The organism is Micropruina sp., from assembly GCF_047606365.1.
GTDB lineage: Bacteria > Actinomycetota > Actinomycetes > Propionibacteriales > Propionibacteriaceae > Micropruina.
On the sequence record NZ_JASGEN010000080.1, the window covers coordinates 1 to 57,671 of the forward strand.

At 68.9% G+C, this 57,671-nt stretch carries 52 protein-coding genes, 1 tRNA gene and 1 pseudogene (1 of these 54 running past the window's edge); 27 read left to right on the forward strand and 27 right to left on the reverse strand.

The features are described 5' to 3' along the window. The coding region (locus QM624_RS08885; RefSeq protein ID WP_415090917.1) for an ANTAR domain-containing protein at positions 1–1,428 on the forward strand (1,428 nt) is incomplete at its 5' end. Positions 1,429–1,602: 174 nt separating this feature from the next. Beyond that, a complete protein-coding gene (locus QM624_RS08890) occupies positions 1,603–3,303 on the forward strand; it encodes a glycoside hydrolase family 13 protein (protein ID WP_415090919.1) in 1,701 nt (566 codons plus the stop codon). A 176-nt stretch (positions 3,304–3,479) separates the two neighbouring features. Here the strand turns inward: QM624_RS08890 and QM624_RS08895 are convergent, their stop codons facing one another. Beyond that, complete coding sequence (locus QM624_RS08895) at positions 3,480–4,268, reverse strand: GAF and ANTAR domain-containing protein (protein ID WP_415090921.1); 789 nt, start codon at positions 4,266–4,268, stop codon at positions 3,480–3,482. Between the two features lie 113 nt (positions 4,269–4,381). Between QM624_RS08895 and arr the strand changes: the two genes are divergently transcribed. Both arr and QM624_RS08905 read left to right on the forward strand, forming a co-directional pair. Next, positions 4,382–4,843: an NAD(+)--rifampin ADP-ribosyltransferase gene (arr, locus tag QM624_RS08900; RefSeq protein WP_415090923.1), complete on the forward strand. Its 462-nt coding sequence runs from the start codon at positions 4,382–4,384 to the stop codon at positions 4,841–4,843. Between the two features lie 102 nt (positions 4,844–4,945). After that, positions 4,946–5,224, forward strand: a pseudogene (locus tag QM624_RS08905) (type II toxin-antitoxin system death-on-curing family toxin); the annotation flags it as partial. Between the two features lie 57 nt (positions 5,225–5,281). Here QM624_RS08905 and QM624_RS08910 read toward each other — a convergent pair. Beyond that, positions 5,282–6,430: an MFS transporter gene (locus QM624_RS08910; protein ID WP_415090925.1), complete on the reverse strand. Its 1,149-nt coding sequence runs from the start codon at positions 6,428–6,430 to the stop codon at positions 5,282–5,284. Further along, a complete protein-coding gene (locus QM624_RS08915) occupies positions 6,427–7,596 on the reverse strand; it encodes an ROK family protein (RefSeq protein WP_415090927.1) in 1,170 nt (389 codons plus the stop codon). Before QM624_RS08915 ends, QM624_RS08910 begins: the two co-directional genes overlap by 4 nt. A gap of 89 nt (positions 7,597–7,685) precedes the next feature. On the opposite strand from QM624_RS08915, the gene cmtR reads away from it, so the two are divergent. The 4 genes from cmtR to QM624_RS08935 all read left to right on the forward strand — a co-directional run bounded on the left by cmtR (position 7,686) and on the right by QM624_RS08935 (position 9,918). Next, the gene (cmtR, locus tag QM624_RS08920; protein WP_415090929.1) at positions 7,686–8,048 is read left to right on the forward strand and encodes a Cd(II)/Pb(II)-sensing metalloregulatory transcriptional regulator CmtR; all 363 of its coding nucleotides are present in this window, start codon (positions 7,686–7,688) and stop codon (positions 8,046–8,048) included. Continuing rightward, the gene (locus tag QM624_RS08925) at positions 7,988–8,737 is read left to right on the forward strand and encodes a cation transporter (protein WP_415090931.1); all 750 of its coding nucleotides are present in this window, start codon (positions 7,988–7,990) and stop codon (positions 8,735–8,737) included. The genes cmtR and QM624_RS08925 overlap by 61 nt, the downstream gene beginning before the upstream one ends. Positions 8,738–8,822: 85 nt before the next feature. Then, positions 8,823–9,287, forward strand: a complete 465-nt coding sequence (soxR, locus tag QM624_RS08930; protein ID WP_415090933.1) for a redox-sensitive transcriptional activator SoxR — start codon at positions 8,823–8,825, stop codon at positions 9,285–9,287. Positions 9,288–9,396: 109 nt separating this feature from the next. Then, on the forward strand, positions 9,397–9,918 hold the full coding sequence (locus QM624_RS08935) for a flavin reductase family protein (protein WP_298131361.1): 522 nt from the start codon (positions 9,397–9,399) through the stop codon (positions 9,916–9,918). A gap of 55 nt (positions 9,919–9,973) precedes the next feature. Here the strand turns inward: QM624_RS08935 and QM624_RS08940 are convergent, their stop codons facing one another. Together QM624_RS08940 and QM624_RS08945 are read right to left on the reverse strand one after the other, a co-directional pair. After that, positions 9,974–10,615, reverse strand: coding sequence for a 4a-hydroxytetrahydrobiopterin dehydratase (locus tag QM624_RS08940; RefSeq protein ID WP_415090936.1), 642 nt, complete (start codon positions 10,613–10,615; stop codon positions 9,974–9,976). Between the two features lie 31 nt (positions 10,616–10,646). After that, positions 10,647–10,928, reverse strand: a complete 282-nt coding sequence (locus tag QM624_RS08945) for a hypothetical protein (protein WP_415090938.1) — start codon at positions 10,926–10,928, stop codon at positions 10,647–10,649. A gap of 135 nt (positions 10,929–11,063) precedes the next feature. Between QM624_RS08945 and QM624_RS08950 the strand changes: the two genes are divergently transcribed. The 3 genes from QM624_RS08950 to QM624_RS08960 all read left to right on the forward strand — a co-directional run bounded on the left by QM624_RS08950 (position 11,064) and on the right by QM624_RS08960 (position 12,730). Beyond that, on the forward strand, positions 11,064–11,306 hold the full coding sequence (locus QM624_RS08950) for a hypothetical protein (RefSeq protein ID WP_415090940.1): 243 nt from the start codon (positions 11,064–11,066) through the stop codon (positions 11,304–11,306). Positions 11,307–11,393: 87 nt separating this feature from the next. Further along, positions 11,394–11,702, forward strand: a complete 309-nt coding sequence (locus QM624_RS08955) for a hypothetical protein (RefSeq protein WP_415090942.1) — start codon at positions 11,394–11,396, stop codon at positions 11,700–11,702. Between the two features lie 146 nt (positions 11,703–11,848). Further along, positions 11,849–12,730, forward strand: a complete 882-nt coding sequence (locus tag QM624_RS08960) for a hypothetical protein (protein WP_415090944.1) — start codon at positions 11,849–11,851, stop codon at positions 12,728–12,730. Positions 12,731–12,741: 11 nt separating this feature from the next. Here the strand turns inward: QM624_RS08960 and QM624_RS08965 are convergent, their stop codons facing one another. Beyond that, entirely contained in the window at positions 12,742–13,479 is a 738-nt protein-coding gene (locus QM624_RS08965) for a hypothetical protein (protein WP_415090946.1), read from the reverse strand. 356 nt (positions 13,480–13,835) lie between these two features. Here QM624_RS08965 and QM624_RS08970 point away from each other — a divergent pair, with 356 nt between their 5' ends. Then, positions 13,836–14,456, forward strand: coding sequence for a histidine phosphatase family protein (locus tag QM624_RS08970; RefSeq protein WP_415090948.1), 621 nt, complete (start codon positions 13,836–13,838; stop codon positions 14,454–14,456). Between the two features lie 141 nt (positions 14,457–14,597). On the opposite strand, the gene QM624_RS08975 is transcribed toward QM624_RS08970, so the two are convergent. From QM624_RS08975 to QM624_RS08990, 4 genes are all read right to left on the reverse strand, one after another. Beyond that, entirely contained in the window at positions 14,598–15,839 is a 1,242-nt protein-coding gene (locus QM624_RS08975) for an MFS transporter (RefSeq protein WP_415090950.1), read from the reverse strand. A 100-nt stretch (positions 15,840–15,939) separates the two neighbouring features. Continuing rightward, positions 15,940–16,278, reverse strand: a complete 339-nt coding sequence (locus QM624_RS08980) for a type II toxin-antitoxin system PemK/MazF family toxin (RefSeq protein ID WP_298131335.1) — start codon at positions 16,276–16,278, stop codon at positions 15,940–15,942. Then, complete coding sequence (locus QM624_RS08985) at positions 16,275–16,526, reverse strand: hypothetical protein (protein ID WP_415090952.1); 252 nt, start codon at positions 16,524–16,526, stop codon at positions 16,275–16,277. Before QM624_RS08985 ends, QM624_RS08980 begins: the two co-directional genes overlap by 4 nt. Before the next feature lie 74 nt (positions 16,527–16,600). Next, a tRNA-Pro gene (locus QM624_RS08990) sits at positions 16,601–16,676 on the reverse strand. Between the two features lie 123 nt (positions 16,677–16,799). Here QM624_RS08990 and QM624_RS08995 point away from each other — a divergent pair. Both QM624_RS08995 and QM624_RS09000 read left to right on the forward strand, forming a co-directional pair. Continuing rightward, entirely contained in the window at positions 16,800–18,857 is a 2,058-nt protein-coding gene (locus QM624_RS08995) for a S9 family peptidase (RefSeq protein WP_415090954.1), read from the forward strand. A 192-nt stretch (positions 18,858–19,049) separates the two neighbouring features. Further along, on the forward strand, positions 19,050–20,354 hold the full coding sequence (locus QM624_RS09000; protein WP_415090956.1) for a threonine/serine ThrE exporter family protein: 1,305 nt from the start codon (positions 19,050–19,052) through the stop codon (positions 20,352–20,354). Here the strand turns inward: QM624_RS09000 and QM624_RS09005 are convergent. The 4 genes from QM624_RS09005 to QM624_RS09020 all read right to left on the reverse strand — a co-directional run bounded on the left by QM624_RS09005 (position 20,343) and on the right by QM624_RS09020 (position 23,831). Then, on the reverse strand, positions 20,343–21,824 hold the full coding sequence (locus tag QM624_RS09005; RefSeq protein ID WP_415090958.1) for a hypothetical protein: 1,482 nt from the start codon (positions 21,822–21,824) through the stop codon (positions 20,343–20,345). The two genes, QM624_RS09000 and QM624_RS09005, sit on opposite strands and share 12 nt — an antisense overlap. 13 nt (positions 21,825–21,837) lie before the next feature. Further along, positions 21,838–22,656: an Fpg/Nei family DNA glycosylase gene (locus QM624_RS09010; protein ID WP_415090960.1), complete on the reverse strand. Its 819-nt coding sequence runs from the start codon at positions 22,654–22,656 to the stop codon at positions 21,838–21,840. 24 nt (positions 22,657–22,680) lie between these two features. Continuing rightward, positions 22,681–23,136: a ribose-5-phosphate isomerase gene (locus tag QM624_RS09015; protein WP_415090962.1), complete on the reverse strand. Its 456-nt coding sequence runs from the start codon at positions 23,134–23,136 to the stop codon at positions 22,681–22,683. 95 nt (positions 23,137–23,231) lie between these two features. Further along, the gene (locus QM624_RS09020; protein ID WP_415090964.1) at positions 23,232–23,831 is read right to left on the reverse strand and encodes a DsbA family protein; all 600 of its coding nucleotides are present in this window, start codon (positions 23,829–23,831) and stop codon (positions 23,232–23,234) included. A gap of 248 nt (positions 23,832–24,079) precedes the next feature. On the opposite strand from QM624_RS09020, the gene QM624_RS09025 reads away from it, so the two are divergent. From QM624_RS09025 to pepN, 3 genes are all read left to right on the forward strand, one after another. After that, complete coding sequence (locus tag QM624_RS09025) at positions 24,080–24,949, forward strand: DUF559 domain-containing protein (protein WP_415090966.1); 870 nt, start codon at positions 24,080–24,082, stop codon at positions 24,947–24,949. Between the two features lie 156 nt (positions 24,950–25,105). Next, the gene (locus tag QM624_RS09030; RefSeq protein WP_415090968.1) at positions 25,106–26,509 is read left to right on the forward strand and encodes an FGGY-family carbohydrate kinase; all 1,404 of its coding nucleotides are present in this window, start codon (positions 25,106–25,108) and stop codon (positions 26,507–26,509) included. A gap of 43 nt (positions 26,510–26,552) precedes the next feature. Next, a complete protein-coding gene (gene pepN, locus QM624_RS09035; protein ID WP_415091025.1) occupies positions 26,553–29,105 on the forward strand; it encodes an aminopeptidase N in 2,553 nt (850 codons plus the stop codon). Between the two features lie 11 nt (positions 29,106–29,116). On the opposite strand, the gene QM624_RS09040 is transcribed toward pepN, so the two are convergent. Further along, positions 29,117–29,287, reverse strand: coding sequence for a hypothetical protein (locus QM624_RS09040; protein ID WP_415090970.1), 171 nt, complete (start codon positions 29,285–29,287; stop codon positions 29,117–29,119). 115 nt (positions 29,288–29,402) lie between these two features. Continuing rightward, on the reverse strand, positions 29,403–30,512 hold the full coding sequence (locus QM624_RS09045; RefSeq protein WP_415090972.1) for a glycerophosphodiester phosphodiesterase: 1,110 nt from the start codon (positions 30,510–30,512) through the stop codon (positions 29,403–29,405). A gap of 280 nt (positions 30,513–30,792) precedes the next feature. On the opposite strand from QM624_RS09045, the gene pyrR reads away from it, so the two are divergent. From pyrR to QM624_RS09060, 3 genes are read left to right on the forward strand one after another with little or no spacing between them, the layout of a single operon-like run. Further along, positions 30,793–31,338 (forward strand): bifunctional pyr operon transcriptional regulator/uracil phosphoribosyltransferase PyrR, encoded by a 546-nt coding sequence (gene pyrR, locus QM624_RS09050; protein WP_415090974.1) that lies wholly within the window; start codon positions 30,793–30,795, stop codon positions 31,336–31,338. After that, positions 31,338–32,273: an aspartate carbamoyltransferase catalytic subunit gene (locus QM624_RS09055; protein WP_415090976.1), complete on the forward strand. Its 936-nt coding sequence runs from the start codon at positions 31,338–31,340 to the stop codon at positions 32,271–32,273. The genes pyrR and QM624_RS09055 overlap by 1 nt, the downstream gene beginning before the upstream one ends. Continuing rightward, complete coding sequence (locus tag QM624_RS09060) at positions 32,270–33,538, forward strand: dihydroorotase (protein ID WP_415090978.1); 1,269 nt, start codon at positions 32,270–32,272, stop codon at positions 33,536–33,538. The genes QM624_RS09055 and QM624_RS09060 overlap by 4 nt, the downstream gene beginning before the upstream one ends. 52 nt (positions 33,539–33,590) lie before the next feature. Here QM624_RS09060 and QM624_RS09065 read toward each other — a convergent pair whose 3' ends face one another. The 3 genes from QM624_RS09065 to QM624_RS09075 all read right to left on the reverse strand — a co-directional run bounded on the left by QM624_RS09065 (position 33,591) and on the right by QM624_RS09075 (position 37,532). Beyond that, on the reverse strand, positions 33,591–35,117 hold the full coding sequence (locus QM624_RS09065) for a gluconokinase (RefSeq protein ID WP_415090980.1): 1,527 nt from the start codon (positions 35,115–35,117) through the stop codon (positions 33,591–33,593). Between the two features lies 1 nt (position 35,118). After that, positions 35,119–36,480, reverse strand: coding sequence for a mannitol dehydrogenase family protein (locus QM624_RS09070; RefSeq protein ID WP_415090982.1), 1,362 nt, complete (start codon positions 36,478–36,480; stop codon positions 35,119–35,121). Between the two features lie 167 nt (positions 36,481–36,647). Further along, the gene (locus QM624_RS09075) at positions 36,648–37,532 is read right to left on the reverse strand and encodes an MIP/aquaporin family protein (protein WP_415090984.1); all 885 of its coding nucleotides are present in this window, start codon (positions 37,530–37,532) and stop codon (positions 36,648–36,650) included. 470 nt (positions 37,533–38,002) lie between these two features. On the opposite strand from QM624_RS09075, the gene gndA reads away from it, so the two are divergent. The 3 genes from gndA to QM624_RS09090 all read left to right on the forward strand — a co-directional run bounded on the left by gndA (position 38,003) and on the right by QM624_RS09090 (position 41,670). Next, on the forward strand, positions 38,003–39,451 hold the full coding sequence (gene gndA, locus QM624_RS09080) for an NADP-dependent phosphogluconate dehydrogenase (protein WP_415090986.1): 1,449 nt from the start codon (positions 38,003–38,005) through the stop codon (positions 39,449–39,451). A 180-nt stretch (positions 39,452–39,631) separates the two neighbouring features. Then, on the forward strand, positions 39,632–40,129 hold the full coding sequence (locus QM624_RS09085; protein ID WP_415090988.1) for an NfeD family protein: 498 nt from the start codon (positions 39,632–39,634) through the stop codon (positions 40,127–40,129). Positions 40,130–40,176: 47 nt separating this feature from the next. Next, positions 40,177–41,670 (forward strand): flotillin family protein, encoded by a 1,494-nt coding sequence (locus tag QM624_RS09090; protein ID WP_415090990.1) that lies wholly within the window; start codon positions 40,177–40,179, stop codon positions 41,668–41,670. An 88-nt stretch (positions 41,671–41,758) separates the two neighbouring features. Here the strand turns inward: QM624_RS09090 and QM624_RS09095 are convergent, their stop codons facing one another. Beyond that, positions 41,759–42,625 (reverse strand): acyl-CoA thioesterase, encoded by an 867-nt coding sequence (locus QM624_RS09095; RefSeq protein WP_415090992.1) that lies wholly within the window; start codon positions 42,623–42,625, stop codon positions 41,759–41,761. Then, positions 42,622–44,442, reverse strand: coding sequence for an AMP-dependent synthetase/ligase (locus tag QM624_RS09100; RefSeq protein WP_415090994.1), 1,821 nt, complete (start codon positions 44,440–44,442; stop codon positions 42,622–42,624). Before QM624_RS09100 ends, QM624_RS09095 begins: the two co-directional genes overlap by 4 nt. Positions 44,443–44,705: 263 nt before the next feature. Between QM624_RS09100 and QM624_RS09105 the strand changes: the two genes are divergently transcribed. The 3 genes from QM624_RS09105 to ettA all read left to right on the forward strand — a co-directional run bounded on the left by QM624_RS09105 (position 44,706) and on the right by ettA (position 49,683). Beyond that, entirely contained in the window at positions 44,706–45,167 is a 462-nt protein-coding gene (locus QM624_RS09105; RefSeq protein WP_298130705.1) for a MarR family winged helix-turn-helix transcriptional regulator, read from the forward strand. 4 nt (positions 45,168–45,171) lie between these two features. Next, positions 45,172–47,919, forward strand: a complete 2,748-nt coding sequence (locus QM624_RS09110) for an FAD-binding and (Fe-S)-binding domain-containing protein (protein WP_415090997.1) — start codon at positions 45,172–45,174, stop codon at positions 47,917–47,919. Positions 47,920–48,000: 81 nt separating this feature from the next. Then, on the forward strand, positions 48,001–49,683 hold the full coding sequence (ettA, locus tag QM624_RS09115) for an energy-dependent translational throttle protein EttA (RefSeq protein WP_415090999.1): 1,683 nt from the start codon (positions 48,001–48,003) through the stop codon (positions 49,681–49,683). 105 nt (positions 49,684–49,788) lie between these two features. Here the strand turns inward: ettA and QM624_RS09120 are convergent, their stop codons facing one another. The 4 genes from QM624_RS09120 to QM624_RS09135 all read right to left on the reverse strand — a co-directional run bounded on the left by QM624_RS09120 (position 49,789) and on the right by QM624_RS09135 (position 55,247). Then, positions 49,789–50,262 (reverse strand): single-stranded DNA-binding protein, encoded by a 474-nt coding sequence (locus QM624_RS09120; protein WP_415091001.1) that lies wholly within the window; start codon positions 50,260–50,262, stop codon positions 49,789–49,791. Between the two features lie 109 nt (positions 50,263–50,371). Further along, entirely contained in the window at positions 50,372–51,961 is a 1,590-nt protein-coding gene (locus tag QM624_RS09125) for a GTPase (protein WP_415091003.1), read from the reverse strand. Continuing rightward, positions 51,958–53,811: a GTPase domain-containing protein gene (locus tag QM624_RS09130; protein ID WP_415091005.1), complete on the reverse strand. Its 1,854-nt coding sequence runs from the start codon at positions 53,809–53,811 to the stop codon at positions 51,958–51,960. The genes QM624_RS09125 and QM624_RS09130 overlap by 4 nt, the downstream gene beginning before the upstream one ends. An 8-nt stretch (positions 53,812–53,819) precedes the next feature. Continuing rightward, positions 53,820–55,247, reverse strand: a complete 1,428-nt coding sequence (locus QM624_RS09135) for a PrsW family intramembrane metalloprotease (protein WP_415091007.1) — start codon at positions 55,245–55,247, stop codon at positions 53,820–53,822. Positions 55,248–55,345: 98 nt separating this feature from the next. Here QM624_RS09135 and QM624_RS09140 point away from each other — a divergent pair, with 98 nt between their 5' ends. Then, complete coding sequence (locus QM624_RS09140) at positions 55,346–55,696, forward strand: hypothetical protein (protein ID WP_415091009.1); 351 nt, start codon at positions 55,346–55,348, stop codon at positions 55,694–55,696. 28 nt (positions 55,697–55,724) lie between these two features. Here QM624_RS09140 and QM624_RS09145 read toward each other — a convergent pair whose 3' ends face one another. After that, positions 55,725–56,720, reverse strand: a complete 996-nt coding sequence (locus QM624_RS09145; protein WP_415091011.1) for an oxidoreductase — start codon at positions 56,718–56,720, stop codon at positions 55,725–55,727. A 57-nt stretch (positions 56,721–56,777) separates the two neighbouring features. Then, positions 56,778–57,671, reverse strand: the 3' portion of a protein-coding gene (locus QM624_RS09150; protein ID WP_415091013.1) for a helix-turn-helix transcriptional regulator. It continues 123 nt past the right edge of the window; 894 of the gene's 1,017 nt are visible here — the last part of the coding sequence; the start codon falls outside the window, past its right edge; the stop codon is at positions 56,778–56,780.

A 57,671-nucleotide genomic window follows, 5' to 3' on the forward strand; every position in this document is an offset into this window, starting at 1 on the left:
CTCGAGGCCGAGCCGACCCCGGCGCCGCTGGCGGCCGTCGGGCAGCAGCTGGATCCGCTGCGCGCCCTCACGTTGGCGCGCGCCTGCCTCGCCGCGCGGAACAGCCAGCACGACGCGATCGACGCGCCGTCGCCACGACTGCACGCCTTCCCGATCCGCGACGCCCTGGACGGCAGCGCCACCCACATCCTGCTGATCGCGGGCGCTGAGGGCACTCCCTGGGATACCTCCCTGGATGAGTACCTGGACTCGATCACCCGGGCTCTGGCGGTGATCTTCATGTCGCGCTCGGGCCTCACCGCCGAGGGCGTCGATGTGCTTGCCCAGGGAGCCGTGGGCGAGTTGCTCGAAGCCGGTTCCGTCGAGTCGGCCACTCTGCCGCCGAGCGTCATCACCGCCCCCGAGCCGCCCGCCGTCCGGCTCGCCGACCTGGAACGCATCGCCGAGACCGACTGGGGGCACGCGGTGATCCGCGCCATCCAGGACGGCGCGGTGCTGTTCGACAGCAGCGGCCTGGTGCTGGAGATCAACTCCCGGTTCACCGACCTGCTCGACTACTCGCTGGACGACGGCCCGCTACGACCGCCCTATCCGTGGTGGCCGACCGTGCAGGAGGACGCCGAAGGGCTGGCAGCAATCCGGCAGATGCACGAGGCGGCCCAGCAGGGGGTCGACTTCGCCGGGGAGCTCAGGTTCTTCCGTCGCGATCGGCAACCGCTGTGGGTCTCGGTGAGCAGCGCGCGGGTCACCACCCGCGACGGTAGGACCGTTGCGGTCTGCACGTTGCGCGACGTCACCCGCCAGAAGGAGGCGCGCGAGCGACGCACCATGGCCGCGCAGATCAGCGCGGACTTCAGCTCGATCGACGATTTCGACGCTCTGCTGGCGGTGGCCGAGAACGGCTTCAACACGCTGTTCGACGGCAACAGCACCACCCAGATCATCGTGGACGACCGAACCCTGCTGATCAGCGGCGGCGTCGAACTGACCGCCGAGACGCTGCCCGAGCAGGTCCGGGTCGGCCTGGCCGGTAAGCCCAACCCGGACACCACCAGCCTCCGCCCCGGCATCCTGCTGGTGCCGCGCAGCAGCAAGGCGGGTTGCCGGGCCTGGATCCAGTTCCCCCGTCCGCGCCGGATCAGGGTCGAAGAGATGATCGTCGCCGACCTGCTCGCCCAGGCGTTCGCCCTTGCCGTGGATCGGTTCCTGGTCGCCCAGGAGGCCGCCGACCGGGAGTCGAACCTGCAGATCGCCGTCCAGAGCCACCGGATGGTCGGCCAGGCCATCGGCATCCTGATCGAACGGCACCGGATCAGCCCCACCGAGGCTTTCGCACGGCTGAAGGCCGCGAGCCAGAATCGGAACCTGAAGCTGCGGGAACTGGCTCGCCGGGTGATCGAGACCGGGCAGGAACCGCTCGACGCCTGAGGCCGGCGTCCGCCTGCTCACCCGCTCGTCCGGGGCTTCTTGACGCATCCGCGTGCGCTGTTAGGGTGGTGCAGATGACGACTTGATCCAATTGTCGAATCAGGTTGTCGAGTCCACCCGGTCAGCATCTCTGCTACCGCACACCGCACCCGTTCAGGAAGGACAGCGCGCCTCATGCCGCTCGCCTCGCACGATGTCTTCACCGCCCCCGACTGGTGGCGCCAGGCCGTCGTCTACCAGATCTATCCGCGCAGCTTCGCCGACGTGAACGGCGACGGCATCGGTGACCTGAAGGGCATCACCTCGCGAGTCCCCTACCTTCAGCAGTTGGGTGTGGACGCTGTCTGGCTGAGCCCGTTCTACCCGTCGGCGCTGGCCGACGGCGGCTACGACGTGGACGACTACCGCGACGTCGATCCCAAGATCGGCACCCTGGACGACTTCGACGAGATGGTGGCGACGCTGCACGCGGCGCACATCAAGGTGGTCGTCGACATCGTCCCCAACCACTCCTCGGACCGGCACGAATGGTTCAAGGCCGCCGTCGCCGCCGGCAAAGGATCGCCGGAACGTGAGCGCTACATCTTCCGCGACGGCAAGGGTGAGAACGGCGAACTGCCGCCCACCGAGCTGCGGTCCATCTTCGGTGGCGGCGCCTGGCATCGCGTCACCGAGCCGGACGGCAGCCAGGGCCAGTGGTATCTGCATCTGTTCGCCAAGGAGCAGCCCGACCTCAACTGGGACAACCCCGAGGTGCACGCCGACTTCCTGGCCACGCTGCGGTTCTGGAGCGACCGTGGCGTCGACGGGTTCCGGGTCGATGTGGCGCACGGCCTGAAGAAGAACCTGGACCCCACCTTCGACGCGATGATCAGCGTGGACGACGGGGTGGTCGATGCCGGCGACGGCCAGCACCCGCTGTGGGACCGCGATGAGGTGCAGGACGTGTACGCCGAGTGGCGCGCAGTGTTCAACGAGTACGACCCGCCGCGCACCGCCGTCGCCGAAGCCTGGGTGCAGCCGCATCGGCAGGCCCGCTACTCCTCACCGGCCGGCCTCGGCCAGACCTTCAACTTCGACCTGCTGCGGGCCGACTTCTGCGCCGACGACTTCCACGAGGTGATCGATCGCAACCTGAAGGCGGCCGCCGAGATCGACGGCTCGACCACCTGGGTGTTCTCGAACCACGACGTGGTGCGGCACGCCACCCGCTACGGCCTGCCGCCGGTTCCGGCCCGGGTCGGCGCACCGGGTGCCGGCGAGGTCGGACGCGGCAACGACGGCAAGCAGTGGCTGCTTGAAGGCGGCGACCCCGCCGCGGTGGACGCCGAACGAGGCCTGCGCCGGGCGCGTGCCGCCACCCTGTTCGTGTTGGCGCTGCCCGGATCGGCCTACCTGTATCAGGGCGAGGAGTTGGGCCTGCAGGAGGCCGGCCAGATTCCCGACGCCGCCCGCCAGGATCCGGCGTTCTTCCGCAACCGCGAGATCGAGATCGGGCGCGACGGCTGCCGGGTTCCGCTGCCCTGGACCCGCGAGGGTTCCTCGTTCGGTTTCGGTCCGGACGGCGCCCACCTGCCGCAGCCGTCCTGGTACGCCGACTACGCCGTGGACGTGGAGTCGGCCGATCCGGCTTCGACGCTGAACCTGTACCGGCGGGCGCTCGCGCTGCGGCATGAGTTGGAGTGCGCCGAGGCCCTGGAGTGGCTGGAGGTGTCGGCGTCCGTGCTGGGCTTCGCGCGCCCGAACGGGTGGTGCGCGGTGACGAACTTCGGCACCGATCCTGTGGCGCTGCCCAACGGTGAGGTGCTGCTGTCCAGCCGGCCGCTCACGGCGGGTGAACTGCCGGGCGAGACCACGGTCTGGCTGCGCCGCTGAACTCGACGCGGCAGAAATCGGGCCGTTGGGTGCATGCCTGCGGCCTGAGTGGGTAACCGACAATTGTCCCTGTGGGACCTGTCGCTGTTCGAGCCCGGGCTGGAACAAAGGCGGGATGCGCCGGTTGAGACCACAGCCGGCGCATCACTTAATTCTGTGGCACGTCCGATCGGGAGCTAAGCCGGCAGCTCTCCGGTGCGGGTGAGTTCCTCTGCGATGCTGACCAGCTTCCGGTTCTTCCGCTGCGACGCGCGACGCAGCATGTCGAACGCCTCGTCGGCGGTGATCTTGTGGCGTTCCATCAGAATCCCCTCAGCCTGGCCGATCACCGTGCGGTTCACCAGCGCGGCCGCGCGGTTGTCCAGGCGGCGTCCGTCGGCGAGCGCGGCGGTGAGGTGAGCGGCCAGCGCATGGGCGACCACGATGTCATCACTGCCGAAACTGCCCGCCTCGACGCTGTACAGGTTGAGCGCCCCGTAGGAGGACTCCTCGGTGTAGAGCAGCAGCGAGAGCATCGACTTCACGCCGAACTGCTCCGCCACCGCCGGACCCCACCGCGGCCACCGCCGGTCGATCCCCACGTCGTCGCTGATCACCGTGCTCTGCGTCCGGACCGTGTCGACGCAGGGGCCCTCGCGCAGTTCGTGCTGCAGTCGGTCCGCCTCGGCGACGAACTCGGCGGTGGGAGCGGCGGTGCTGAGGTGGCCCTTCTCGATCATGGTCACGCCGGCCGCGTCGCACGAGTCCATCAACTCAACGACCATCGCTACGCCCAGATCCAGCCGCTCGTCCTCGTCGACGGGAGTGGTGAGTTCACGGGCGTACTCAGCCATCGTGGTCACCACCTCAGCCGCCGGCACACCTCCGAGCGCGCCATCGTCCTGCGCTTCGTCGTGACCCTCGGACGGCACCACAACCACCCCTTTCCTTTGCTCGGAACCCAACTCCGAGGTGAAGTGTCTCACCCGTCTCTCCATTCGAATAGCTGAACGGCATGGACGCGGCACATCATTCTGGTCGACCTGGACAAGTCAAGGTCTCGACCGACGGAGTAGCCTCGCGACGAGGAGTGATACCCATGGACGACCAAGCGGAAACCCGCATTCCGGTCACCTACGACAACTGCGCCGAGGTCGAAGGGCCGTTCTACCACGGCACGAAGTCCGACCTGGCGACCGGCACCGAACTCGTCCCCGGCTACGGGTCAAACTTCCAGCAGGGCCGGGTGTCGAACAACATCTACTTCTCCGCGCTGGTGGAGACCGCGGCGTGGGGCGCCGAGTTGGCCACCGCTCTGGCCGGCGTCGAGGGCCGTGGTCACATCTATGTCGTCGAGCCGCTGGGACCGTTCGAGGACGACCCGAACGTCACCGACAAGCGCTTCCCCGGCAACCCGACCCAGTCGTACCGAACCCGCGACGGCGTCCGTGTGGTGGCCGAACTCCAGGACTGGGAGGGCCACTCCCCCGAGGTGCTCAAGACCATGCTCGACAACCTGGCCCAACTCAGAGAGCAGGGCTTGGACGTCATCTACGACTGACCTCACCCTCGGCTGACGTTGCCCCCCCTTTTGCGGTGATTGCCCCTGTTCAAACAGGTGCAATGACGCCAAACGGGCGCAACGTCGTCCCATGGCCTACTCGACTGCGCCACCCATCGGCCGCAGATCACCGTCTTCGGTACGGACGCCTACGCCACCACTGATCAGAAGGCGGCCGTCCTGCTGGAATCCCTGGTCCGCAACCATGCCCTCATCGATGGGAGCAAGCGGCTCGGCTGGTTGGCCACCGTGGTCTTCTACGGCCTGAACGACATCGCGCTCGAGGCACCCGATGACGACGCCTACGACCTCGTCATCGGAGTAGCGAGCGGAGTGGTCGGCTATCAGGAGGCGGCACTTCAGCTGGCGTCCTGGCACTGACATCGTGTCGTGGTGGCCACGCCGACCGGTGGCAGACCGCGGGGACGGTTCCTTTGGTCACCTTCGCGGACGTGAGGTGAGGACGGCCACGAGCAGGAAGCCGGGCAGCATGAGCATTCCGGCGCGGAGGCCGACGAGTTGGGCCAGTGCGCCGGTGAACAGCGGCGCGACCTGGCCGAGGCCGGCGACGATCAGCACCTGACCCATGGATTGATCGGACGAGCGGCGGCTCGCCCCGACATGCAGCGAGGACGCCAGCGGGAAGGTGGCACCGATCCCGATGCCGGCAATGCTCAGCCCGATCGTCGCCACCACCGCGTTCTGGGCGAGCAGCAGGATCGGCGAGCCGACCAGCGCGCAGGCCAGCGCGAGGTGCAGCACCCTCAGCGCGGGCAGCCTGAGCGCGAGGCGACTGGCCAGCAGCCGTCCGACGAGGCTGGCGGCGAACAGCACGCTGACCAGCGCGACCGCGACATCCTGCTGGATGCCGACCGACTCGTCGAGGAAGGTGGCCGCCCAGAAGGTGAGCGTCCACTCCGCCGCCACGATGGCGATGATGGTGAGCAGCGTCCGGCGGGTCGAGATCCGGACGTGGGCGGCCGAGACCTCAGCGTGGTCGACGTCGCGGCCGAGCACCGGAGGCAGTTGGGTGAGCCACACCGCGGCCACGGCGATGGCGACGATCACGGTGGCGATGAGGAAGAACGACTGCCAGCCCAGGAAGGTGGCGGCGCACAGGCTGATCAGGATCGGGGTCGCGATGCCGGCGAGGCTGACATAGACCTCGCCCTCGGCCATCGCGGCTGCGCGGTGCTGGTTGTGGGCGTCGGCGAGGACGGCCCAGGTCCGGATCAATGCGGCGGTGGCGAATGCCCCCGACAGGAACGCGGCGGCGATGGTGACGGCAATGGCGTGCCCGTAGCCGAGCAGAAGCCCGGCCAGGGCCGCGACGGCGAGGCCGACGATGATGGCGGGTTTGCGTGCGACCGCGGAGTGATTCGCCTGCACCCCCGCGGTGACCACGCCGATCGCGAACGCCACCGGATGCAACGAGGCCAGCAGATAGGACGCCCCCTGCGCCGCTCGCAGATACGGCAGCACCGGACCCAGCGCGGCATTGAGGATGCCGAACGCGAACAGCGCTCCGAACGCAACCCAGGTCACGGACGTGCGGCGATAGGCACCGGCTGCCGGTGAGGTGCTCATGCCACTCCCGCCCCGCGCGAGGCCCAGCGGGCGAGCAGCTCGGCGTCCAGCACGTGGTCGAACACCGATAGACCCATGCCGACCAGGGTGGCGTCGTCACCGGCGATGGCCTGGACGATCTGCGGCGGTCTGGCCCGATGCGCGGACATCAGCCCGCCGTTCAGCGCGTCGTAGAAGGCGCCCACCGAGGCGAACCGCACCAGGTCGGCCAGCCCTCCGAGCGTGACCAGGGCGGGATCGAGCGCGTTGATCAGTCCGGCGATGCCGCGTCCGAGATCTGCCGCGAGGGACGTCATGGCGTGCCTGATCGCATCCGAATCGTCGGGATGGCTGTAGAGCTTCTGCAGCCATGATCGGGGATCGGCAGTAGCGTCGACGCCGGTGCGGCGCGCGACCTCCGCCAAGTCGAAGGCGGCCGTCCAGCATCCTTTGGCGCCGCACGGGCACCGCAACGCCGGGTCGCCGAACGGCAGGTGCCCGAACTCGCCGTGCAGACCGTGCGCACTGGGGGTCGGCCGCCCGTCAGCGATCAGAGCACCGCCGACGCCGACCTCCACCACGATGTGCAGCAACGAGTTCAGTTCCGCCGGATGCATGCGTGCCTCCGCGACAGCCGCCATCGTCGCATCGTTGCCCAGCACCATGGGCCGATCGAGCGCCGACGTCAACGGGGTGGTCTCGATGTCCTGCCAACCCAGCATCGGCATGCTGAGCCGGCCATCGACCGCCAGGCCGGGAACCGTGATGCCCGCGCCCACCACCCGATCGCCGTAGCCGGCCGCCAGTCGGCGGAGCCGTTGGGCGAGCATGTCGAGAAGTTGGTCGGGAGCGATCCCGTCGTGGCCGCCGACCTCATGGATCGTCACACTGCCGTCCAGGTCGCTGGCGCCCAGCCGCCAGTCCCCGTGGCGAATGTCGAGGACGAGCGCGACGGGCCCCGTCGGACTCGCGTGCAGGGTGGTCGTCGGACGCCCCGGGCCGGCCTGCTCCGCCGACCGCTCGCTGATCAACTCGGCCTGCACCAGCCGCTTCACCAGATCCGAGGTGGGGCCGCTACGCAGGCCCACCATGTCTGCCAACTCGGTGCGCGTCACTTGCTGGCGTCGCCGAACCATCGCCAGCGCCTGCGCTGCGGTGCGCCAGTGCCGCGCTTGTGAGGAAGCCATGGCGGCAATTTACTCGCTGAACGAGTTATTTACTACACTCATTTGGAGAGCTGCCTGTCAATGGTCAGCAACTGCTGTATGGTCAGCATGTGCTGACTATTTCCTCTCGCGTGGACGTCATGAACCGCCTCGGTCGGGCGATGTCCGACGCCACCCGCTCACGCATCCTGCTGGCGCTTCTCGACCAGCCCGGCTACCCCGCCAGGCTCGCTGAGGAGCTGGAGTTGACGCGGACGAACGTGTCCAACCACCTGGCCTGCCTGCGCGGCTGCGGAATCGTCGTCGCCGTGCCGGAGGGGCGCAGGACCCGCTATGAGATCGCCGATCCGCATCTGGCCCGAGCACTGTCGGCGCTGGTGAACGTGACCCTGGCCGTCGATGAGGGTGAGCCGTGCCTCGATCCGTCCTGCACTATGCCCGGTTGCTGCGCGGACTGCCGCCCGGCGCAATGACGACCACCCTCGCCCCGGAGCGGACGGCACTTCTGCGCCGACGGATCCGGATCATTGTCGCGATCACCATCGCCTGGAATGTCGTGGAGGCGATCATCGCGCTGGCCGCCGGCGGCACGGCCTCATCGGCGGCGCTGGTCGGATTCGGCCTCGACTCGATCGTCGAGGTGCTGTCGGCCGCAGCCGTCGCCTGGCAGTTCTCGGCGTCCGATCCCGAAAGGCGCGAGAAGGTCGCTCTGCGGGTGATCGCGGTCTCGTTCTTCGGCCTCGCCGGCTACGTGTCGGTGGACGCCCTGCTCTCGCTGGCCGGTATGCGTGAGCCGGAGCACTCCCCGGTGGGCATCGTGCTGGCCGCGCTCAGCCTGCTGGTGATGCCCTTCCTCAGCTGGTTCGAACGGCGCACCGGCCGCGAACTCGGCTCCGCCTCCGCGGTCGCCGACTCGAAGCAGACACTCATCTGCACCTACCTGTCAGCAGCCCTGCTGGTCGGCCTGCTTCTCAACGGCCTGTTCGGCTGGACGTGGGCCGACTCTGCCGCGGCCCTGGTCATCGCCACGTTCGCCGTCCACGAGGGCATCGAAGCCTGGCGAGGTGACGCCTGCTGCGCGGCGCCTGCCGCCGTCCTCACCGGCGAGCGAGAGCCGGAGGACCACTGCACGGACGGCTGCTGCGCGGCGCGCGAGCACTGAGCTCGCAGCGCGAGACCGGGGAGCCTGCCCGACTACGCAGCTTAGGATCTCAAGAGAACTTGAGGTATGCCCGATCGGAGGCTTGATGGAAGGTCACCACGAGCCGGGTGAGCTGCTGAGCATCGGCGAGATGAGCCGTCGCACCGGGGTCGCTGTCTCGGCGCTGCGCTACTACGAGGAACTCGGACTGATCGCCTCGACGCGCACCACCGGAAACCAGCGACGATTCCCCCGACACATGCTGCGCCGGGTCTCGTTGATCTCGGTGGCGAAGAACATCGGCATCCCGTTGGACGACGTCCGCGAGGCCTTCACCAGCCTGCCGCTGGATCGAATGCCTAGTCAGGAGGATTGGCAACGGGCCTCGCAGGCGTGGAAGCGACAGCTCGAAGAGCGTCGTCAACGGCTGGAACGGTTGGAATACGAACTGACCGGCTGCATCGGCTGCGGCTGCCTGTCGATGAAGGCGTGCCGGCTGCTCAATCCGGACGACGCGCTCGCCGCCGCCGGACCGGGGCCGCGGCGCCTCGAGGGCCTACCCCTGGACTGAGCCATCGACGCAGACATGACGACCACGACACCACCCAGCGAGACGCACTTGACCTCAAGTCGACTGCAGGTTCTAGCGTGAGGAGCGCACGAGAGGATTTGTCTTGCCCGTGACCAGCAGTAACCCGTCGCTCTACGACGGCTTCGCCCTCTACGGAAGCGGCGTCACCCTGGTGACCGTCCGCGACGACGACGTGGACCAGTTCTTCATCGCCGCCTCCGTGCTCACCGCCTCGGTGGAGCCGTTCAGCCTCGCCGTCGCGGTCGGACAGCACCGGATCGGACTGCCGGCCATCATGCGCGGCGTGCCGTGGGCCGTCTCGGTGCTGGCCGTCGAACACCTGCCGCTGGTGGAGCGGCTCACCGGACCGACGACACGCGATGAGCGTCTGGCCGCGCTGATCGCTGCCGGCGCCGAAACGTCGCCGGAGGGTCCGCTGTGGCTACCGGACGCCCTGGTCAGCCTCTGGTGCCGCTTCTCGTCGGTGACTCCGGTGCATCACCAGTCCCTGATCGTCGGGGACGTCACCCGCGGCAGCGTCCATCGCGAAGGCCTGCCGTTGATGCGCTGGAACCGGCAGTTCACCACGGCGTGCGACGCTCCTTCAGAGGTGGCGCTCCACGCCGGCTAGGCGCAACCTCGCCCCTGCACGATCTGACAGAAGTCTGTCCCGTTGACCGGCGACGCTAGTCCCGGCCGAGCGCGGTGCACACGCAGGCCTTGTTGCCGTCCGCATCGGCGAGAACGACGAACGAGGGCGCCTCATCGTCGGAGACCAGGGTGCCACCGGCGGCCAGAGCCGCATTGATGCGCGCTGTCGCGACCTCCGGAGGAACCGTGATGTCGAGGTGGAACCGCTGCCGGTCGGCCGCCTTCGAGTCGGTTCCCTGGAACCACAACGCCGGCAGGAGGCCGGCGCGGTCGACGACTTCATCTCCACCGTCGTCGTCCAGGCCCAGCACGGCCGCCCAGAACGGGCGGACCACGTCATACGCCGGGGTGTCCAGGCCGAACTCCAACGTTTGGGCGCGTTCCGGGTGGGCAACGAATCCACGCTTGGCGGCGAGGCCGCTGATCCTTTCGGCCAGCTGCACATCGCGTTCGGTCACGCCACCCACATCGTGGCTGCTCAGCGTGAAGATCACCTCGCCGTAGCGCAGTGCGACGTCCGGGTGATGGTTCAGCTCGTCGGCGATCTGGGCGACGTCGGCGACGAAGAGGGCACCGGCGGTGAACCCGTCGGTCTGGAAGTGCGTGCGCAGCGCCGACAGAATCCAGCGCCAATCGGGAAGGTCGACGTCCGCGACCCGAAGAGTGTGCTGTGTCATCCGTCCACCCTAGGTCGCTGCATGGACAGAATCAGCGCCGCCGGGGCTTGCCTACCTCCCACCAGTCCACTGGTGGTTCGCGTTCGATGTAGTGGGCGGTGCTCTCGACGTTCCCCAGGTTGCAGAACTTCCACAACTCCTTCGCCGAGAGCGAATAGTGATGCAGCAGTTCATCGACGTCATAGGCATCGAGTTCCCCAGCGCGATGGCGATCAATGGCGTCACCTACCCGCGCGACGAGCTTGGTCAGTTCGGCCTCGTGATAGGTCCGGACCTCGGCGCGCGCGGCCCGCCTTTCCGACTTGTCGGGCATACCCGGAGATTATCGAACGCCCCCACAGAGGGAGACCAGTAGCCGCCAACTGTTGGCTTAGCCGTCGTCCGAGTGCTCGGATATCGGTCGGGCCTGCCTATTGACCCTCGCCCGGCACCGACGGAGACTGAAAGTATGAACGCAGAGTGGCAGAGCGACTGGGCCCGCCGACTCATCTGCGCGCTCGCGCTGTGGGGTTGGGGCATGACGAGCAGCGGGCTGCTGTTGTTCGGTGTCGTGGCCTACGGTCAAGGACTCCAGCATGGCATGCAGCCGATTCTCGCCATGCTGATGGGGACCGCCGGCCTGGTGGCCTGGGTGGCCCTGTCTCGACTGAACGCCCGCCGTGAGCCCGCTCGCGCGGTGATCACGAGGTAGTTGATCGCACCGCCACAGCCGAAGTCTGGAAGGTTCCCGAGGTAGCAGACTGAGCTGCGACAAGACCGAGGGGCAGGTGAGGGCAGCGTGATACGCGAAGCAGTAGCTGCCCTCGCCGCGCTCGGACCGCTACCCAGCGATTCGCAAGCAACAACCGGCGCATCCGGGCTTGAGCGCTGGGAAGATCTGGCGGATCAGGTGTCGAAACCACTCAGCGACGACGAGGCGCGGGCGCTGGCGGCCTCATTCCCGGCGAACGATTCGGACGCCTTCGGCACGGCATGGACGTTGGTACATCTGCTGGAGTCCGCGCCGGGCTGGCCCATCGAGGACGCGCTCGATCTGATCCCCGCGTATTGGCGCGATGTGCTCGAGAGTCGCCTAGGAAGGCGCTGACCAACACATCCACCGCTGGTTGAGCTTGTCGAAACCCTCTTGGTCCCAGCCTCAGATTGCACCGATGACAGAAGTCCGCGAATAGGCCCGGAGGCCTACTCTGGACCACAGCGATCCGAGGTTTGCATCGCACAAGGGAGGGCACCATGGCTGGAGCACAGCACCCTTCGGTGACGGGAATGGACGAGCGCACGCTCGGCCGGATCGACCTCATCCTGTTCGACGCCGACTACCGCGACGCGAAGGCCGCCGTCGAGGACTCGTGGCGGGTCGCGGTGATGGCCGCCGATCCGCGCACCCGCGCGGCACACGAGCGGGCCCGGGCCGCAGCGGTCGCGGCGGCGAACGACCGCCGGGACCCCACCGCCCCACGGGTGCTCACCTCGACGACTATGCACCGGGTGGCGCTGGGAGTAGCCCTCTTCGCCGGCGTGGTCGCGGTAGCGCTGCTGACCACCCCGCGCACCAGCCCACTCGCCGTGCAGGACGCGATGCTGCCGTCCGGCCTGCTCGCCGTCGTCGCGGTGACGCTGTTGTGCTGGCTCGAACCGCGTCGCGCCAACGGGTCGCTGTGGGGGTCGCGGGTGCCTGCGGTGATCCATCTCGCCTTCGGCTGTCTGTGGCTGCTAGCCGCTGCGGGCGTGTTCGCCTTCCGGTGGAGCGAGGTCAGCGCCTTCGCTGCGCTGCCGGCCATCGCAGGCCTCGCCCTGCTCGGGTGTGCCGGATTGGCCGCCCTCATCCTGTGCGGCTACGCCTACCGCGCCGACCGCTCCGGACGTCAGACCGGCCTCGCGCGAGTCACCGGCGACCTCATCGACCAGCGGGATGCACCCGAAGTCTTCGACGCACTCGACCGCTGGTGGTCGAGTGCCGGCCCGGACGCGCTACAGCAGTCCGGCGATCGCGTCCGGGACGTCCGGCGTGAGGTGCTCGCACGCCTGCGAGCGGCCAGACTGATCACTGAACGTGACGAGCAGTTGGCCTGCTGGGCTCCCGACCCGGTGAAGTGGAGCGAACGCCGCCGATAGCCGTCAGAGAATCAGCCGAGGGCCTGGGCCGCCTCGGACAGGCTGATCCGATAGCTGGTTCCACGAAGCTCCGTCCAGGCCTCTGCGCCCCGGCAGGTCCACCGCACGTGGCCAACCTCGAGCCCGTCGGGCATCACCAACCGGCCCTGCCCACCCCTCCGCTTCGGCCCTTCGGCCGTCAGTTCGAGCAGGGTCACCAGGTCATAGTCGGCGCCGTAGCCACCGATCAACAGCGCCCGGTTGTCTTCGATGAGCAGCGCCTGGGCGCCGCGGTGTGGCGACGGCCCAAGGTTCTTCGCTTCAGCCCCGGCCACCGTGATGAGGTGGTGGTTGCTATACGGACACGCGTAGACCGTGTCACCCACCACATTCATCGCTTCACAGTCATCGACCGCCGGCAGTGCTGTGCTCCACGGATACAACCACTCGGGCTCCAGGTCATCATCGAACCGCACGAGTCCGTGACCCTCGGGCTCTCGTCCGGTCAAAGCCTCATCGAAGTACCCCACCCAGACCGAACCGGAGTCGGTGACAAGGACATGCTCAACGGCGTCGCCGAAATCGCCATCCGCAACGAGTTCGCCCTCACTACTCCAGCGCTGCGCAGAGACAGCGGCGCCAGGGGGCTTCCTCGTGGAGACGAGCAGTACGCCGCCGTCCGCGGTTGGCTGAAGGAAGCCCACTCCATCAAGCGGCGACTCTAGAACCAATGACCGCTCCGGCTCAGTCCCGGCACCATGCCAGGTCACCAGCCGCCTGGGACCACCCGTTGTAGCCGCCCAGAGCGCCACGCACTCCCCCGACGGCCCGCGTCCGGTAGCAATCGGGAGCCGGTCCCACTGACCATCGCCAGGTGGCGGGGCCAGATGGCCTTCCCGAACCAGAGGGACCATCGGAAGTCGCAGGTTGGCCTGCCGATGCAGCCGCTTCTCCTCGTCTCCCCGTCGAACCGGCTGCGGCATAGAGGCGAGCATGGCGCACGGACACCCTGGCGTCCAGCAACAGGCTCGGCCACAGGACGAGGGCCCTGAGGAGTGCCTTCGCCCGGGGTCACATGCCGCCGCATCCGGGCTTGAGAGTCACTGGCCGTCGCTATTGTGCATCGGTGAGCAGCAACCACCCAACGACCCGGATCATTCTCGCCCGTCATGGCGAGGCTGCCTACCCCAGCACTGCCGAGAGCGACAAGAGCGGCGGCATCCTCACTGACCTCGGTCAAGACCAAGCGCGCAGCCTCGGCTACGCACTCCGTAACCAGGGCGTAGCTGCAGTGGTGTGCTCCGAACTGTCTCGCGCGAAGCAGACAGCCACGATCGCAGCCGACATCCTGGGTCTTGAGGTTGGCGTTCGGCCGGGTCTGCATGAGTACCAATTGGGCGAGGAGCCCTACACCACCCAAGCGCTCGGCACAGCCCTCCTGGGCTGGCTGGCCGGTCATCTACAAGCGCGGGTCCTCGGCGGTGAGAGCGGCGACGAGATCGCGCGTCGTGTCTTTCCCGTCCTCGAAGACCTGGTCAGCCTCTATGCGGGCGAGATGGTGCTCGTTGTCATGCACGGTGGCGCGATCATCGCGACCCTGGGAAGCATCGCTCCCGGACGGACCGGCTTGCCAAGCGACAACAACCCACACAATCTCGAAAGTGACCTCCCCGGAGGTGCCCATTTCTGTCTGGAGCACTCGCCGGATGGCTGGCGGATCATCTCCGAACGACGCACGACCCCATGACGTCGGAGTCGACAGAAGCTACGCCGGATCCCTCATCCAGGCACTCGACACCACCGCCATCGACACCGCCGGCACCTGCGCGCCAGTTTTGCCACCATTGATGCTGATCGTGCGCTAGTCCGTGAATGCGTCGAGCGGCGACTATCGACGGATATCGCCGCTCGCAGTCCGCTCCCAGAGCGGAGAACGTAGGAAAACCAGCGATACCGCGAGAACGGGCACGGCGGCCATCGCAAAGACCACTTGGATCGGGACGAACTCCACCAGTACGCCGCCTACCAAAGCGCCTGCCGGCGTGCCGGAGAGTGCGATCATCCGGCCGGTCATGTTGACGCGGCCTTGCAGTTCGGGCGGCGTCTCCTCTTGGCGGATCGTGATGTTGTTGATCGTCGCCAGCGTGCGAAGGTAATTCCAGGCCGTCCAGATCACCAGCGAAGCGATCCAAGCCGGGACGAAGGCGAAAAGAACCAGAAGCGGAACAAAACCGAGAAACGCCAGAATCATCAACCGTCCCGGGCCGAAGCGTCTCCTCAATCGCGTGAGCGTCAGACTGGCCAGCAGTGCGCCGACCGCCGCAGCGGCGAAGAACACGCCCAAAGCCCCCTCGGGGGCGTCCAGTGCTCGCGCGAAGAAAACGACCAGCAAGCCCATTGCCAGCCCGCCGGCGAATGTGAGTGCCGCCATGCCGAGCGTGGCAAGTCGCAGCGTTGTCGAAGCCCAGATGAATCGGAGCCCTTCGCGGATCGACCGCCACAGCTTCTCGGAGCTTCCGTCAACGACGGCCGCCGGCCTCAGATCCGTCCTGATCCGCATGATGAGTAGGGCGGACGCGACAGCCGACAGCGCGTCAGCCACCAGAATCACTTCGGGCCCCCACAGGGCGATGACGATGCCGGCAAAGGCCGGCACGACGATCCCGACCACCGTCGCGGAACTCCACAGAGCCGAGTTGGCCGCAGCAAGCTTGGACTTGCCGACCACCGCTATCAACGCGCCGAACGATGCCGCGTCGAACCATACGAATGCTGTCCACACCACGAATGTGACGACGAGGATGTGCGCCGTTGAGTGCAGGCCCGCGAGGTGAGCGATCGGAATCGAGACCAGCGCCATCGCACCGACGAGATCTGAGGCGACCATGAGCCAGCGCCGATTCATCCTGTCGGCCACCCCACCGGCGATAAGACCGAAGACCAGGTAGGGAAGAACGATGAAGGCCGAGACCAAACCCGTGAGAGCCGGCGACCCGGTTTGCTGGAAGATCAGAACCGGTATTGCCACGGCACTTGCTTCCGTGCCGAGAGTCGAGATCGTGCGACCCGCGAACCATTTGCGGAAGTCCCAACTCCATAGAGGTTCGCTCGCATCAGCATTGGCGGTCATGCCGATCTCACCTCAGTTCCCCGGACGACCGCACGATACTCAATGCCCCGCGACGACGTCGAGATCGTCATCGACCGGGAGTAGACCGGCCCAAGTGCCGCTACCGGCCGCCGGTAAGCAGTGTCAGGATCTGGTGGACCTGGTCGACCTGGGGAGACGGGTATGGCGCGCGATCAACGCGGGTGACGCGACCAATCGACATTGACTTGACTTGCTCGCACATCGCCACGGTGGGTGTCGCGTCGCGGGAGGTGAGCTTCACATGCGTGGACCATCCGCGGTCTGTGTGCGTCAGCGGCACCGCGATCAGCAAGCCGCGGGCACGATGAAGAGCTGGCTCGGACAGCACCAACCAGGGCCGGTGCTTGGCCTGCTCCCGCCCGACGGTCGGGTCCATGTTCGCCCAGATGACGTCACCGCGGGCGATCGACTCGGTCACTGCCCCGCCTCGAATCGGGCGATGGACTCCTCGGCGTCGCCGGCGAACGCCGTGTCGGCCTCGCCGAGCTCGTCCAGATACTCCTGGTCAGGGGTCTCAGCTTCGAGTGCAGCCCAGAACTCAGCCTTGCGCCGGGCGTCCAGCATCTCCTCGATGAGTTGCGCCTGGGTCAGGTGTGCCGCTCGGGCCGCGTCGCGCACTCGATCACGCACCACACGAGGCACCTTGATCGTCGCCACATCAGTCATACCTACAGGGTACCTCTGCGGGATACCAAGGTCTCGTGGAGGTCTTGAAGGCCTCATCCAGCCGGGGAAACGAATGGTCGGGGCGACAGGACTCGAACCTGCGATCTCCTGCTCCCAAAGCAGGCGCGCTAGCCACTACGCTACGCCCCGGACGTCCGCGCTCAGCGGGCACCGCGTTGAGTCTAGGCCAGTCGATCGGCCATCGGGAAACCGGACAGGGCAGCACTCCCCTCGCCGGTCGTTCTGACCACCCGCCGTACTAGGGTGGTTGAAATGGCAACACCTTTTGATGACATCGATGTCTACCTCGCGCTGCCGCGGTGTTCCGGACTGAGCCTCTCCCCTGACGGCACACGTCTGGTCACCACCGTTGCCACCCTCAACTCGAAGCGCACCCAGTACCGCAATGCCTTGTGGGAGGTCGATCCGACGGGCACCGAGCCGGCCCGGCGACTGACCCGGTCACGCAAGGGCGAGTCTTCCGCACTGTTCACCGATGCGGGCGATCTGCTGTTCACCTCCGCCCGTCCCGATCCGGACGCCGACGATGACGACGAGCCCACCGCGGCCCTGTGGTTGTTGCCGGCCGCCGGTGGCGAGGCCAGCCTGATCGGCAATCGGCTCGGCGGCTACGGAAAGGTCCAGACCCACAGCACGCAGGTGCTGGCCGCGGCGCCGCGCCTCGCCGCGTCCACCGACGAGGCGGACGACGACCGCCGTCGCAAGGAGCGCAAGGACAACAGCGTCAGCGCGATCCTGCACGCCAGCTACCCGGTGCGGCATTGGGACCACGACCTCGGGCCGGGCTCCCAGCATCTGATGGCCGCCGACCTGCCGGCCTCGGCACTTGAGGCGGGCGCCGACCCCGTCCGGCTTGAGTTGCGTGATCTCACACCGACCGCGTCCGCGCACCAGTGGGAGGACTTCGACCTGGCGACCGACGGCAGCTTCGCCGTGGCGGTCGAGTCCCGGATCGGCAGCGCCGGCGATCGGTACAGCCGACTGGTCCGAATCGACCTCTCCGATGGCGGTAGCACCGTCCTGGTCGACGAGCCGGGGGTCGAGGCCTATGAGCCATGGCTCTCCCCCGACCGCACCCGCCTGCTGTTCAGCCGCGCACCGCTGACCAGCCCGGAGCGCTCGGCGCACCAAGAGCTGCATCTGCTCGACCTCGGCACCGGCGAGAGCCGGCAGGTCGCCACCGAGTGGGACCGCTGGCCCACCTGCCACGCCTGGCTGCCCGACAGCAGCGGCATCATCCTGACCGCGGACGAGAACGGCCGCGGACCGGTCTTCCTGCTCGACCTCGCCTCGGACGTCGTCACCCGGCTGACCAGCGACGATGCCAGTTTCACCGACCCTCAGATCTCTCCCGACGGCCGCTGGGTGTACGCCCTGCGCACGTCGTACGCGGCGCCATCCGAGGTAGTCCGGATCGATCTGGACGCCGCCCGCAGCACCGGTGCGCCGGTGGCGTCCGAACTGCTCCGGAACCCGGCACCGGCGCCCGAACTGCCCGGCACGCTGACCGAGATCAGCACCACGGTCGCCGACGGCAGCACGGTGCGGGCGTGGCTGGCGCTGCCGTCCGGGGCCGACGCCGAGCATCCCGCGCCGCTGCTGCTGTGGATCCACGGTGGTCCGCTCAACTCGTGGAACGGCTGGAGTTGGCGCTGGTGCCCGTGGCTGCTGGTCGCCCAGGGTTACGCGGTGCTGCTGCCCGATCCGGCCCTGTCCACCGGTTATGGCGAGGACTTCATCGCTCGTGGCTGGAGCCGTTGGGGCGCCGAGCCGTTCACCGATCTGATGGCGATCACCGACACCGCGGTCGCCCGCGACGACATCGACGCGAGCCGGACGGCAGCCATGGGCGGCTCGTTCGGCGGCTACATGGCCAACTGGGTCGCCGGGCACACCAACCGCTTCCGCGCCATCGTCAGCCACGCGTCCCTGTGGAGCCTCGACCAGTTCGGGCCCACCACCGACCACGCCTACTACTGGGCCCGCGAAGTGGGTGAGGCGATGCTGCGCGAACATTCACCGCACAGCTACGTGGAGCAGATCCGGACGCCGATGCTGGTCGTGCACGGCGACCGCGACTACCGGGTGCCGATCGGCGAGGGCCTGCGGCTGTGGTGGGAACTACTGAGCCGTTCCCAGCTCGCTCTGGACGCCGAGGGCCGGACGCCGCACCGCTTCCTGTACTTCCCCGATGAGAACCATTGGGTGCTCAGCCCGCAGCATGCGGCGATCTGGTACGGCACGGTGTCGGCCTTCCTGGCCGAGCATGTGTTGGGTGAGGCGCGGCAGTATCCGGAGTTGCTCGGCTGACGTCGCGCCGGCTGTGAACGGAGATCCCGGATCAAGTCTGGGATGACGGGTTCGCTCGTCGCGCTGTCTGAACGGAGATCCCGGATCAAGTCCGGGATGACGGATTAGCTCGTCATCCCGGTGAACGCCGGGATCTCGGATCAGTCGCGGGATGACGGATCGTCGCCCGGTCAACCAAGTTAGCGTGATCTCATGGCGGACGATCCGGTGGACCCGACCGACGAGCAGGCGAGCGACGAGGACCGGCTCGAACCCACCGATCTGGTCCGGCGTTCCCGGGTGGTGCTGCGCGCCGGCATCCTGATGCTCGGCGCCGGCACCAGCGGGTTGCGGGTGCGCGAGGTGATGGAGGCCGTCGCGCGCTCGATCGGCATCCAACAGCTCGACGCCCAGGTCACCTTCACCCAGATCGTGCTCACCGTCGGACGCCGCGGCCTGTTCCGCACCCATGTGGGCGAGACCCGTCCGGGCGTCAACGCCGATCGGATCGCCCGGCTGCATCAGCTCAGCCATGAACTGCCCGCCCACGAGTCGGCCGAGCAGATCGACCGCCGGCTCGACAAGATCGAGCAGCACGCGTTCTGTTATCCCTCCTGGCTACTGGTGATGCTGGTCGCCGTCGCTTGCGCGTCGGTCGCGATCCTGGCCAACGGAGGCTGGCGGGAGGTGCTCGCGGTGCTGCCGGCCTCGGCGATCGCCTACGGACTGCATCGCCTGCTCACCCGGCTGCAGTTCAACCAGCTGGCTGTGGTGCTCACCTCGGCGGCGCTCGCGTCCGCGCTCTATGTCGGCTTCGCCCAACTCCTCACGCTCACGCTCGGTGCGCCCAGCGACCGCTTCGCCGCCGGCTTCGTCTGTGCCTCGATCTTCCTGATTCCCGGCTTCCCACTGGTCACCGCCGGCCTCGACCTGACCCGGCTCGACCTCGACACCGGCGTCCCACGGATGACCTACGCCGCCATGGTGGTGCTGGCCATCGCCATCGGGGTGTGGCTGGTGGCGTCCCTCACCGGAGTCTCGCCCGATCCGGTCGGGCCGCTCAACGGACCACCGGTGCTGGTCTGGTCGGCGATCGTGGCCGCCAGCTTCCTGGCGGTGTTCGGCTGGGCGACGATGTTCAACGCCCCGCTGTGGACGGCGGTGGCGTCCGGGGTGGTCGCGATCTTCGGCAATCTGGTCCGCCAACTGCTGCTCGACAACGGGATCAAGCCGCATGTCGCGATCTTCGCCGCCTGCGTGGTGATGGGTCTCGGCTGTGCGCTGGCCGCCCGCTGGTTCTCGATGACGAAGATCATCATGACCGTGCCGACCCTGCTGGTGGTGATCCCCGGCTCGTCCGCGCTGCGCACCTTGATCTACTTCGACCGGACCGACATCAACGCCGCCATCGAGTCCGGCGTCTCGACCGCACTGGTCGTGGTGGCGATGGTGGCCGGCCTCTCCGGCGCCCGGATGCTCACCGACCCCGAGTGGACCTTCACCCGCTCACACCAGTGACTGACCGAGCGCCAGCCAGGCCAGCACCTCCAGATCGTCGGGCTGCGTGAAGTCGGACGCCGCGACCCCGGCGAGCAGCCGGCGCGAGTTCTTGATCGTGCATACCGACGCCGTCGGCGCCATCGGCCACTCCTCCGGGCACAGCTGCAGCAGCCCGACCAGCTGCGCCTGCCGGACGGCGTCCAACCCGACCGGCTCACCCGGCAGGTCACCGCCGAGGGCATTGATCAGCCCGGCGAACGCACCACCCGACACCTCCCGGCTGCGCAGATGCAGCACGTTGAGTTCGAGCGCCACCCATTCCGAGCCGCTCGGACGCGACAACAACGCCAGCGCTTCGTCGCCGGCGTCCTCACCCAGTGCGAGGGTGGCCAGCCAGGCGGCCATCACCACCCGGCCGTAGCCCAACTGCGGGTGCACCAGCCCCAGCCGGCGCAGGGCCGCCCGCACCATCCGGGCATTGCCGGACCGCTGGCCCCGCACGATCCCGGTGGCGATCGACAAGAGATCGGGCTCCTGGCTCCAGTCGCGATCATCCAGCAGCCGCTCGGCGGCGGACGGCTGACTGATCAGCGCCCGTCCCAGCGCCTCGGCGACCACGAACCCGCCGGCCGGCGTCACCGGCGCACTGCTGCGCAGCACGCGGGAGGCGCCCGCAGCCAGCAAGGTGTCGAACTGCGGGGCGAACGAGAGGGTCAGCGAGGTGAGCCCGCGCGGCGAATGCACCCTGACCCCGACCCGTCCCGCATCGGCGATCACCTGGACGGCGTCCCCTTCGGCGCGGGTGGTCACCGGGGGCGCCACGACGAGTGCCTGGTCGGGCTCGCGGAACTCCCACGGCTGACCGGCGTTCAGCTCCAGCGGAGCCAGCCACGGTGGCAGCCGGGCGCCGAGAGCGTCCATGGAGGGGTACAGGTCGGCGCGCAAGGTGCCGACCCAGCGGCGTCCGGGAGTCAGGGTGAGATCGGACGGCGCCAGCGCGAACGCGCCGTCGGCGTCCTCCAACCAGCCCTGGGTGAGCCGCAGGCCGACGACTGGTGCGGCGCGTCCGGACGGCGCGATCGCGATCAGGCCCTCGGCGCCGGCCGGCCAGGCCCAGGCCACGCAGCCTGGCCCGGGGCGCACCGACAACCGTGGCGGCGTCCCGAGTTCGCTCGGTGGAACGAAAGAACCGTCCCCTCGTACCGCTTCGGGGTCGGGCGGTGGACCGGAAGAACCGTCCCCCTGCGCCGGGCTGTCGCCGGCGCGCAGCGCCCAGCGGATCGTCCAGGCCTCGCCCACGGCGTGCCGCACCGCGCAGGTGGCGTCGCCGAGGGTGAAGCCGTGTTCGACCTCGTCGGCATCGTCGGTGAACCGGCCGGTGGGCTGCAGGCCGTCGAGTTCGAAGTCGGCCCAGACGTCCTCGTCGTGCAGCAGCGCGAACCCGGTGCCGTCGTCCCGGACCCGAATCGCGAACGCACCCCAGCGCATCAGCCCGGCCCGGTCAGCGCCGCCGCTGGCAGCGTGGGCACCAGTACAGGTTGCGGCCTTCGAGCACCTGGGTGCGCACCGGGGTGCCGCAGACCAGGCAGGGCAGGCCGGCGCGGCGGTACACGTACACCTCGCCGCCGTGTCGGTCGACGCGGGGGTCGCGGCCCATCGCCTCGGGCATGTGCTCGTCGCGCACCGTGTCGATCCGGCCGTCCCGGACGCCGAGTCGCAGCAGCACCACCAGGTCGGCCCAGACCGCGTTCCAGGTGCGGCGCGAGATCGTCCTGCCCTCTTTGAACGGGTTGATCCGATGCCGGAACAGCACCTCGGCGCGGTAGATGTTGCCGACGCCGGCGGTCACCGCCTGGTCCATCAGCAGGGAGGCGATGCTGCGTCCGGACCGGGAGATCTTCGCCCAGGCCTTCTCACCGGTGCATTCCGGACGGATGGGGTCGTCCCCGGCCTTGGCCATCACCTCGTCGCGGGCCTCGTCGGTGATCAGCCGGCACCATTGCGGGCCGCGCAACTCGGCGCGATGGACGTCCCTGGCGATCAGCAGTCGCAGGGTGTCCGGGCCGGCGGGTGAGGTGGGCGGACCGTCCAGCAGCCAGAGTTTGCCGATCAGCCCGAGATGGATGTGCACCACCCGATCGGGTCCGAAGTCGATGAACAGGTGTTTGCCGTACGCCTCGGCGCCGTTCAGTACGTCACCGTCGAGCAGTGCAGCCTCGTCGGCGAACCGGCCCTGCGGGCTGCTGACCCGCACCGTGCGGCCGCCGAAGCGTTCGGTCAGGCCGTCGGCGAGCCGATGGATCACGTGCCCCTCGGGCATGGCTACTCCCCCGCTCGGACGCCGTCAGCGGGCGTGCTGTGCTTCGTACTCATCGAGCATGGCGAGCCGTCTGGCGTGCCGCGGGTCTCCGGAGAACGGTGTCTCGAGGAACACGGTCACCATCTCCAAGGCATCGCTCAGCGACTGCATGCGTCCGCCGAGTGCGACGATCCGGGCGTCGTTGTGCTCGCGGGCCAACCGGGCCGTGGTGGTGTTGTAGGCCAGCCCGGCGCGCACGCCCTTGACCTTGTTGGCCGCGATCTGTTCGCCGTTGCCCGAGCCGCCCAGCACGATGCCTCGGCTCTCCGGCTCGGCCGCGACCGCTTCGGCGCACGGCAGGATGTACGACGGATAGTCGTCGGTGGCGTCGTAGGAATGCGCACCATGGTCGACCACCTCGTAGCCGGCGCCGGTCAGTTCCTTGGCCAGGAACTCCTTCAGGTCGTAGGCCGCGTGGTCGGCCGCGATATGAACGCGCATGCCGTCAACATAGCCGAACTGCCTAGCTAGCCGGGTGTTGGTCGAGCTTGTCGAGACCCGGTTTCGACAAGCTCAACCAACGCGGCGGCGGAGCCTCAGTCGAAGATCGGGCCGACGGTCCGGGTGCGCTTGGCCTCGAAGAAGCCCGGGTAGGCGGTCAGCTTGGCGAAGCCGTCGAACAGGTCACCGGCCTGCTCGCCCTTGGGTGCCGGCGAGATCACCGGACCGAACAGCGCCATGCCGTTCATGTGAATGACCGGGGTGCCGACCTCGTCACCGACCGGATCCATGCCCTCGTGATGGGAACGCTTCAGTTCGTCATCGGCCGCATCGGTGTGACCTGCCTCGAGCAGCGATGCCGGCAGGCCGACCTCGGCCAGCGCCTCGGCAACGGTCTCGTCGGCGAGATCCCGTCCGCCGGGATGCAGCAGGGTGCCGATGGCGGTGTAGTAGTCCCGCAGCTTCTCGGGATGGTCACGCTGAACGGCCAGCGCCACCCGCGCCGGCGGCAGGGCCTGATCCATCATTGCCCGGTAGTCCTCGGGCAGGTCGCGGCCCTCGTTGAGGACCGACAGACTCATCACGTGGAAGTACACCTCCACGTCACGCACCTTCTCGACCTCAAGCAGCCAGCGCGAGGTCATCCACGCCCAAGGGCAGGCCGAGTCGAACCACATGTCCACACGTTGCGTCATGCGCTCACGGTAGTGCGGTGCATCAGTCCGCCCGCCTCCGGTTCACAGGCTGGCTTCAGCAACGCATGGGGCTACTCGCAGATCGTCTGAAATCGACCCCAGAGTTGCCTGTGTGGCGAGCGAACTCAGGCGTGGAAAGCCGACCTCCGCTCCCGGGAGCACTCACTGTGGGGTCGATTTCAGACGATCTACACGAAAAGACCGTGGGGGCTGTCACAAAACGGGTCTCGAAAACTGCCTTCTAGGGTGTGAAGGTCATTTCTGAACTGCTGCAGGCTGAAGGCGGCATCCTGTCCCGACGGTCTCACCGCTCCATTCAGCACCACCTCGACTATCAGGTCCGCACCGGCCGGCTGCACGCATTGCTGCCCGGCGTCTACGCGCCACCTGATCCTTCCTGGGAGGCGCGCATCCTCGCCGCTGCCGAGTTTCGCCCAGACTGCGTGCTCACGGGTGCGGCCGCGGCCCGCCTGCTCTGGTGGCCCGAGTGTCCCCTTGATTCAGTGACCGCCGCCGTCAGTGCGAAGGTGAAGGCATCGACGCCCGGATACCGATGGGAACTCCGCACGATTCCTGATGACCTCGTCGTTGACCGGGGCAGGCTGCGCATCGCCGCACCCGCGGTGTCGGTGCTCGACCTCCTCCCGCCGCTGGGCGGCAGAGCCATCGACGAGGGGCTACGCCGCAGGGCGATGAACCTTGACGACCTGCGACAGGCACTGGCTCTGATGCCGCACCGGCCACAGAACGGTCTGCGCCGCGAACTCATCGAGGATTCTCGGGATGAGCCGTGGTCCGAGGCCGAGCGGCGGACCCACCGACTACTCCGCGCCGCCGGAATCACCGGCTGGTGCACGAACCATGTCGTCACCGCCGGAAAGTTCAGCTACACCGTGGACATCGTCTTCCTCGCCGCACGCTTGGTCATCGAGATCGACGGATGGGAGTTCCACCACGGTCGACCAGCGTTCGTCAGCGACCGTTGGCGGTACTCCCGGCTCGCGGCTGGCGGCTGGCGGGTCCTCCCGCTTGCCGCGACAGCCATTGAGGACGAGCCAGAGGCGTTCATCGCTCTAGTCAACGACGCGTTGGCAGACCGTACTCACGGAGTTGTCTGAAATCGACCCCAGAGTGCGCGGCGCGCTCTCCATCGGCTCGGCAACGGGAGGCGAGATCCGGTTGGTTCCGGCGAGGCGGACATCAACTCTGGGGTCGATTTCAGACAAACCTCGAGTAGTGGTGCCGGATCGCGGCAAGCCGTCACCATGGTGACCATGACGGCGGCGGTCGGCATCGACATCGGAACGACCAACACCAAGGTCGTTCGAGTCGAGCGCGGCCTCAGCACGACGGTGCTCACTCGCCCGACGCCGGCACGACTCGACGAGCTGCTGGCCGTGGTCATCAGGGGTCTGACCGCAGCAACCCAGGCAGGTCCGGTCGATGCGGTCGGCATCGCTTCGATGGCGGAGTCCGGGTTTCCGCTCGACGCCGACGGACGGGCACTCACGCCCCTCCTCTCCTGGCAGGACGCCCGCGATGACACCGAGATCCGTGCGCTGGCCGACAGGCTGGGCGCCGACGCATTGTTCGAGGCGACCGGGGTCCGCCCGGGACCGAAGCCCTCGCTGGCCGTCTGGCTGTGGCTACGCGCTCAGCGGCCCTGCGTCTTCTCCGCGATGCGTCGCTGGGTCGGGGTGGCAGACGCGGTCCACCTCGCTCTGACCGGGGAGTTCCGCACCGATCACACGCTCGCCGGACGCACCCTGGCCTACCGCCTTCCAACCTCAGGAGAACCGCTCAGCAGCAGCTTCGATCCGACACTGCTTGGCGAGGTCGGGCTCACCCCCGACCAACTTCCTCGGGTCGCGCTACCCGGCGAGCCACCAGCGCAAGCGCGCGAACACATACAGACCGGCCTCCGGCCCGGCACCCCGGTCGTGGTCGCCGGGCACGATCACCAGGTGGCTGCCTGGGCGTCAGGTGTTCGCACCATCGGCCAGGTCGCCGATTCGGTGGGTACCGCCGAGGCCGTCCTCAACCTGGTCGGTCAGGTCCCCGACCGGCCGGCGGTGCGTGCCCAGGGCATGAGCGTGGTGCGCGCGGTCGACGGCATCACGGAGGGCCTGCTCGCCGGCACCGGATCCGCCGGCGGGTTCCTGCAGTGGCTGGCCGATCGGCACACCGGCGGCGACGTCTCCGAACTGCTCACCGAAGCGACCGAAACCAACAAAGCACTAGCCGGCGATGCCTGGCTGCTGCCCTACCCCTCCGGACGCCAATGCCCCGATCCTGACTCGGCAGCCCGCGTCCGAATGATCGGTTCGCCGGCCGACCTCGGAGTCACCGCCGTGGAGTCGCTCGCCTACCAGGCGCAATGGGTGCTCGACACCCAAACTGCCTTGTCCGAACGCCGTCCCAGCCAGCTCACCCTCGCCGGGAATCCGCTGCATCGCACCCCGCTCTGGGCACGGATCAAGGCCACGCTGGCCGGCGTTCCGACGACTCTGACCACCGCGACCGAACCGGTGGCCACGGGCGCCGCACTGCTGGCCCTCCACCGCGCCGGGCTGAGCGACGAACCTCCGCTCGCGATCAACAACATCGACCCCTTCGACGACGAGATTCGCGACCGCTATCGGGATCGGCTCGCCGCCTTCATCGCGTCCACGCAGTAGGAGTACTGTGACCGCCTGGCGCGACTCCCACACCTGGAGGACCATGTACCCGGCCAACATCACCCGCGATGAAGCCCACACCCGTTCCCAACTGCTCAGCACCAGCCGCTACCGCGTCACCGTCGATCTGACCGGCTCGCCAAGCACCTTCACCTCCACCTCGACGATCAGCTTCAGCTCGACCGCGGGCACCACCTTCGTCGACCTGATCGCCGATTCGATCGTCGAGGCGACCCTCGACGGCACCGCCCTCGACACCGCCGGCTTCAACGGCGAACGGCTCGATTTCACCCTCACCGAGGGCGACCATGTGCTGGCCATCACCGCGGTCTGCCGGTACAGCAACACCGGCGAGGGCCTGCATCGCTTCGTCGACCCCGTCGACTCCCGGGTGTACTGCTACACCCAGCTGGAGGTCGCGGACGCCCGCCGCGTCTACGCCTGCTTCGACCAGCCCAACCTGAAGGCGTCCTTCGAGTTCGCGGTGATCGCACCGGCGCACTGGACGGTGCTGTCCAACTCGCCCGAGGTGGAGCCCGTGGTGGCCGGCGACCTGGGCCGCTGGGAGTTCGCGCCGACCCCGCCGATCTCGACCTACATCACCGCGCTGATCGCCGGCGAGTACCACACGGTGCGCACCAGCTACCGCGGCCGGGAAGCTGAGATTCCGTTCTCACTCTCCTGCCGGGCATCGATGGCGCCCTACCTCGACGTGGACCGGCTGTTCGCCACCACCTCGCGCGGCTTCGACGTCTTCGAGGAACATTTCGGCGAGCCGTACCCGTTCAGCGACTACGCCCAGGTGTTCGTCCCCGAGTTCAACGCCGGCGCCATGGAGAACTCCGGATGCGTCACCATTCGCGACGAATACCTGTACCGCTCGCGGGTCACCTCGGCGGCCTACGAGGCGCGGGACAACACGATCCTGCACGAGTTGGCGCACATGTGGTTCGGCGACCTGGTCACGATGACCTGGTGGGACGACCTGTGGCTCAACGAGTCGTTCGCCGAATGGGCCTCCCATTTCGCCCAGGACGAGATCCGCAAGGTGCACGGCGGCGACGATCCGTGGGCCACCTTCTGCAACCAGCGCAAGACCTGGGCCTACCGGCAGGATCAGCTGCCCTCCACCCACCCGATCGCCGCCGACATGGTCGACCTGGAAGCGGTCGAACTCAATTTCGACGGCATCACCTACGCCAAGGGCGCTTCGGCGCTGCGCCAGTTGGTGGCCTTCGTGGGCCTGGAACCGTTCCTGGCCGGCGTCCGGACCTATTTCGGACGGCATGCCTGGGGCAACACCCAGCTGACCGACCTGCTGCGCGCGCTGGAGGAGGCGTCCGGGCGCGACCTGTCCTTCTTCACCGGTCAATGGCTGCAGACCGCCGGGGTGAACACCCTGACCTGCGAGTACGAGATCGACGAACGGGGACGGTTCTCCCGGTTCACCGTCGTCCAGCACGCCACCGAGCAGTGGCCGACCCTGCGCCGGCACCGGATCGGGATCGGCTGCTACGACCCGACCGACGACGGCATCGAGCGTGTGCACCGGGTCGAACTCGACATCGACGGCGAGCGCACCGACGTGCCGGCGCTGGTCGGCGTCCCGGCGCCGGCGGTGGTGCTGCTCAACGACGGCGACCTGTCGTACGCGAAGATCCGGGTCGATCGCGGGCTGGACGTGGTGGTCCAGCGGATCCACGAGTTCCGTGATCCGGTGGCCCGGGCGCTGCTCTGGGGCGCGACCTGGGACATGTGCCGCGACGCCCAGTTGCCCGCGTCCGACTACGTCGACCTGGTGACCCGCGGGGTGGCGGTCGAAACCGACCTGACCGCGGTGACCGCCGTGCTGGCTCAGGCCGAGGCGGCCGTCCGGTACTACACGCCGCCGGCCGCTCGGGCCGCGTTGGCGACCCGCTGGACGGCCGGTCTGGTGCGGCTGGTGAAGGACGCCGAACCTGGCTCCGATCACCAGTTGGCGATCGTGCGCGCGCTCGCCGGTTCGCTCACCACCTCGGCCGGTGCCGACCTGCTCCGCGCCTGGCTGGCCGGCGAGGAGGTGCCGGACGGCCTGGTCGTCGACACCGACCTGCGTTGGAGGTTCGTCACCCAGCTCGCCCAGCTCGGCGGCCTGGACGATGCCGGCATCGATGCCGAACTGGCCCGGGACAACACCGCCACCGGCGCCGAGAAGGCCGCGGGTGCTCGCGCCGCGCGTCCGGACGCTGCGGCGAAAGCCGAAGCCTGGCGGTTGGCGATCGAGGACGCCTCAGTGCCGAACGCCACCCACACCCAGATCTGCGCGCACTTCTGGGCGCTCGATCAGGACGAGGTGCTGCGGCCGTACGTGGACCCCTGGTTCGAGGTGATGGCCGACATCGCGGCCCAGCGCAACGGCTGGGGGCAACGGTCGTTGGCGATCCGCAAGAACGTCGGCGAACTGCTGTTCCCGCGTCCGCTGGGTGACCGGGCGTTGCTGGCCCGGATCGACGAGTGGATGGCGACCACCGAGCTCACCGACTCGGTCCGCCGGATGGTCAGCGAACGGCGCGACGACGTCGAGCGCGCCCTGCGCTGCCAGGAGGCCGCCGGCTGACGGACGGTGGCTCAGGAGTCCTTGCGGTCGGGCCGGAACCAGCTCGGCGCCATCACGAGCAGCAGCAGAACGAGCGCGATCGCGGCGGGCACCCCCAGCAGCACGGTCAGCGACTGGATCGCGGTGGGATCGGCGGCCTCGGGCCAGCCCGGCAGGGTCTTGAGCGGGATCAGTCCGAACATGGACACAGGGTATTGCACGAAGCCAGCCACGTCACGACCCGATCTGGTCGAGTCGAGGCGCCGTCGTCCGAACACTTGGCTCGGACGACGGGCGCACCTCAACCGTCAGCCAGGATCAGCGCCGGCCCCGGACGGCCGCGACACCCAGGTCGGGATTGTCGGTGAAGAACTGATCCATCCCGGCCCGCAGGAAGGTCCGGATCTCGCCCACCAGGTCACCCACGGCAGCCGGGTCGCTGCTGCTGCGGAACTCCGCGGGCAGGAAGTTGTTCTCCCGGCGGAAGGTCCAGCCGACCACGGTCAGGCCGGCGCGATGGGCGTCCCGGATCACCGGGGTGGGCGCATCCAGGGTGCCGTCGGCCTTGCGCGGAATCATCACGTCCTTGCACAGACCCACCTGGTCGGCGTACCGGCTGATCGCCCGCAGGCCGCGCGGCGTCACCATGTCGGCGTAGGTCACCTGCCGTCCGGCGGCGATCTGGTCGTACGGGCCGCCCGCGCAGTCGATCAGCTGCACCAGCCGCACCCGGGTCATCCGGTTCAGCCGTTGCAGGTTGCTGATCTCGAAGCTCTGGATGACGGCGGGGTCGCGTGGGCTGTCGAAACCGTAGCGATGCAGCAGTCGCACCACCTTCGGCTCCAGGTCGAAACCCTGCTGCCGGAAGAACGTCGAGTGCTTGATCTCGGGAATGACACCGACCCGCTTGCCTGAACAGGTCCGCGTCTTCGCGGCGTAGGCGAGCACCTCTTTCAGGGTCGGCACCTGGTACAGGCCGTCGTACTTGGTGTTCTGCGGGCGCAGGTCGGGCAGCCGCTCGACCGCGCGCAGGCTACGCAGTTCGGCCAACGTGAAGTCCTCGGTGAACCATCCGGTCACCGGGTTGCCGTCGAGCAGTTTGGTGGTCTTGCGGCTGGCGAATTCGGGATGGTCAGCAACATCGGTGGTGCCGCCGATCTCCGGTTCGTGCCGATCGACCAGAACGCCGTCGGAGGTGGTCACCACATCGGGCTCGATGTAGTCGGCGCACTGTTTGACCGCCAGCTTGTAGGCGGCGAGGGTGTGCTCGGGGCGATAACCGGACGCCCCGCGATGGGCGATCACCACCGCGTCGGAGTGGTGTCTGCCACGGTCGCCGGCCCCCGTGGCCGACGCCGGAGTTGCGAGCAGTCCGGTGATGGTGAGCCCTGCGGCGAGCGCCGCCAGGGTGGTGCGAAGGAAAGGCATGAGGCCTCCTCAGTGGAAGAACGGACGCCGCGCGCGGGGTGCTGAGCGGCGCCGCCGGCCGAGACCGACCCGTTCATCCAGCCATCGCCGGCAGCCGTCGGGCAACCCCCTTCTCATGAACACACCGCTCACTCTGGGCCACAAATCACCCCTTCAGGTGGCGTGCGCGCATCGGACGGCGGACCGCGGCAGGCACCAGCGCGACCACTCTCGATAGAGTGTCGGCGGGTCGTTTCGGTGTCCGGACCGGCCCGCAACCAACCTCTACAGGAGCATCCGCGTGACCAAGAAACCCGCCCACTTCACGTGGGACGGCCATCACATCGCGCGCGCCGTGGCCCGGATGGCCCACCAGATCGTCGAGGCCAATGCCGGCAGCGAAGATCTGGTGTTGCTGGGCATTCCGACCCGCGGCGTGCTGCTGGCCCGTCGGCTGGCCGACGCGATCCGCAGCATCGAGGGGGTCGAGGTGGGCGTCGGTGAACTCGACGTCACGATGTACCGTGACGACCTGCGCCGGCAGCCGACCCGCGCGGTCGGCCGCACCACGATCCCGCGTTCGATCGACGATCTGACGGTGGTGCTGGTCGACGACGTGCTGTTCACCGGACGCACCATCGCCGCCTCGCTGGATGCCCTGAAAGAAGTCGGACGGCCCCGCATCGTCCAACTGGCGGTGTTGATCGACCGCGGCTACCGGCAGTTGCCGATCCAGGCCGACCACGTCGGCAAACAGGTCCAGGTGCCACCGGATGCCCGGGTCAACGTGCGGTTCGCCGAAATCGACGAGGCCGACGCCGTCACGATCAGCCTGACGGAGGTCTGATGCGACATCTGCTGAGCGCCGGCGATCTGAGCCTGGCCGAGATCACTTCGATCCTGAACACCGCCGAAGAGATGCACACCATCCAGTCCCGGCCGATCAAGAAGCTGCCGACGCTGCGCGGCCGCACCGTGATCAACATGTTCTTCGAGGACTCCACCCGCACCCGGACCAGCTTCGAGATGGCCGGCAAGTGGATGTCCGCCGACACCATCAACGTCACCGGCAAGGGCTCGTCCACCTCGAAGGGCGAGTCGCTGCGGGACACCATGCTCACCCTGGACGCGATGGGCACCGACTGCTTCGTGATCCGGCACGGCTCCTCCGGCGCGGTCGCCCAGGCGGCCGGCTGGGTGAAGGCGCATGTGGTGAACGCCGGCGACGGCACCCACGAGCACCCCACCCAGGCACTGCTGGACGCGTTCACCATGCGGAGGCACTTCCGGGCCCTGGAGTCTGGTGACAGCGACTTCGAGGGCAAGACGATCGCCATCGTCGGCGACCTGCTGCACAGCCGGGTGGTGCGTTCGAACGTGCTGCTGCAGCGCACCCTGGGCTCGAAGGTGATCCTGGTCGCTCCCCCGACCCTGCTGCCGACCGGTGTCGACCAGTGGGGTTGTGAGGTGACCGACGACTTCGACGCGGCGCTCGAGGCGTCCGATGTGGTGATGATGCTGCGGGTCCAGCGGGAGCGGATGCACGGCGGCTTCTTCCCCACGGCGAGGGAATACACCGAGCTGTACGGGCTCACCCCCGAGCGGCTGGCCCGGCTGCGACCGGGCGCGGCGATCTGCCACCCGGGCCCGATGAACCGCGGCCTGGAGATCTCGTCCGAGGCGGCCGACGCCGCCAACTCGCTGATCCTCGACCAGGTCACCGCCGGTGTCTCGGTGAGGATGAGTGTGCTGTACCACCTGCTGGGAGGAAGCCCCGAATGAGAGACCTGCTGATCACCGGCGCTGCCCTGGCCGACGGCACGACCGGTGACCTGGGTGTGCGTGACGGGGTGTTCGTGCCGGCCGCCGACGTGACCGACGCCGAGCAGATCGATGCCGACGGGCTGCTGGCCCTGCCCGGCCTGGTCGACTCGCACACCCATCTGCGCGAGCCCGGACGCGAAGACGCCGAGACGATCGCCACCGGTACCTTGGCCGCCGCTCGCGGTGGCTACACCGCCGTCCATGCCATGGCGAACCTGGATCCGGTGACCGATTCGGCCGAGGCCGCCGAGTACCTGAAGGCGCTGGCCGGGCGTACCGCGAGCGCCGAGGTGATCGTGGTCGGCTCGGTGACCAAGGGACTGGCCGGCGAAGAGCTGTCCGAGATGGGGCTGATGAACCGCTCCGCCGCCGGCGTCCGGATGTTCTCCGACGACGGCAAATGCGTGATGGACTCGCTGGTGATGCGCCGCGCGCTCACCTACGCGAAGACCTTCGACGGGGTGATCGCCCAGCACGCCCAGGACACCCGGCTGGCCGGCACCGGCGCCTGCTGCCACGAATCGGAGATCTCCGGACGGCTGGGTCTACCCGGCTGGCCCGCCCTGGCCGAGTCGGTGATCATCGCCCGCGACGTCGAACTGGCGCAGCTCGCCGGTGGACGGCTGCACGTCTGCCACGTCTCCACCGCCGAGGGCGTCGAGGTGATCCGCTGGGCGAAGGCCCGCGGGGTGAACGTCACCGCCGAGGTGACCCCGCACCACCTGTATCTGGCCACCCGCGAGGTGGAGAGCTACGACACCACCTTCAAGGTGAACCCGCCGCTGCGCACCGACGAGCACATCGAGGCGGTCCGCGAGGCGCTGGCCGACGGCACCATCGACATGGTCGGCACCGACCATGCCCCACACGCCCGGCAGGACAAGGACCACCCCTTCGACATCGCGCTGCCCGGCATGCTCGGCCTGGAGCAGTCCCTGGCGGTGGTGCTCGAGGTGATGATCAACACCGGACGCCTGGACTGGCCCACCCTGGTGGAGCGGATGTCCTACGCCCCGGCTCGGCTGTCCCGGACGGCGACCCAGGGCCGTCCGATCGCCGTCGGCGAGCCCGCCAACCTGGTGCTGGTCGACCCGTCCGCCCGCGCGGTCGTCGACCGGGACGCGTCGGCGTCCAAATCGCGCAACAACCCGTACCACGGGCGCGACCTGCCCGACCCGGTGCTAGCCACCGTCTGGGCCGGACGCCTCACCTACCGCCGCTAACTCCGGCTGGCTCGTCCACAGTCATCCAGCTCTCTGGTCATCCCGGCCTCCGTCAGGAGAACAGGTTTCGCACCTCGTCGTAGCGGGCAAGCAGCGCTGGGATCTGGGCGCGGATGGCACGGTAGGCGGCGACGTCGTCGGGGTCGGGAATCAGTTCGTCCGAACCCGCATCGGGGTCGGCACCCAGCATGATCAGCGCCTCGCGCAGGGAGGCTGCCTCGCACAAGCCGTACAGGGCCAGCGCCGCCGCGCCCAGCGCGGTGCCGTCCGCACCGTCGGTGACCACCAGCGGACGACCCAGCGCGGCGGCCAGGATCTCGCGCCAGACCGGTGAGCGGAACACGCCGCCGGTGGCCCGGATCTGCCGGATCGGGCTCACCCGGTCGAGTTCGTCGACCACCGTCGAGAGCATCAGCGCGACCCCTTCGACGGCCGCACGGACGAAGTGTTCCCGTCCGTGGCTACGCCGAACGCCGAGGAAGGCGCCGGGAATGGTCGGGTTCCACAGCGGCGCCCGCTCGGCCATCAGGAACGGCAGCGAGATCAGGCCCTCAGCGCCGATCGGGATATTGCGGGCCAGGTCGAGCAGCATGCCGTCCGGGTTGCCGCCGGGCTCGGCGGCGAAGTCGACGCCGAAAACGTCACCGCCCCAGCGGACCACGATGCCGCCGTTGCTGATCGCGCCGCCGATCACCCAGGCGTCCTCGGCCAGGTTGTAGCAGAACAGCTTCCCGGCATCATCGACGTAGGGCCGGTCGGTGACCATCCGGACCGCGCCGGAGGTGCCCAGCGACAGCCCGACCACGCCCGGTTCCAGTGCACCCACCCCCAGGTTGCCCAGCGGTCCGTCGCCGGCCCCCAGCACGACGCGGACGCCGTCCGGCAGCCCGAGTTCGGCCAGCAGGTCGGCCCGTACCGGCAACGCCTCGGTGGTGGGACGCACCGGCGGCAGCTGCTCGCGCCGGACGCCGGTGACCTCCAGCGCCTCGGGATTCCAGTCTTTGGTGTTCACGTCGAGCAGCCCGGTGCCGGACGCGTGCGACACCTCGGTGACCAGTTCCCCGGTCAGCTGCAGCAGGATGTAGTCCTTCAGCCCCACCCACCAGTGCACGGACGCCGCGGTCGCCGCGTCCTCCTCGGCGAACCACATCAACTTGGTCAGGTGCGACATCGAATGGATCGGCGTGCCGGACGCCCGGTGCAGCCGGCGTCCGAGCTCGGTGCCGCGCAGCCGCATCGCCTGCTCCGCTGCCCGCGAATCGGCCCAGGTCAGCAGCGGGGTGATCGGACGGCGCTCGGCGTCCAGCCCGATCAGGCCGTGCAGCGCCGTCGACACGCCGATGCCGATCACCGGCGCCGCGCCGCACGCTTCGGCGATCTCGACCAAGCCCTCGTGCAGGGCCCGCCACATCACCTCGGGTTCCTGCTCCTCCCAGCCCGGACGGGGCTGCTGCAGCGGGTACTCGTTGTCGGCGCTGGCCCGCCAGCCGCCGCCGAGCGCGAACGCCGAGACCTTCGCCGCCGTGGTGCCGACGTCGAGGCCGATCACCACCCGAGCGTCGTGGGGTGCCTGCGCCATCTCAGCCCTCCATTCTCGTGGCGAGAGCCAGAATGCTGGCCCGGGAATCGCGATCGGTGATCTCCAGGAACTCGCACACCTTGCGCACCGCGTCCTCCAGGCTGCCCTCGCCGAGCGGGTGGACGGTGTCGGCCCGGGCATCGTTGAACGGCGCACCGAGGCCCCGCAGATGCAGTATCCAGGCGGCGACGGCACGCTCGGCGCCGATCGGACTGTTGCCCGCCTTGCGGTCGGCGACCAGCGCCGGCACGATCCGGACGGCGATCTTCTGCGAGCCGTCGGCCGCGATCCGGCTCAGCTGGTCCCGCATCCGCGGATTGCCGAACCGCTCCAGCAGTGCCGCCCGGTAGTCGCTGACGACGTCGTCCTCCAGCGCGAGTTGCCGTTGCGCGACATCCCACCATTCATCGACCCAGCCCCGGACGATCGGGTCGGCGATGGCGTCCGCCACCGTCTGGTGACCCTTGATCGTGGCCGCATAGGCCATCAGCGAATGCGCCCCGTTGAGCAGCCACAGCTTGCGCAATTCATGTGGGACGACGTCGTCGGTGATCAGCGCGCCGGCGCTCTCCCAATCGGGATGCGGACCACGGAACTCGCCGGCCATCACCCATTCGCTGAACGGTTCGGTGGCGACCGCGGCGAGATCGTCGACGCCCCGCTCGTCCAGCACGGCCTGCCGGACGGCGTCCGAGGCCCGTGGGGTGATCCGGTCGACCATGGTGGTGATGAAGCCCACCTCGGTGTCGAGGTAGCTGAGCAGGTCGGGTGCCGCGTCGGCGGCCAGGTCGTCGAGCACGACCGACAGCACGGTGCCGTTGTCGGGCAGGTTGTCGCAGCTGATCAGGGTGATCGGCCCCGCACCGGCGCGGCGGCGTTCGATCAGGCCGGCGACCAGCTTGCCGGGACCGGTCCGGACGACATGCAGGTTGCCGGCGGCGATCGCCGCGGCATCGGACGCCACGTCGGGGTTCTCCAGGTCGAGCCGGCCCAGTTCGTTGCGGTGGTACCCGGCCTCGGTGATCGTGATGGTGACCACCGTCACCTGCGGGTCGGCCAGGTAGCTCAGCAGGGCGTCGACGTCGGTGCCGCTGTGCGTGGTTGCGATCGAACTGATCACTTCGTAGTCGTTGTGCTCGGCGCCGACGGCCACCAGGGTGTACAGGTTCTCCTGGCGCTCCAACTCCGAGGCCGTGCCGAGCGAGCGGCCGGAGAACGCCGCGATGCCCCAGCGGTCGGCGTCCGAGGCCCGCTCGGTGTACCAGGCCTGGTGGGCCCGGAAGAAGTTACCCAACCCGAGATGCACCATCCGCACCGGTGGGGTGGGACGGCCGTCGCCGGCGCGAGTGAGTCGACGGGCCACTGTGCCTGCCTTTCCGAGTCGATCGACGGGCCCGGAAGGGAGCCCCGACAACGATCACGAGCGACGGCCTCCGCCGTTGTGGGGCCGGTTGCCACCGAACCCCTCCCGGGAGGGCGCCGTCGCTCGTGATCGTAGCAACACCGCTGTGGTCGGGTATCGCCACCTGATCAGGCATTCTCCTTGGGTCGCAGCGCACGGATCGCCCGGTCGGACTTGTCGAAGATCAACGCACTGGCCACACCGCCGATGATCGGGCCGATAGTGGTGGAGATCACCGACCAACTCCATACCCCTGTTCCAGGGAACGCGTGATCGCCGAAACCCATCAACAACAACATGACGCGGGGACCCAGATCACGGGCCGGATTGAACGAGGCCTGCGACAGTGGCGCGAAGAACAGCAGCAGCAGACCGACCGCGGTACCGACGATCAGACCGCCGGCCCAATCCGGCGGGCGGTTCTGCGAGTCGGCGCCGGTGGACAGAATGAACAGCAGCAGGAACGCGGTGCCGAGCACTTCGGCCGCGAAGCCGATCCAGAAGTTGAAGTTGTCATAACCCACCGTGCCGGCGAAACCCGGGTTCGGTGCGTAGGTGGTCAGCAACGCACCGATGCGTTCGCTGTGGAAGTCCACGCCCCACTCGACCGCCTTTGCCTCCATCGCGGGGCGGAACATCAGCACCAGGCCGGCCGCACCGACGAACCAGCCGATGAACTGGCAGACGATGTACAAAGGCACCAGCCGCCACGGATGCCGGCCGGTGGCCGCCATCGCCAAGGTCACCGCCGGGTTGAAGTGGGCACCCGACAACGGACCGGCCACGTAGATGGCCAGGCCGATCGCCAGCGCCCAGGTGAACACCGTCGGCCAGATCCCGGCGAAGTAGCTGCTCTCCGGCGAGCTCCAGGTGGTCGCCGTCAAACCGATGCCGATACCGATGAAGCAGACCAGGAAGCTGCCCAGGATCTCCCCGGTGATCATCGACGCCGTCGTCGGATGTATTTGTTCGCTGGTACCTACTTGGAAGAATTCGTCATCTTTGTTAGGCATCGGTAATCACCGCCTTGATCATGGTCGAGAAACTCTGACGAGTCATTTACTGCCTCCCTTTATCACTCCCCCCGCGCTTGCACCGCACAGCATCGTGGACCTCGCGGCTAGGGCTGTCAAGGGTCAGGTCGGCCATGAATGCGGCCCGGTATGACCACGGATCGGAATATGCGCGGAAGGCGGTTGATTCCGCCTCGAACCGGACGTATGTTCAGCGTTGGCTCGTGCAGTGTTGCCTTATTGCTCTCGTTGCCGGTAGTTATCGGTGGCGCCTTCGCAGCGCCCCATTTCCATTCAATATCACCGGATATTCGGCGCGGGTCGGTGGAGTCGACGCATGGGTTGGCGGCCTCGGGCCTCACCCCGCGGACGCGGTCGACGTCCGCGAGACACAATCGCGGACGCCACCTCGCCGGGCGGGCGATCTGGTGGAATGATCGCTGAGAACTCCCCGAACAGTGAGGAAGCAGATGAGCGACAAGACCGGCACCGCGCAGATCGGCGTGGTGGGCATGGCGGTGATGGGTTCGAACCTGGCGCGCAACTTCGCCAGCAAGGGCTTCAAGACCGCCGTCTTCAACCGCACCTACGCCAAGACCGAGGCCGTGGTGGCCGCCCACCCGGAGGCGGGCTTCATCGCGTCCGAGACGGTCGAGGAGTTCGTCGACTCGTTGGAGAAGCCGCGCCGGATCCTGATCATGGTCAAGGCCGGCCCGGCCACCGACGCCACCATCGACTCGCTGCTGCCGCACCTCGACCAGGGCGACATCATCGTCGACGGCGGCAACACCCACTTCCCCGACACCCGGCGCCGAGAGAAGCGGATCGCCGAGCTGGGCTTCAACTTCATCGGTTGCGGCATCTCCGGCGGCGAGACCGGCGCCCTGCTCGGCCCGGCGATGATGCCGGGCGGTCCGAAAGACTCCTACGCCCACATCGGCCCGATCCTGGAGAAGATCTCGGCCCAGTACGACGGCGAGCCGTGCTGCACCTGGATCGGTCAGGACGGCGCCGGCCACTTCGTGAAGATGATCCACAACGGCATCGAGTACGCCGACATGCAGTTCATCGGCGAGGCCTACGACCTGCTCAAGGGCGCCGGCCTGTCGGCCACCGAGGCGGCTGACGTCTTCGCCCAGTGGAACACCGGCGACCTGGACTCGTACCTGATCGAGATCACCGCCGAGGTGCTGCGCCAGGTCGACGCCGCGACCGGCAAGCCGCTGGTCGACGTGGTGGTCGACGCCGCCGGCATGAAGGGCACCGGCACCTGGACGGTGCAGTCGTCGCTCGACCTCGGCGTCCCGGCCGCCGCGATCGCCGAGGCGGTCTTCGCCCGCGCAGCGTCCGGCAGCACGTCGCTGCGTGCCGCCGCCCGCGCCGCGCTGCAGGGTCCCGACGGCGTCATCTCCGTCGACGATCGCGAGGCGTTCATCGCCGACGTCCGGCAGGCGCTGTGGTGCGCGAAGGTGATCGCCTACGCCCAGGGCCTGCACCTGATCAAGGTCGGCGCCGAGGAGTACGGCTGGGACATCGATGTGGCCGCCTGTGCCCGGATCTGGCGGGCCGGCTGCATCATCCGGGCGAAGCTGCTCGACCGCATCTCGAACGAGTACGCGGCCGGCAACCTGGAGACCCTGCTCGAGGCGCCGTCGATCAGTGCCGAACTGGCGGCCAGCAACGGCTCCTGGCGCCGGGTGGTGGCCCGTGCGGCCGAGGCCGGCGTGCCGATCCCGGGCTTCAGCTCGGCGCTGTCCTACTACGACCTGGTCCGGGCCGACCGCACCAACGCCGCCCTGACCCAGGGCCTGCGTGACTTCTTCGGCTCGCACACCTACCGGCGGATCGACAAGGAAGGCACCTTCCACACCCTGTGGTCCGGTGACCGCTCCGAGGTCGAGGCCGAGGACACCCACTGAGTACGGCATCCCGCCGCTGATCGAGCGGCCCATCGTTGGTCGAGCTTGTCGAGAGCCCTCACCGGATCTCGGCAAGCTCGATCTTCGTTTGCACTCGGGTGAATGGATCTCCCGAGCACCCCGCCCGCCCGGGAAGTGATACCCCAACCCGGTATCCTGGGTTCTCACGAAGGGAGCCCGGTGACAGTTTTCCTCGCGATCGGCGTGGTGGGGATCGTGCTGTTGCTGGTGGCTCTCGTGGCCGGCGATCTGCTGGACGGTGCCTTCGATGCCTTGGGTGGCGGCGAGTGGTTCACCGGAGCGGCGATGGCCGGTTTTCTCGGTGGCGTCGGCTTCGTCGGTGCCGCCATCCTGGCGCTGATCGACAACACCTGGCTGGCCGCCGCGGGCGGCGTTGTCGCCGGCCTGCTGCTCGGCGTCGCCGTCGGCTGGATCACGCTGCGGCTGCGTTCCTCCGGCGAGGGCGGCACGCCGTCCAGCGAGGCCCTGGTCGGGCTGCAGGGCACGGTGGTCAGCGAGATTCCCGGCGACGGCTACGGCCTCGTCCAGGTGGTCAACGGTGGTCACCTGACCCGGCTGAATGCCCGCTGCATCGAGCCGCTCGCCGCCGGCACCCCGGTCACTGTCACCGACGTGCTCTCGCCCACCTCGGTCAAGGTCGTCCCGACCTACCGCTGAAAACCCCACAGTCCTCCGAAGTCCCGACCGCTCTCCGAAGGAGTTAGATGAATCCCCTGATCCTCCCGATCGTCGGCCTCGTCGCCGTTGTGGTGCTGCTCGGCCTGTTGATCGCCAGCCGCTACAAGGTGGCCGGCCCCAACGAGGCCTACATCGTCACCGGACGCCGCGGCAAGGAGATCCGCAACGCCGAGACCGGACGGGTCTCCACCGATCTGTCCGGCCAGAAGGTGGTGATGGGCGGCGGCGTCTTCGTGGTGCCGTTCGTGCAACGACTGCATGTGCTCGACCTGCAGAGCCGTCGCATCCCGGTGCAGATCCGCGGCGCGGTCTCCGGGCAGGGCGTCAAGCTGAACCTGGACGGCGTCGCGATCGTCAAGGTGGGCGGCAACCAGGACTCGGTCCGCGCCGCCGCGCAGCGCTTCCTGCAGCAGCAGGACGAGGTGGAGACGTTCACCCAGGAGACCCTGGCCGGCTCGCTGCGCGCGATCATCGGCGGGCTGAGCGTGGAGCAGATTATCCGCGACCGGGCGGCGTTCGCGCAGCGGGTGGCGGACGAAGCCGAATCCTCGCTGACCGGCCAGGGCCTGGTGCTGGACACCTTCCAGATCCAGGACATCACCGACGACGGCACCTACCTGTCCGATCTCGGACGGCCCGAGGCGGCCCGCGTCCAGCAGTTGGCCGCGGTCGCCGAGGCCCAGTCCCGGCAGGCAGCCGAGCAGTCCCGGCTGGCGGCCGAACAGCAGATCGCCATCTCGGAGCGCGAGTTGATGCTCAAGCGGGCCGAGATCAAGGCCGAGACCGATGCCGCCGCGGCCCAGGCCGCCTCCTCCGGTCCGCTCGCCCAGGCCGACCGCGATCAGGCGATCCTGGCCGAGCAGGAGAAGGTCGCCGTCCGGCAGGCCGCGCTCAAGGAGCGCCAGCTCGACACCGAGGTGCGCAAGCCGGCGGACGCCGAGCGCTACCGGGTCGAGACCGAAGCCGCCGCGAAGCGGCAGTCGGCGATCCTGACCGCCGAGGCGAACAAGGCGGCGGCGATCGCCGCCGCGGAGGCCGAGGCCGAGAAGGCGCGGCTGACCGGTGAGGGTGACAAGTCCCGCCGGGCGGCGCTCGCCGAGGCTGAGGCCATCGAGGGCGCCAAGCGGGGCGAGGCCGAGAAGGCTCGCCGGATCGCCGAGGCCGAGGCGCTGCGCGCCGAGGGCGACGCCCAGGCGGCGGCGATTCTGGCCACCGGTGAGGCAGAAGCCGAGGCGATGAACAAGCGCGCCGACGCCTACGCCCGGTACAACGAGGCGGCCGTGCTCGAAATGCTGGTGAAGGTGCTGCCGCAGGTGGCTCGCGAGGTGGCCGCTCCGATGAGCAACATCGACAAGCTGACCGTGGTGTCCACCGACGGTGCCGGCGCCCTGCCCAAGCAGGTCAACGACAACGTGGTGCAGACCATGGAGATGCTGAAGAACACCACCGGGGTCGACCTGTCGAACCTGCTGGAGCGCTTCGCCGGCAAGGCCGACGACAAGGCATCACTCGCCGGCTGAACCACCGCTGAACGAGCTCGTCGGACCACCGCTGATCGAGCTTGTCGAGATCCGATCACGAGGTCTCGACAAGCTCGTCCGCGTCCGGTCAGAAGTGTTCGGCGGGCCAGAGTTCCAACCCGCTCCGCAACTCGTCGGGCACCGGGATCGGACGGCCCGTCCGGTCGCCGCAGACCAGCACGGTCCGAGCGCGGGCGTGCGTGGTGCCGGCCAGCGGGTCCGTGACCTCGGCGACCAGGGTCATCGAGGTGCGGCCGATCTCGGCCACCGCGACCCGGCTCTGGTACGGCTCCAGCCGATGGTCGAGCTGGGCCAGATAGTCGACGTCCTGACGGGCGACCATCCACAGGTAGCCGGCTTCGGCCGCCGCCGACATCCGGTTGCCGGCCTGGTCGGCTTCGCTCGACATCTGCACCCGCGCCTCCGCGACGTAGTCGAAGAAGCGCACATTGTTGACGTGGCCGTAGGCGTCCAAGTCGGTCCACCGGACGGTCAGCGGGGTGGCGTGTGCCCGCTCACCCGCCCGCCACCTACCCAGCGGGCGCAGCGGCTCCAGCGGACTGCTGCGGTCGACGAACCAGGCCCGTTCGGTGGGTGTCATCCGGCGCGGACGGCCGGCGTCGAAATCGAAGATGCACAGCACCGTCCGAGCCCGGGCGGCGACCACACCGTCCTGGACGACCTCGTAGCCGATGGTGAACCGCGAGGCACCGACATTGCCGACCCAGAGCCGCACCTCCACCGGCTCGGTGCGGAACTCGACCGGCGCCAGGTACTCCACCTGATGGCCGACCACCAACGTGCCGTGGCCCAGCAGGGCGGCGTTCTCGCCCTCCAGCAGGAACCGGACGCGCGCCTCCTGCAGGTAGTCGGCGATCAGCGCGTTGTTGACGTGGCCCTGCGCGTCGAGATCGACCCAGCGCAGCGGCACCCGGACGACTGCGGCCGGGTTCACTCGTCGTCCGACTCGCGCTCGTACATCGAGTCGATCTCGTCGGCGAAGCGTTTCGCGATCGCCGAACGGCGGACCTTCATGCTCGGCGTCACCTCGCCCTCGTCGACGCTGAACTCCTGCGGCAGGATGACGAACTTCTTCACCGTCTCCCAACGCTCCAGGCTCTGGTTGGCCCGATCGACGAACTCCTGGACCGCCTGGTGCGCCTTGTCGCTGGCGACGATCTCGGCATAGTCGGCGTCGGCCATTCCGTTCACCGCTGCCCAACGTTTGACGTTGTCGGCGTCCAGCGTCAACAGCGCGGAGATGTACTTGCGCCCGTCGCCGACCACGGCCGCCTGGCTAATGAACGGGATCGCGGCGACCAGTGCACCCTCCACCTTTTGCGGCGCCACATATTTGCCGCCGGAGGTCTTCATCAGGTCCTTCTTGCGGTCGGTCAGGGTCAGGTTGCCCTCGGCGTCCAGTTCGCCCAGGTCGCCGGTGTGGAACCAGCCGTCCACGATCGCCTCGGCCGTCATGTCGTCGGCAGCGTGGTAGCCGCGCATCACGCCCGGGCCCTTGATCAGCACCTCGCCGTCGTCGGCGATGCGGACCTCCGATCCGGGAGCGACCTTGCCGACGGTGCCGAACCGAGGCTCGACCGGCAGGTTCACGAACGAGAACGCCGTCGTCTCGGTCAGCCCATAGCCCTCGACGACCAGCAGCCCCGCCGAATAGAACCAGCCCTGCACCTTCTGGTTCAGCTTGGCCGAGCCCGAGACCATGAACCGCATCCGTCCGCCCAGCCGCTCGCGCAACTTGTGGAAGACCAGTTTGTCGGCCACCTTGTACTGCAGCCGAAGCGGCAACGGCAGCGGACGTCCCTGCAGCCGATAGGGGTGGCTCTGCTTCCCGACCGCGAACGCCCAGCGCGCGATGTTGCCCTTGAGGCCGGTCGAGTTCGTGGACAGGACGGTGGCCCGCACCTTCTCGAAGATCCGCGGAGCTCCGCACATGAAGGTGGGTTTGGTCACCCCGAGGTTCGCCACGATCCGGTCGACCCGGCCGTCGACCGCCGAGGCGAACCCGATGGCCAGCTGGATCGCGAGCAGGCATTTGCCGAAGACATGGGAGAGCGGGAGCCACAGGTACTGCAAGTCCTTGAAGTCGATCAGATCCAGCTGCTCGACCGCGAATCCCTCGTAGATCCAGTTGCGCTGGGTGAGTTCGACGCCCTTCGGACGGCCGGTGGTGCCGGAGGTGTAGATCAGGGTGGCCAGGCTGTCCAGGCCGATGCCGTCGCGGGCCGCGTCGACACAGTCCGGCTGCTCGGCGAGTCGCTTCTTCCCGCGGCTGATCAGCTGGCGCCAGGACAGGGTGTGTTCGCCGTCCCCTTCGCCCTCCAGCAGGATCACCGCCCGCACCTGCGCCTCGCCGCCGTCGAGTTTGGCTGCCTGTGCGGCGTCCTCGGCCACCAGCACCTGGGAGGCCGAATGCGCCACGATGTACTGGAAGTCGTCGGGCGCGGTGTTGGGATAGATGGTGGTGGTCGCCGCACCGATGGCACTGATCGCCAGGTCGACCAGAATCCACTCGATCCGGGTCGGGGCTGCGATCGCGACCCGCTCCTCCTGACCCACGCCGAAGGTGAGCAGTCCGGCGGCTACCTCGTGGATGCGCTGCCGGGCCTGGGCCCAGGTCAACGACTGCCACACGTCGTTGCCGTCGGGGTAGCGGAACGCCTCGGCGTTCGGGGATTTCTCGGCCCGCCAGTTCAGCAGGGCGCCGACCGAGGTGGGCTTGTCGTGCAGGATGGCGTCGGCATGGGTGTTCATGTCACTCCCGTCTGGCCACGGCGTCGGTGCCGAATTTCGGCCATTCTAGGGCGCGATACTGCGATCAGGACCGAGCCGGCACGGCGGGGGACGATCCGGTTCGCCGATACCGGAATCGCCGGCGACGGATGCCTGGCAAGCGGTGGCCGTCGAGGCGATCGGGGCGGCCGGCAAGGACCTGCTTTTCCCTAGCCAGCGCCCCCTGGCGCCCGGCCCGCAAGGCTTTCGGTTTACGCTTCAACAAGTGATGTTAAACTTACCCTGTGACTGTTGCATCCGACACCGTCTTGTGGCTGACCGCCGAACAGCAGGCGATCTGGCGCGCGTACCTGGCCGGGGTGAGTCGGATCAACGAACGACTCGATGCCGAATTGCGGCCGTTCGGGCTCGATCTGGGTGAATACGAGATCCTGGTCAACCTCTCCGAAGCCGACCAGCTGGAGATGCGCATGTCCGAGCTCGCCGATCGGGTTCGGCAGTCGCGTTCCCGGCTCACCCACACGGTGGCGCGCATGGAGGCCAAGGGGCTGATCCTGCGCAAGAGCTGCCCGCACGATCGCCGCGGGGTGATCGCGGTGCTCACCGCCACCGGCCTGAATCTGCTGAAGTCCGCGGCTCCGAACCATGTCGCATCGGTGCGCGCCGCACTGGTCGACGCGGTCGAACCCGCCGACTACGAGGCTCTCGGCCGCGCCATGAACGCCGTGCTCGAGGTGGCAGACTGACCGGGTGGGCCGCCCCGCCTTTGACCGTTCCACGCTGAGCCGCGCCCTCTACTCCTCCGACGCCTCCCTCTACCGGGTGGTACCCGAAGCGGTCTTCGTGCCCAGCGACCTCGCCGAGCTGGACGCGGCCGTCGACGACTCCCTGCAACGACAACTGTCCGTCACGATGCGTGGCGCCGGGACGTCGTGCGCCGGCAACGCGGTCGGGCCGGGCCTGGTGATCGACACCCGCCGCCTGAATCGGATCGAATCGCTCGATCCCCTCTCTGGCGTGGCCGTGGTGCAGCCGGGCGTCGTCCAAGCCGACCTGACCGCCGCCGGACGGCCGCACGGACTGAGATTCGGGCCCGACCCGTCGACCGCGTCCCGATGCACGGTGGGCGGCATGATCGGCAACAACGCCTGCGGGCCACGCGCTCTGGGCTACGGACGCACCAGCGACGTGGTGGCAGGGCTGGAGGTGATCACCGGGAGTGGCGAGCGGCTGCTGCTCGAGCCCGGCGCCGACCTGCGCACCCACCCGTCGCCGACGCTGCGCGCCCTGCATGAGTTGGTGCTGGCCAATCTGGGCGTGATCCGCACCGAGTTCGGTCGTTTCGGCCGGCAGGTGTCCGGTTATTCGCTGGAACACCTGCTGCCCGAGCACGGCTTCGATGTGGCCCGCTTTCTGGTCGGCTCCGAAGGCACCCTCGCCGTGGTGCGCCGGGCCACCGTCCGGCTTTCCCAGGAACCCGCGCACATCGCGCTGGTGGTGCTCGGCTTCGCCTCGCTGGCCGAGGCTGCCGACGCGATGCCCGAGGTACTCCGGTACCGGCCGCGGGCCTGTGAGGGGCTGGACGCCCGAATCATCGAACCCGCGCTGCGCAGTGGGACTGAGCCGGCACACGAACTGCCGCCCGGACGTGGCTGGCTGTTCGTCGAGTTGGCCGCCGATGATCCGGACGCGGTCGTGGCAGCAGCCCGGGAGCTGGCAGGCCTGGGCTCCGCGCTCGGCGCCGTGGTGGCGCGGGATTCCCGGGAGGCGGGCCGATGGTGGCGGTTGCGCGCCGATGCCGCCGGCTACGCCGGGGTGGCCCTGGCTGAGCCGGCCCATCCCGGTTGGGAGGACGCCGCTGTTCCGCCGGCACGTCTCGGCGCCTACCTGCGCGAGTTCGAGCAGTTGCTGACCCGGCACGGTCTGCACGGACTTCCCTACGGGCACTTCGGCGAAGGCTGCGTGCACTGCCGGATCGACTTTCCGATCGGTCTGCGGGGTGGCACCGCCGCCTATCGCCGGTTCGTCGAGGAGGCGGCCGACCTGGTCGCGGCACACGGCGGCTCGATGTCGGGTGAGCACGGCGACGGCCGCGCCCGCTCGGAACTGCTGCCGCGGATGTACTCGCCGCTGGCCCTGGCGCTGTTCGCCGCGGTCAAGCAGCTGTTCGATCCGGACAATCTGCTCAACCCGGGAGTGCTGGTCGATCCCGCACCGCTGGATGCTTCGCTGCGGTTGGCCTCCGTTCCGCATCCGATGGCGCGGGCGGTGGCCGACGTGCATCGGTGCAGTGGGGTCGGCCGGTGTGTGGCGTCCGGTGCGGCCGACGCGATGTGCCCCTCGTACCAGGTGACCCGGCGCGAGCAGGATTCGACCCGGGGCCGGGCCCGGGTGCTGCAGGAGCTGGCGAACGGTTCGCTGATCGCCTCGCCCCGCTCCCCCGAGGTGACCGCGGCGCTCGACCTGTGCCTGGCCTGCAAGGCCTGCGCCACCGAATGCCCCACCGGTGTCGATCTGGCCCGCGACAAGGCCCGGGTGCTGGATCGGGCGTACTCCGGACGGCTTCGGCCGCTGACCCACTACACCCTGGGCTGGCTGCCTCGCTGGACGCGGATGATGACCGCGGTGCCCGGCGTCGCCGCACTGGCGAACACCGCGCTGCGCACCCCCGGGCTGCGGCGGGTGCTGCTCGGCCTGGCCGGGGTGGACGCCCGGCGTCGAATCCCGCCGTTGCGGCGCAGGCCCCTCTCCCAAGCCTCGACCCTGTCGTCCGCGGGCGAGCCGGCGGCCGTGGACAACGACCAGGGTCGTGTGGCGGTGTGGGCCGACTCGTTCACCCGCGGCTTCAACGGTGAGCAGCTGGCGGCGACATTCCGGGTGCTGGCCGGCGCCGGCTACCGGCCCGAACTGGTCGGCGGGCACGCGTGTTGCGGGCTCACCTGGATCACCACCGGCCAACTGGACGCCGCCGCCCACCGGATACGGCAGGCCCTCGACGTGCTGAGCCCACTGGTGGATTCCGGCGTCCCGGTCGTCGGCCTCGAGCCGTCCTGCCTGTCGGTGTGGCGCGATGAGGCCGCCGAACTCGTCGACGATCCCCGCGTGGCGCGGGTGGCGAACGGTCTGCACACCTTGGCCGAACTGCTCGGTCGCACGCCGGGCTGGCAGCCGCCCAACCTGGCCGGTCGCACCATCGTCGCGCAACCCCATTGCCACCACACCGCCGTGCTCGGCTGGGCGGCCGATGCTGCCCTGCTGCGCGCCACGGGTGCAGAGATCGTGACGGTGACCGGCTGCTGTGGCCTGGCCGGCAATTTCGGCGTCGAGCGCGGCCACTACGACATCTCGGTGGCTGTCGCGGGTCTGCACCTGCTGCCCGCCGTCGAGGCCGCACCGGCCGACGCGATCGTGCTGGCGGACGGCTTCTCGTGCCGCACCCAGCTCGCCGACCTGACCGGACGGCGGGCCGTGACGCTGGCCGAACTGCTGAACGGCTGACGCCTGGGCAGCTGCTGCCGCGAGGCTCGATATACTCGTGTGCGCTCTGTTCGACTTCCCCTTTCCTTGACGAGGTTCCGTATGCCCGAGTTCGTGTTCACCATGCACAACGTCCGCAAGAAGCTGGGCGAGAAGCTGGTGCTCGACAACGTCACCATGTCGTTCTTCGAGGGCGCCAAGATCGGCGTCGTCGGCCCGAACGGTGCCGGCAAGTCGACCATGCTCAAGCTGATGGCCGGGCTGCTCCAACCCGACAACGGCGATGTCTTCCTGAAGAAGGAGGCGACCGTCGGCATCCTGCTGCAGGAGCCGCCGCTGACCGAGGGCAAGACGGTGATGGAGAACATCGAAGAGGCCGTCGCCGAAACCAAGGGGATGGTTGACCGGTTCAACGAGATCGGCATGGAGATGGCCGATCCGGACGCCGACTTCGACGCCCTGATGGAAGAGATGGGCAACCTGCAGACCGAGCTCGACCACCGGCAGGCATGGGATCTGGAGTCGCAGCTCGAACAGGCGATGGACGCCCTGCAGTGCCCGCCCGGGGACACCGTCGTCGACGTGCTCTCGGGTGGCGAGCGACGCCGGGTCGCGCTGTGCAAGCTGCTGCTGCAGCAGCCCGATCTGCTGCTGCTCGACGAGCCCACCAACCACCTGGACGCCGAGAGCGTGAACTGGCTCGAGGGTCACCTGAAGACCTACCCGGGCGCCGTGCTGGCCGTCACCCACGACCGGTACTTCCTGGACAACGTGGCCGAGTGGATCTGCGAGATCGACCGCGGCCGGCTGCACCCCTACGAGGGCAACTACTCCACCTACCTGGAGACCAAGCGGCAACGCCTGCAGATCGAGGGCAAGAAGGACGCCAAGCGCGCCAAGATCCTGGAGAAGGAACTCGAGTGGGTGCGGGCCAACCCGAAGGCCCGGCAGGCGAAGAACAAGGCCCGCCTGGCCCGCTACGAGGAACTGGCCGCCGAGGCCGAGCGCAACCGTCAGGTCGACCTGGCCGAGATCAACATTCCGCCGGGCCCGCGGCTCGGTTCCGACGTGCTGGACGCCAAGAAGCTCAGCAAGGGCTTCGGCGATCGGCTGCTGATCGAGAACCTGTCGTTCACCCTGCCCCGGGCCGGCATCGTCGGCATCATCGGCCCGAACGGCGTCGGCAAGACCACGCTGTTCAAGATGATCGTCGGCGAGGAGCAGCCCGACGCGGGCAGTCTGGAGGTCGGCAAGACCGTCCAGATCTCGTACGTCGATCAGTCCCGCGGCGGGATCGACTCGTCGAAGAATGTCTGGGAGGTCGTCTCGGACGGGCTGGACCACATCAAGGTCGGCAGTTTCGAGATGCCGTCGCGTGCTTATGTCGCCTCCTTCGGGTTCAAGGGACCGGACCAGCAGAAGCTGGCCGGCGTGCTGTCTGGTGGTGAGCGGAACCGGTTGAACCTGGCGCTCACGCTGAAGATGGGCGGCAACCTGCTGCTGCTCGACGAGCCGACCAACGACCTGGACGTGGAGACCCTGCAGTCGCTGGAAGACGCGCTGCTGGAGTTCCCCGGCTGTGCCGTGGTGATCTCCCACGATCGCTGGTTCCTCGACCGGGTGGCCACCCACATCCTGGCCTGGGAGGGCAGCGACGCCGACGAGGCCAACTGGTTCTGGTTCGAGGGCAACTTCGCCGACTACGAGGACAACAAGGTCGCCCGGCTGGGTGCCGAGGCGGCCCGTCCGCACGCCAGTAAGCATCGCCGGCTCACCCGCGACTGACGCCGAGAAACCGGTGGCCGGCAGGCTCGGGGGACGCGCCCGCGCCGGCCACCGGATCCCGCCCCGAAGTCGGGCCCACCCGCCCGGACTCCGGGCGCAATCGACTCAGGCCGCCGCACTCTTGCCGTCGGCCTGATTCGCCGGCTCGTCGGGACCATCGGTGCCCTCCAGGTCGTTGAAGACCGAAGGGTCATCGGCCGGGGGTTGTTGCGTGGACCGCTCAACCCGGCTGAACCGGGTGGTGCCGCGGCCGAGGTCGTGCCCGACGGCGATCGCCTCGAGCACCAGCTTCTCGCGCACCTCACCGGTCTCGCTGTTCGTCCAACTCCAGGTGGTGAGGCGTCCGGTGACGATCAACGGGTCACCCTTGCTGACGCTGGCCTGCACGTTGAGCGACAGCTGCCGGTTGCGGCAGTTGACGTTCAACCAGGTGGTCTCGCCGTCGCGCCAGGTGCCGTTGCGGACGAAGCGCGGCGTGCAGGCCAGCCGGAAGGCGGCATAGGCCCATTCGTTGCTGTCGTCGGTACGCACGTCGACGTCGCTGCCGACGTTGCCGGTGACGGTGATGGTGGCGTCCATGGTGCCCTCCTGAAGACTGTGGGATTCGTCATCCTCAGTGTGGGCACGTGGCGCGAAAAGTGTTCAAAATCGCGCTGACTAGGGGTCTCGACAGGCTCGACCAGCGGGGTCAGCGGGCGTTGCGGACCGCGGCCACGGCACGTCGGTGCCGATCCAGCTCCTCCGAGACGGGCTCCAGCAGCTCGGTCTCAGTGACCGCGGCGATCGTCCGGTACAGGATCCGTTCGGCCCGGTTCGCCTTCGCCCGGGCACCGATCGAAACCGCGAGCCTGGACAGGCCGGCCAGCGCGAGCCCGCCGACCACGCCGCCGGCCAGCAGCACGAATTGGGCAGGCCAACCCCACCAGTACACGGTGGGCAGGTCGACCAGGCCGAGCGCCGGCGCGAACGCCCACAACAGCGCCCAGAGCCCACCGGCCACCACGGCGACCATCAGCACCCACTGCAGAACCCGGATGATCGACCACCAGCCGGTCCCCCGGTCGAGTTCCAGGTCGGCACCGGCGATGGCGGTGTCCAGCCGGTCCATCAGCAGCGCCTCATGACTCCGCGCGGCCATCGAGACCGCCGCCGCCCAGCCCCTCGGCAGGCCGGCCGACGCCTGGTCGACCAGTTCACGCAGCCCACGGTCGAGCCGGGCCCGTTGCACCGGGCTGGCGCTCGGCAGCGACGTCCGGCTGATCGCGGTCGGCGCCAGCTGCCGATCGCTCTGATCGAGCCGGAGCGCCCGCAGCGGATCGGGTTTGAACCGGGCCACCCACTTCACGAACGGCCACCCGGTGGCGAGCCCACCGCGCAGCTTCCAGGCGTCACGGACGCTGTCGACCGCCAATCCCACACCGCTGGCGTCGGCCAGCGCCTTCACCAAGGGGTCGCGTTGCTTGCGGTCGAGCACCGGGGCCGGCGTGCTGCCCAGCTCCCAGGCGAGTTCGTCGGCGGCCACAGTCACGTCGGCGGCGATCCGGGCACTCACCACAGCTTTGTCGGCGACGGCCCGGGCGAGGACCTGCCGCAGCTCGGGCACGCCGGTGCCCTCCAGTGCCGACATCGCCATCAGCCGGGCGGCGGCCAGGCCCTCGTCGTCGAGCAGTCGGCGCAGGTCGGCCATCGCGTCGGCGAGCTCATCGGGCCGCAGCCGGTCGGCCTGGTTGAGCACCACGATCATCACCTCGGCGTACTGCGCCAGCGGCCGCAGATAGCGCTCGTGCAGGGCGGCGTCGGCGTACTTCTGCGGATCGACCACCCAGATCAGCATGTCGACCAGCGGCACCAGCCGGTCGACCGTCATCCGGTGCGCAGTCTCGGTGGAGTCGTGGTCGGGCAGGTCGAGCAGCACCAGATTGGCGAAAGCACTGCGCCGCGCCGGCACCAGATGACGCCGGGGCACGTCCAGCCAGTCGAGCAGGTCACCCGGCAACTCGGCGCCCCAGGCGACGGCCATCGCCGTCGACGTGGTCGGACGCCGCACCCCGGTGCTGGCGAACTCGGTGCCGCTGATCGCATTGAACGAGGTCGACTTGCCCGAGCCGGTCGCCCCAGCCAGCGCGACGACGGTGTGATCACCGGTGAAAGTCCAACGCTCCCCCGCCCGTTTCAACACGGCCGAAGCCCGCGTCACCACGTCGTCCGAGGACCGTCCGCGGCTCAATTCCACGGTTTCGTCGAGCGCCCGCAGGCGCTGGGCCAGCGTGCGGCTCACCCGCGGTCACCGTCCTCATCGGCGATCAACTCGGCATCCACGACGTCCTCGGACGCGCCCTGCCCACCGGCGACCAGCTCGGGCCGATCGTGGATCTGCCGGGCGGAGCCGCTGAAGCCCTCGACCTCGGCGAGCGTGGGCAGCCCTGTGCCGACCTCGGTACCGCGTGCCGCGTCGACCGCCGCCACCGCGGCCCTGATCTCGTCGCCCACCTCGGCACGGACGCCGACCTCGTCGAGGACCGCCTCGTAGCGGGCCAGTTCGGTCGCCAGCAGCGCCTCGACGCGGGCGTCCAGATCTTCCTTGGCGCGTTTGGCGAGCCTGCGGACGGCGTCCTCACCGAAGACCGCTTCGAGGACGCGTTGGGCGAGCACGGCGGTGCCGCCGGCCACCCCCACCTCGATCCCGGTCACGCCGCCGGTGGTGGAGAAGACGACCATCATCAGTGCGATGCCGACCCCGTTGGTGCCCAGCGCCAAGAACCGGGCGCGGGACTTCTTCGAGCTGCCCTCGCTGGTGACCAGCTCGAGCACGTCGGCCTGCCAGTTGCGGATGGCCAGGGCGACCTGGGCCTGGAAGTCGGGCGAGCCGCTCTGGAGGTCGACTTTGGTCGCGGCCAGCAGCTGCCGTCCGGCGGGATCGTTCTCCCAGGCGGCCGCGGCCCGTTCGGCGGCCGCCTCACCCTCTTCGCGGATCAGCACCTCCATGCCCGATTCGACGGCCAGCTTGACCTCGCCGACCTGCTTCGGTTCGCCGCGCAGCGACGCCATCAGCCGATCGCGCAGCCAGCCGATCTTCTGCTCGACGGCGCGGAAGAACTCGCCGGTGCCGACGAAGTCCTGCCAGCGGGCCAGCACCTCGCCGCGCAGCAACGTGCCGTCGGCGGTCTGGACGCCGAGGGTGCGCGCCGCCTCGCGATAGGCGCCCTCGGCGTCGGAGCGCAGCTGCGCCAAAGCGGTGTCCTGTTCGTCGGCGGCCTGCGCCACCTGGGGCGCCGTCCGGCATTGCGCGGCGATCGCACCGCCCAGGGTCTGCAGCACGACGCCGGCCCGCGCCTGGCTGTCGGCCGCCAACCCGGCCAGCCACTCCCGGATCGGCGCCACCGCCGAATCCGGCAGCAAACCCTCGGCGTCGGCGACGGTCTCCGGGACAGCGAACAGCGGCGAGTCACCGAGCCCGCGATCGGCCATCAACTGGCCCAGGTGCGCCGGCACTTCGGTCATCGCAGCCGGCGGCACCCGCTGCAGCACGACGGCGAGCGCGGCGCTCCGCTCGGCGGCCGAGCGCAGGTAGTCCCACGGCACGGCGTCGGCGTAGCGGGCGGCGGTGGTGACGAACAGCCACAGGTCGGCGGCGGCGAGCAGCTGGGCGGCCAGCGCCCGGTTCTCGGCGACCACCGAATCGATGTCGGGCGCGTCCAGGATCGCCAGGCCCTGTGGCAGCGACGGTTCCGGCACCAGCTGCAGCGTCCGGGTGTCGTTGGCGGCCTCCAGCGTGCGGGCCAGCCCGGGCAGGATCCGCTCGGGGCCGAACCAGTGCGCGTCGTCAGGATGGTGCACCAGGACGGGCGAGCGGGTGGTGGGCCGGATCACCCCCGGACGGCTGACCGTGCGGCCGATCATCGAGTTGACCAGCGTCGATTTTCCGGCGCCAGTGGAGCCGCCCACCACGGCCAGCATGGGTGCGTCGAGGCGCTCCAGCCGCGGCAGCAGGTAGTCGTTGAGTTGAGCGCCCAGGTCGCGGCGCAGGGTCTCGGCCGCACCGCGTCCGGGCAGGTCCAGCGGCAGTCTGGCGCGGTCGAGGGCGTCCGCGAGCAGCCTGAGCGAACTCGCCAGCTGGCCAGCGCTCATGCCACTCCTCACCCGGGGGGCGGGCCCCAGTTCGGGTCCACCCTGGAATACTGCTGCGATCCTAGTGGTGCGGCGCCCGGTCCTGCGGGCCAGTTCCCGCCCAGTCCGGCGGGACCCGGATAACTCGGCGGCGGATAGTCGACCGGCTGCCGCTTGCGCAGCGTCGGCAGGCTGAGTTTCTGCCCGCGCGGATCGTCGATGGCCAGGCCGCGCAACGACCGGGTCTGATACAGCAACTCGGTGGCGCGGGCCTGTCCCGCGGTGTCGATGACGCCCTTCACCTCGGCGTCGCGCAGGTAGGCGAGCTCGGTGAGCGTCCGCTGCAGGCTCAGGGTGGCCCGCAGCACCGTCCAACCCCGGGTGGCCGCCACCATCAACGCCCAGGCCCGGTGCCGGACGCGCGACGTGACGTCAGGGTCGACCGGGTTCAGCCAACCCATCCGGACGTAGTCGGTGAGCCGGGCACGGATCTTGCGGCTCTCGGTGAACAGCTGCCGCACCGCGTAGATCGTGGCCGACGCCACCAGCGGCAATGCCACCGCGAAGTAGATGATGTAGCGCATCATCCCTTGGGCGAAGGTGGCCTGCGAGTTGAACATCATGTGCAGCAGCGCGGCCATCAGGTAGCCGATCAGCGGAGCCAGCACACGCACCACCTTGCTGTGGGTGCGCAGCGCCACCATCAGTCCGAGGCCGGTCATCATCGTGAACAGCGGATGCCCGAACGCCGTCCAGAAGCCGCGCAGCCAGACCAGTTCGTGGATCGCCGACTCGGCATCACCGGTGTTGATCTGCGAGGTCGAATACATGATCGCGCGCGAGTAGTAAATGATGTTCTCGGTGAACGCGAAGCCCGCCGCGGACAACCCGGCCAGTGCGACCCCGTTCAGCTTGGTCACCAGCTGGTAGCGGGCCAGCAGCGCCACCCCGAACAACACCGTGGCCTTCGCCGCCTCTTCGACGAACGGGGCGATGTAGATCGCCGCCCGGGCTCCGGTGGTGGGGTCGGCCTGGGTGCCTTCGGCCACGATCGAGAGCTGTTCGGACGCCCAGGTGTTGATGTGCAGCGACAGGAAAGTGGCGACGGCCGCCCCCCAGCCCAGGGTCAGGTACCAGACCAGCAGCCGCTGCGGACGGAACCGGTCGGCGATCACGAAGAGCACGATCCAGAACAGCAGGGTGGGCATCGCGAACCAGAACGAATCGCGGATGGCGGAGTGGTTGATGCCGGGCACGACACCGCCCCGGACCGGAGTGTCGGCGGTCATCAGCGCGTACTGCGACCACAGGCAGGCCGCGTAGATGCCGGTGAGCACCACACCGATCCAGGTCCACGGATTGGTCAGGATCCGTTTGGGCAGCGGTGCTGAAAGGTCGGGTTGTGACGGGATCCCGTTGAGCAACCGGCGGTGCCGGGCGATGGTGTCCGTCGACATGCCGGCAAGACTACCGGGCCGTCGGGGCGGCACCCTCGGAGCTCAAGCCCACCGCTGCGGGTGATTCGACCCCGTGCAACAGCCGGTTACCGTTCCGCATGGCCAGCTATCAGCTCAACGAAACGGCGGTCGAGCACGCTCGCCGGCTGATCCGTGCCCGGCAGTACGTGCTGGACAGTCAATGGCGCGACGTCCAACCGGACGCCGAGGCCGAGAACGCTTTCCTGGAACGACACTCCTGGGACGACTACGCCGCGTGGCACCTGGGCCTCACCGGAGGGGCCAACGACGAGACCAAGGCCCGCTACGCCTTCGTCATCGGCGACTTCCGGCGGGTGCATCGCAGCGCACTGATCGCGTGCGTCTTCCGCGCCTCCGAGTGGCATCACAAGAAGGTCGAACTGGCCGCCCACGATCTGCTGCAGTTGCTCGACGAGACGGCCGGCTGAGCAACTCTGACGCGGATGCCGCAGCGGGTCATGGCCGAGCCGCGATGTCCGCGGACAGTGCCTGAACCAGTTCGTCGTGGTCGGCGTCGTCGAGGCCTGCGGCCCGCGGCTCGTCGCGTCCGGTCTCCCACGCGAGGGTGTCGGTGAGCGTGTCCGCCAGCGGACGCAGCCGCAGCCCGGACGCCAGGGCCCGGTCGTTGCGGTGGTCCTGGAAACCCCACAGCGCGTGGTCGCCGCCGAGCCACAGCGGCAGGCTGCGCGGCCCCATCCACGGGTTCACCCGGTGCTCGATCAGCCAGTCACGGTCGGCGGCGAGCACCCGTCGGCGATGCCCGGCGACTGAGCGGGCGGCGTCCAGCACCTCGCCCAGGGTGGTCGGTGAGCCGCAGGCATTGAACGCACCGCGGACGGCGCCCTCCGCGCAGTCCAGCAGCCAGCCGGCCAGGTCACGCACGTCGATGAGTTGGACGGGCTGGTCGGGATCGGCGGGGATCAGCACCGACGCCGTCCGGTCGTGGGCGAACCGCCACGGCCAATAGCCCAGCCGGCTCGATGAGTCACCCGGCCCGACGATCAGACCGGCGCGGGCGATCATCCAACTGGCGGTGTCGCGCACCAGGTTCTCGCAGGCCACCTTGGCCGGGCCGTACTGGACCGGCTCGGTCATCGTCTCGGCGTCCAGAGGTGGCAGCAGAGGTCCGGATTCGTCCTGGCCGCGGGTGGCCTGGTCGGCGTACACGTTCGCCGTGGACACGAAGACCCAGTGTCGCGTCGTCAACTCCCGGACGGCGCGGCGTACCTGCCCGGGCTGCCGCGCCAGGTCGATCACGGCGTCCCAGGCCCGGTCGGTCAGCGGCGCCAGCCCGTCGTCGGCGTCCCGATCGAGCACCACGGAACGGACGTCGTCCGGGAACGACCCGGAGCGGCCCCGCGCCGCGCAGGTCACCGACCAGCCCCGTCCGGCCGCCTGGGCCGCGATCTCACGCCCCAGGAAGGCGGTTCCGCCGAGTACCAGAAGCTCCATCCCACCAGCCCAGCACGTCCGGGCAGCTGTCGGTAGAGGTTCCGCCGAGAAGGACGGCTACACCCGCGTCCGGCTCAACTCCGCACCGACCGGACGCGGCGCCGGCGGCGCGGCATCCAGCGCCCGCAGCATTCGCTCCAGCGTCTCGCGCAGCTCACCGCGGGCCGGTTCGGCGAGATCGGTCACATATTCGACGCCGGTCGGGATCCAGGACAGGCCGTACATGGTTTCCCGGAAGTCGCTGCCGCCGATCGGCCAGCGGGTGTGCATCTCGTCCTCGGATTGCGCCCCCTGGCCCCACTGCCCGAAGTAGCGCCGCATCTCGTCGTACGGCAGGGTCATCACGGCGTCCGCCTCGACCGCCTGCCGCACCCACGAGCGGGCCACCAGGATGAACTCCTCGATCTCTTCGGCAGTCAGCGGCTTCGGCGTGAACAGCACGGTGGTGTGCTCGACGTCGGCGAGCCGGTCGACCCGGAAGGTGCGCCAGTCGTCCCTGTCGAGGTCCCAGCACAGTAGGTACCAATGCCGCTCCGCGGGCGCCAGGGCGTGCGGTTCGACCCGGCGGCGGGTCTGCCGCCCGGATGCCGAGGTGTAGCCGAAACGCACCCGTTCGTGGTCGCGGATCGCCAGCGCCAACTCGCCCAGCACATCGCTGGAGACGGCGGCCCCGGCGTTGATCCCGGCGGGCTGGACGGTTTCGGCGAGCGCCTTGACCCGGCGACGCAGCGGCGCAGGCAGTACCTGTTCCAGTTTGGCCAGCGCCGTGATGGTGGTTTCCGGCCCGCTGACCAGGCGTTGGGACGCCGCGACCCGCAGCCCGATCGCCATCGCCACCGCCTCTTCATCGGTGAGTAGCAGCGGCGGGAGTGCGCTGCCCGCCTCCAGCCGGTACCCGCCGGCGACCCCGGGTGTCGACTCGATGCGATAGCCGAGTTCGCGCAGCCGTTC

Bases quoted from the DNA above. Each gene is read 5' to 3' on its own strand.
- soxR (WP_415090933.1), top strand. From the start codon at position 8,823: ATGGAAGGTCACCACGAGCCGGGTGAGCTGCTGAGCATCGGCGAGATG.
- QM624_RS09145 (WP_415091011.1), bottom strand. From the start codon at position 56,720: ATGGAGCTTCTGGTACTCGGCGGAACCGCCTTCCTGGGGCGTGAGATC.
- QM624_RS09005 (WP_415090958.1), bottom strand. From the start codon at position 21,824: ATGCGCTGGGGTGCGTTCGCGATTCGGGTCCGGGACGACGGCACCGGG.
- QM624_RS08945 (WP_415090938.1), bottom strand. From the start codon at position 10,928: ATGCCCGACAAGTCGGAAAGGCGGGCCGCGCGCGCCGAGGTCCGGACC.
- QM624_RS09040 (WP_415090970.1), bottom strand. From the start codon at position 29,287: ATGTTCGGACTGATCCCGCTCAAGACCCTGCCGGGCTGGCCCGAGGCC.
- QM624_RS09130 (WP_415091005.1), bottom strand. From the start codon at position 53,811: ATGAGCGCTGGCCAGCTGGCGAGTTCGCTCAGGCTGCTCGCGGACGCC.
- QM624_RS08940 (WP_415090936.1), bottom strand. From the start codon at position 10,615: ATGACACAGCACACTCTTCGGGTCGCGGACGTCGACCTTCCCGATTGG.
- QM624_RS09020 (WP_415090964.1), bottom strand. From the start codon at position 23,831: ATGACGCAACGTGTGGACATGTGGTTCGACTCGGCCTGCCCTTGGGCG.
- arr (WP_415090923.1), top strand. From the start codon at position 4,382: ATGGACGACCAAGCGGAAACCCGCATTCCGGTCACCTACGACAACTGC.
- QM624_RS08975 (WP_415090950.1), bottom strand. From the start codon at position 15,839: ATGACCGCCAATGCTGATGCGAGCGAACCTCTATGGAGTTGGGACTTC.
- QM624_RS09075 (WP_415090984.1), bottom strand. From the start codon at position 37,532: ATGCCTAACAAAGATGACGAATTCTTCCAAGTAGGTACCAGCGAACAA.
- QM624_RS09100 (WP_415090994.1), bottom strand. From the start codon at position 44,442: ATGAACACCCATGCCGACGCCATCCTGCACGACAAGCCCACCTCGGTC.
- pepN (WP_415091025.1), top strand. From the start codon at position 26,553: ATGTACCCGGCCAACATCACCCGCGATGAAGCCCACACCCGTTCCCAA.
- QM624_RS09055 (WP_415090976.1), top strand. From the start codon at position 31,338: ATGCGACATCTGCTGAGCGCCGGCGATCTGAGCCTGGCCGAGATCACT.
- QM624_RS09140 (WP_415091009.1), top strand. From the start codon at position 55,346: ATGGCCAGCTATCAGCTCAACGAAACGGCGGTCGAGCACGCTCGCCGG.
- ettA (WP_415090999.1), top strand. From the start codon at position 48,001: ATGCCCGAGTTCGTGTTCACCATGCACAACGTCCGCAAGAAGCTGGGC.
- QM624_RS09135 (WP_415091007.1), bottom strand. From the start codon at position 55,247: ATGTCGACGGACACCATCGCCCGGCACCGCCGGTTGCTCAACGGGATC.
- gndA (WP_415090986.1), top strand. From the start codon at position 38,003: ATGAGCGACAAGACCGGCACCGCGCAGATCGGCGTGGTGGGCATGGCG.
- QM624_RS08985 (WP_415090952.1), bottom strand. From the start codon at position 16,526: ATGACTGATGTGGCGACGATCAAGGTGCCTCGTGTGGTGCGTGATCGA.
- QM624_RS08960 (WP_415090944.1), top strand. From the start codon at position 11,849: ATGGCTGGAGCACAGCACCCTTCGGTGACGGGAATGGACGAGCGCACG.
- QM624_RS09030 (WP_415090968.1), top strand. From the start codon at position 25,106: ATGACGGCGGCGGTCGGCATCGACATCGGAACGACCAACACCAAGGTC.
- QM624_RS08890 (WP_415090919.1), top strand. From the start codon at position 1,603: ATGCCGCTCGCCTCGCACGATGTCTTCACCGCCCCCGACTGGTGGCGC.
- QM624_RS09015 (WP_415090962.1), bottom strand. From the start codon at position 23,136: ATGCGCGTTCATATCGCGGCCGACCACGCGGCCTACGACCTGAAGGAG.
- QM624_RS08910 (WP_415090925.1), bottom strand. From the start codon at position 6,430: ATGAGCACCTCACCGGCAGCCGGTGCCTATCGCCGCACGTCCGTGACC.
- QM624_RS09000 (WP_415090956.1), top strand. From the start codon at position 19,050: ATGGCGGACGATCCGGTGGACCCGACCGACGAGCAGGCGAGCGACGAG.
- QM624_RS09090 (WP_415090990.1), top strand. From the start codon at position 40,177: ATGAATCCCCTGATCCTCCCGATCGTCGGCCTCGTCGCCGTTGTGGTG.
- QM624_RS08950 (WP_415090940.1), top strand. From the start codon at position 11,064: ATGAACGCAGAGTGGCAGAGCGACTGGGCCCGCCGACTCATCTGCGCG.
- QM624_RS08995 (WP_415090954.1), top strand. From the start codon at position 16,800: ATGGCAACACCTTTTGATGACATCGATGTCTACCTCGCGCTGCCGCGG.
- QM624_RS09120 (WP_415091001.1), bottom strand. From the start codon at position 50,262: ATGGACGCCACCATCACCGTCACCGGCAACGTCGGCAGCGACGTCGAC.
- QM624_RS09045 (WP_415090972.1), bottom strand. From the start codon at position 30,512: ATGCCTTTCCTTCGCACCACCCTGGCGGCGCTCGCCGCAGGGCTCACC.
- QM624_RS08915 (WP_415090927.1), bottom strand. From the start codon at position 7,596: ATGGCTTCCTCACAAGCGCGGCACTGGCGCACCGCAGCGCAGGCGCTG.
- QM624_RS09060 (WP_415090978.1), top strand. From the start codon at position 32,270: ATGAGAGACCTGCTGATCACCGGCGCTGCCCTGGCCGACGGCACGACC.
- QM624_RS09065 (WP_415090980.1), bottom strand. From the start codon at position 35,117: ATGGCGCAGGCACCCCACGACGCTCGGGTGGTGATCGGCCTCGACGTC.
- QM624_RS09010 (WP_415090960.1), bottom strand. From the start codon at position 22,656: ATGCCCGAGGGGCACGTGATCCATCGGCTCGCCGACGGCCTGACCGAA.